Below are 57,671 nucleotides of genomic sequence, written 5' to 3' on the forward strand. Positions count from 1 at the left end.
TAAGCTGCTGGGAGTGCTGGAAGTACTGAAAACCGAGCCGCTTAGCTGAACAGTCTGCATAAAAGGAGATTGCAGGATCATCGCAGGGTCGCCGAAGTTATTCGCGATAAAGGCTTTGGTAGCGGCCAGTTGCTTGATGAGCGTATTGAGCTGGTTGATGGAAATCCGCGCAGGAGCCAGGTGATAATACCAGTAAATATGCGAAGGCTTCGAGAAAAATACCTGGTCAACTGAATGGCTCCGCGCCATTTGCTGAAATGTACTCAGTAACTGCTGATCGGAAGCAAGGATGTAGTAAAAGGACGGCCCATTATCAGGCGCGTAGGGTTGAAAATCCTCACCATTCCAGTAAGGATCGCCGGCTTTGACGTTGAAGAGGCCGACCACGTGCAGCTTGAACGCCAGGGGTATACCACTCTGGAAGAGCGAACCTTTAGCAATACTGATAACCGCTGGCTGCGTGTAGTAGGAGAGCTGAATAGTGATTACGGAGCCGACGCCCACGTGCAGTTCTTTAGCAGTTTCCGGTGTGATTGCCACCTCGACATCCTGGCTCGTTGTCTGAGGCAGCCGTCCCTGTACTATCGAAAGATGAGAAGCCGATTCATGCATAGAGAATGCTTCGAGTGAGACCAGGTTGCCATCCTCTGGGGGAGAGATAAATCCAAAATTAGGGGTAGTAATCTCGCGTTCCGGTGGGCCGCTCAGATAGCTTTTCAGGAATTGTGGCACGACAGGCAGCACCTGCTGGCCGATCTGGTTGACACCATCCGTAGATAAGCCCGCGGAGTCAACCTCCAGCGTCATTTCCGAACTTGTTGGGGTCGCGGTCAGCGTATTGCGCAATCCGGCGGTGAGCATGACTTCGGAAAAGAGGGGAACGGCGCAGACAATCATGACGGCGGCCACTATCCCCAACCCTGTCATCAGCAGCAAAAACCAGTGCTGCCGCCAGCGCCAGAGCGCCAGTTCTACTGTAGAGGTTACCGGTGAGAGACTGATAGAGTGCTGTCCAGGTTTTGTCGAGCGAGCCATCTTCACCTCTATTTTTTAGAATTTTGTAAGACCCCGTGGAGGGCGACCACAAGGGTCCCATCCCCTCAGTCCCGCCCTTACCACAACATCCAGCAATAGTCCTTTGTATCAAAGACGCAAAAAGCAGGAAAGTATTGCTGATTTCCCCTATTATAACCTAAAATTGCTTGATTGGATTCACGAAGAATACAACTCGACAAGCGTCCGTGATGAAGAGAAGGTACTGACCTGCACGGTTCCTACAGCCCATAGTTCGCCGGTGCGAGGAACTTGAGCGATAGCATACAGAAGGTTGCTATCTGTGCCAAAATCTGTATTTTTGACCACGCTCCACTGTTTCCCATTCCAGTGTTCGACCAGGGCCAGCGACTCCTGCCCGGGATATCTACTGCGTGGCGAATATCCAACCGCCCAGACATCATCTGACGAACGCGCAACTACGTCATTCAGCTGATTGCCACCTACGCCCGGATTGGGACTGCTCACAATACTCCATCGCGAGCCGTCCCAGTGTTCGATCAGGGTCTTGATGGTGCTGGAATTACTCCCGCTGGTAGAGAAGCCCACGGCCCAGATGTCGTTCGATGAAACGACAGCCAGCCCACTCAGTATTTGTTCGTTTGCTCCCCCAAGGTTCGGACCGGACACGATGCTCCACTGCCGGCCATCCCAATGTTCGATTAAAATCAGGTTCCCGCTATTGTAATAACCACTATTAGAGCTATATCCTACCGTCCAGATATCATTCGTCGAGACAACCGCAACCTTGTAGAGGATATTCTGAGCCAGTACTCCATTGGGGCTGGGAACAATACTCCAACGACTGCCATCCCAATGCTCGATCAGCGTTTTTGAGGCCGAGGTTTTGAGATCTAACGTGTATCCCACCGTCCAGATATCATTCGATGAGACGGCGGCAATTGAAGAAAGATTGCTCTGGTCAAATTGAGGCTTTGGACTCTGGACAATACTCCATTGCTTACCATCCCAATGTTCGATCAAAGTACTCATCACCTGCTTATCCCAGCTATATCCTACCGCCCAGGCATCGTTTGACGAGAGGGCGGCTACACCCTCAAGACCATAATCGCCATCTCCAGGCTTTGGACTCCGCACAACACTCCACTGCCGGCCATTCCAGTGTTCGATCAGGGCGCTCGTTACCACAGTATTTTGCTGTATGCTGCCATTCGACGAGGTTCCCACTGCCCACGCATCGCTTGACGAGAGGGCATCCACACTGCCAAGTTGATTCTGGAACGTCCCGGCACCTGGGCTAGGGACAACTTTCCAGCTATAAACAGGACCAGAGCCAGTGATTGCTCCCCGATTATGTAAAGCTACTAGCGCCAGGAATGTGCCCAGCAGGGCCACCACAACCAGCACGGCAACCAGAGCCTGCGCGCCTACACGCAAACGTGGCGCATGATGAACGTTGCGAGGCACGCGAGCGGCTGTGGTGGCGATTTGCTCACTTTTCTCGCTCTCCTTCACAAACGGAGTAGATGCCAGAGAACTGCCCTGCGCATCCCACATATAAAGTAAGCGCGCGGGTATTGCCGGCAGCGGTTTAACGTCTGGCAACTGTTCCAGATATCTTCCCATGGCCTCATACTCGGCGCGAACGGTAGCACATGCCTGGCAGGACGCGATATGCGTTTCAAGAGCTATACGCTCAAGGGGTGCGAGATCGTCTGGATGGGTCGCGGCCAGTTTTTCGGCCCAGAACGCACACGGGGTCTGATCTATTGATTTCATCGTAAAGGCACTCCTTTCAAGCGCCGGTATTCAAGGCGAAACTGCTCGCGCCCGCGGCTGACATATGCGCTGACACTCTTCTCACTGATGCCCAGCACGGCGGCAATTTCGCGTTGCGAGAAACCGGCAACATGCTGTAAGAGCAGGCACGACCGGCTCTGCGGTGAGAGCATTGCCAGAATCCTGGTAATACATTCCTGCTCTATAGCCCGCTCCTCTGGCCCCGCGACCTTCAAAACGTGATGAGAGGTTTCCTTTTCGTGGTCGGCCCAGGGCAATAAACCTATCAACTGCTCGCGCTTGAGATACGAACGGGCAACATTCGTGGCAATGCGATAGAGCCAGGGACGAAAGGCGATCTCTCCCTGTAACTTCGGCAGCCCTTTCCAGGCACGGATAAACGTCTCCTGGGCAAGATCACGTCCCACCTCGTCATTGCCCACAAGGTGCGCAAGATATTTACAAATAGGAGCGTTATAGCGTTCAAATAATTGCGTGAAGGCCTTCTGATCTCCTGCACGTGCAGATTCCAGTGTCTCTACCGGTTCTGTACCGGTAGAATCAGGGGGCAACGACTGCGCCATCGATCCTTCTCCTGAAATAAGTTGGAGATGAAAGGGTATCGACAGTTCCTTTCTGTTCTCTCTATCCTTATAACTCTGGAAAGCGGCCAAACCCTGTGGTTTCTCAGGAAATGTTACAGATGAAGAGAAAAAATAAAGCCGATTCATCGCTTTCCATCCGATGGTGGAGAACAATGAATTGGCTTCTTACTACTATCTCAATATTGAATTAATCACCCGGCGTACTTGAAACTGCCTGGTGTTGGGCGCGCAGCACCTTTTTATCGAACTTGCCCACGCTAGTCTTTGGAATAGCATCGATAAAGATCACATCATCGGGCAGCCACCATTTGGCAACTTTGGAACGCAGATATTCGATAATCTCATCCTTCGTGATTTGCCCGGCGAAATCGGGTTTGGGCACTACATAGGCAACGGGACGCTCATCCCACTTTGGATGCGGCACGCCAACCACACAGGCCTCAAAAACCTTTGGATGGCCCATAATCAGGCCTTCGACCTCGACCGAGGAGATCCACTCGCCGCCGGATTTCACCAGGTCTTTGGTACGGTCAACCAGCTGGATGATGCCATCTTCGTCGACGACTGCTACATCGCCTGTGCGCAGCCAGCCATCAACAAACTTCTCGCCCGTCGCGGGGTCGCCATAGTAGGCACGGGCAACCCAGGGTCCGCGCACCTGCAGTTCGCCAAAGGTTGTATTATCCCAGGGTACTTCCTCGCCGGTATCCATGTTTACGACGCGGAAATCGACGCCCGGCAGCACTGTACCCTGTCGCGCCTTGATACGGAATTGCTCGTCAAGCGGCCAATCTTTCTGGTAGCTGCGTAACTTTGAGAGCGAGGCCAGCGGCGAGGTTTCCGTCATACCCCAGGCATGAACGATATTGATATTCTTGCGATATAGGCCCTCGATCAGCGAGCGAGGAACTGCTGAACCGCCACAATAAATGGCACGTAGCGAGGAAAGGTCAACCTGCTCTTTGTCCAGCACGCTCAATAGCCCGATCCAGATCGTTGGCACGCCCGCTGTAACGGTCACGCGTTCGTCAGCTATGAGGTGCGCGATGCGTGCCGGGTCCATGAAACGGCCGGGGAAGACGAGCTTTGAGCCCATCATAACGGCGGCATGCGGAAAGCCCCAGGCATTGGCATGGAACATGGGAACAACCGGCAAAGCAGTATCTTGTTCAGAAAGGCCCGTGCCATCAGCCAGTCCAACGCCCATTGAATGCAGGAATACCGAACGATGGCTATAAACGACGCCCTTGGGGTTGCCGGTGGTGCCAGAGGTGTAGCACATCGCGGCAGCGGCATTCTCATCCAGCGGGGGCCAGTCGTATTTCTCAGACTGCTTGCCAATAAAGGATTCATAGTCAACGGAGGGTTGCAGTTTGCCGGTAGCATTAGGAGCATCGCCCATAATCACGTACAGCTTCACCGTCTTGAGCTGACCCACAAGTCCTTCCAGGATGGGCACCAGGTCGCCATCAACGAAGATCACCTGATCCTCGGCATTATTGATGATGTAGACCAGTTGATCCGCGAACAGGCGAATGTTAAGCGTGTGTAGAACCGCGCCCATGCAGGGAATGGCGAAATACAGTTCGAGATGCCGGTAGGTGTTCCAACCAAATGTCGCAACGCGGTCGCCCTCCTTGACACCGGCATTATGAAGTGCATGAGCGAGTTGCTGAGTACGTTTCCCCCACTCGCCATAGGTGTAGCGATGCAATCCTTGATCGGTTAGCGTGACAACTTCCTTGCGGGAAAAAATACGAACGGCACGATTGAAACAATGCTGCAACGTCAATGGATAATCCATCATCAAACCTTGCATACTACCTACCTCCTGTGTGAAGCTGGCACCCGCACGGGGCGCCACTATATCACCCTTCAACAAAAAACTGAGGCCTGCTTCATCTCTTGCTCTATTCTACAAGCACGACCTGATAACTGCAAGACCCTTGCTAATTCTCCACCTCAAATACCTGTAAAAATCATGAGCTTAAATTAGAAATTGCTGAGAATTTTTCACAACCCTCAAAATCATATTGCTCATGAGCTTCGTATTTGTTATGCTGATGATTAGAAATTATCGTTTTCCTGTATCCTTTGCTGTTGATGAGGCGTGTCTATTTATATACTCTGTAGCGCGTCACATGAAGGATATGTACACAAAGAAGTGCAACTTTTAACATTGATGAGCCGTATATTTAGAAGGAGTACACAAGAAAGTAGCACGTAGGAGTAACGTTGTATTGCGTTGAAACCTTTTGCAATTATTTTCCCAACATGAGAGGAGCCTGAAATGATTTTACACACAACGAACAGACGGCCACGTGGTCTGGCTGCGATGAGCCTGGAACGCCGACGCGAAATTGCTAGCAAGGGTGGGCGTACATCACAGGCGCGAGGAACCGCGCATCAATGGACGGCTGAAGAAGCTTCCGCTGCCGGTAAAAAAGGGAGCGCGCGCTACGCGCTGAGAAAGGCCAACAGTTCCGCCCAGTCATAGCCGTTCATCTCTTTGGACGTAGAGACCGGTTTATGGAGTTTTACGAAAAGGATGCTTAGATAGTAAGCGGCGAGATAGATGTATGCTACTATCTCGCCGCTTGTTTCGAGACAACAGAACCTTGCGTACCGGCTTCCTCACGTTTCATGAGATAATCGATCCGGTGCAGGGCATGTCATTCTGAGAGAAGCGAAGAATCTGCTTTTGATTACTCAGGTAATTCCCCCCTGGTATTCATTCTTACTTATGCTATATTTCGTGGTCAGTTCATCCACGGTGGGCGCATAGCACCGCTTACTTTCGCCTCTCGAAAAGTAATACGCCAACCAGCCAAAGTTGGATCATGTCATCCATTTTCATGATCGAGTCCGTGAATATCCTCCCTGGCCACCTTATCCCCACGCGCAGCCGCCCATTGCAAAACCTCTGCCGCGACATATAACGAACCGGTGGCACAGATCAAATCGCTGCTCTCCGCCACGTCAAGGGCCAGTTTCATAGCAGCATTACTATTTTCGGCAGTATAAACGCTTACATTGGGAGCATGAACGGCAAATAGTGCCTGCAACTCTTCGATTGAAGCCCCCCGCGGATTCTTCATACGTGTCAAAACAACGGCATCTACTCCCGCCAGAGCCTGTAGGATGCCAACCAGGTCTTTGTCACGATTCACACTCAACACAACGATGAGTTTGCGCCAGGAAAATGAGCTGCGTAGCGCCTGCATCAACTTTTGCATAGAATCGGCATTGTGTGCGCCATCAACCACAATCGTTGGATTATGCCCGACAACCTCAATGCGCGCGGGCCAATGTACTAAGCGCAATCCTTCGCGTAAGGCCTCCTCATCCCACCTGACGCCCTTCTTGTTCAGATTGTCGAGGGCCGCGAGCGCGACTGTGGCATTTTCAAGCTGGTGCTGACCGGCCAGTGGGATTTCCAGGCCTGAATAGGTTTTTTCGGGCGCCCAGATAGTGAAACGCTGGTGATCCTCAAAACGCTGCTCCAGTTGGTAGCGATAGCTGGTTGCCGGTAATTGTCCCGCATCGACTTCTGCCTGCGCGGGATCGTTTTCGAGCGGGCCGACGCGCACAAGTTCGGCATGCTGTTTGCGGCTGGCCGCGGCAATAGCAAGTAAAGCCTCCGGAGACTGGGCAGAAGTAACAATCACCCCATTCGGTTTGATAATACCGGCCTTTTCGGTCGCAATCTGCGTCAGCGTATTCCCCAGCACCTGCATATGATCGAAGCTGATCGAAGTAATCACCGAGACGAGCGGCTGCGTGATATTGGTCGCATCCAATCGCCCGCCTAAGCCAACTTCCAGCACGGCATGTCGCACTTGCTTGCGCGCAAAATAGAGAAACATCAGAGCGGTGGCTACCTGGTATGTGTTATATGGAACAGCGCCGGGCGTTTGCTCGATCTTCTCAACAGCGGCACGAACCTCCGGCAGCAGTTCGGCAAATTCCTCCTCGCTGATGAGATTGCCGTTGATACGAATGCGCTCGCGAAAAGTGTGCAGGTCGGGCTGCGTATAGAGGCCGGTGCGCCATTCTGCCTCGCGCAAGACACGCTCGATCATGGCCGCCGTCGACCCCTTACCCTTCGTGCCCGCTATCAATGTGCTGCCATAGCTTGTATGTGGATTGCCCAGCGCCTCAAGCAGCAGCTCTTCGCGCGACAAATTCCCCTCACGGTTGCGCGTATACACTCCGCTACGTTCAAAATCGCTCAGGCTATAAAGGTAAGATAAGGCTTCTTTATAATTCATGGTTGTTCACAAATGTCCTCGTACAATAGAATCGCTCATCTTTACAACACGCACCATCTCATGCACATCATGCACGCGAACGATATCTGCGCCCTGGGCGATACCCAGCGCGATGCTGGCCGCCGTACCCTCAAGGCGCTCCGAGACGGGCAAACCACCCAGCACATAGCCAATGGTAGATTTGCGCGATGTACCAAGCAGGATTGGCCTGCCCAGCACACGCAGTTCATGGAGACGGCGCAGCAAGGTCAGGTTCTCTTCTGGCGTCGTGCCAAAGCCAATACCAGGATCAATGATAATACGCTCCCATTCAACGCCTGCCGCCAGCGCCAGGTCAATGCTATGGGCAAGAAAACGCACAACATCGCTGACGATCTCGCGTTTCTGGTAGCCGCGCATATTTGCCATTAATACGATGGGGACGCCACGTTCGTTTACCAGTGCTGCCATAGCAGGATCGCGCCGCAGCGCCCAGATATCGTTTACGATACATGCTCCCGCATCCAACGCCTGCCTCGCGACCTCAGCTTTATAGGTGTCGATAGAGATCAGAATTTCCGCGGGTAATGCTGCGTGAAGCGCCTCAATGACAGGTATTACGCGCGCGAGTTCTATCTCGATGGAAACAGGCTCCGCATGTGGCCGCGTCGATTCGCCACCCACATCGATCAACATTGCTCCTTCGGCGACAAATTTCCTGGCCCTGATAACAGCACGTTCGACAATTTGCTCCCACGACAATGTATCTTCCGACAATCCATCACCTGAAAAGGAGTCGGGAGTGATGTTCATAATGGCCATAACATACGTCCGCTGACCCCACTCGAGTCGATGATTGGCCCAGATTGTTGGCGGTAGCGATGTATTCATAGCTTCATGATATCCTTTTTGATGGGCAATTTACAAGGTAGGGGCCTGTCATTCTGAGCGCAGCGAAGAATCTCTCTCTCATTTAGAGGTAACACCGATTTTCTTACGTTGTCACCCCTACCTGTACAATGTTATACTACTACATAGTAGTAATGATATTACCCGTCTCAACATTTTGATGTGTCTCTTGTAATAAGAGAGATTGCAAACTCATAAACAAAGGGAACGCCAGATGAAAAGCACGACCGAAATGAAAAAAGGGCGCAATGTTGTGGCAACAGCCCGCCGCTGCCATGAATGCAATGAAGAGGCGCTTGGGCGCTGTCCAGATTGTCATCGCGGTTTTTGCCAGGATCATTTTCCCAAACAGCAGCATTCTCCCTGCGCCGAAAGACAAATGAAACTGGCGCAAACGCAGGTCTGTTACGTATGTGGTACCCCTGTCTATCCCGACCAGTGGTCGCTTTCACGAACATCCCACATCATCGACCAGTATCGCTGCCAGGGATGCGGTCGCCATATCTGTGATGAACTCCATACGCAGCGAAAGACTGAAGATGTGACCGTCGTTCGTGAAGGGATGCGCGGTCATCGCTATCAATATACGAAACGCTATTGCGACCTCTGCTCGCCTTTTGCCCGCGTAGGCGGCATAAAGGGCCTGACCAGCTGGGTCGTTGTCGCAGGGACTATCGTGGGAGTAGCCTTCTTCCACTTCCATCCCTGAGTATCGTGCTGGATTGAGAGGAACAGCCAGAGCAATGGAGATACGCTGATCTGGTATCCCATGCTGGCTAGAAGAAACTATGACAGTATCACCAACCATACAATCTACGCTGTCACGCTATCGTCCTGAGATTCTGGCAGCGTTGCGCTATGCCCTCAAAGAGGCCAGCGAAGGAGCGATACCACAAACGGCCGCCGCTTTAGTGCCTTTTTACGGGCAGATGCAATACCACCTGGGTTGGGTCGATTCTCATTTCTCGCCCGTATCCGGCAACACGGGCAAATTGATGCGCCCAACTCTGCTCCTGCTGGCATATGAAGCCGCCGGGGCATGGAATCTGAAAGCTAAATTGTCTGATTCGCAATTGCCCGCGGAGAATGCGCCTATCAAGCACTTACGGCGTGCTTTACCAGCCGCCGCAGCAGTGGAATTGACGCATAATTTCACGCTGATCCATGACGATATCGAAGATGGCGATCTTGAGCGCCACCACCAGCCAACATTATGGAGCATCTGGGGCATTCAGCATGGCATCAATACCGGTGACGGTATGTTCGCGCTTGGCCGCCTGGCTCTCTGGCGTAGTCTGGACGAGGGCGTCGAGCCTGACATCGCGGTACGCCTCGGCGAAATACTGGATCAGACCTGTCTTGTCATCTCAGAAGGTCAGTATCTTGATATCAGCTTCGAATCGCGCCTCGATATCTCGGTCTCCATGTACATGGATATGATTGGTCGCAAGACGGCATCATTGATGGCATGCGCGGCAAAGATGGGAGCATTGCTGGGAACACGCGATGAGAAAACGATTGAGCGCCTGCACCGTTTCGGCTATGCGATGGGAATTGCCTTCCAGGTACGTGACGACATGCTCGGCATCTGGGCCAGCGCCGAGGAGACGGGCAAAACATACGCCGGAGACATCTATCGCCGTAAAAAGAGCTTACCCATCCTGCATGCCCTCGAACACGCGAACCCACGCGATAAACAGTTTTTACAGCAGATTTATAGCCAGCCATCCCCCATCACAGGCGAGTATGTTGAGGAAGTCCTGGCGATTTTTGCGCGTACCGAGACAGAGGCATATTGCCGAGCATTCCTGGCAAAGCAGTGTCGGGTGGCTCACGAGGCCCTGGCACATGTACCACACTCGACCAGCCCCACAGCGACTCGCGCGCTTGATGATTTACAGACGCTCGTTCACTTTGTAGAAGATATCATCAAGGGTTGAGAGCCTTAACCAGGACTCTCTTACGATTGCCCTGGTTAAGGCCATCACATCAACCCCCAGACCCTGACTGCATTGCCAGAAGCAGTCGCCAGCATTTTGCCGTCCGGCGACCAGGCAAGGGCGAGCACCGGCGTATCCAGTTGTAGCTGCAACAGCGGGACCTGGTCGCGTGTAGGATACCAGATAGTGAGCTTGCTATCGTCTCCACCTGTTGCCAGAAAACGACCGTCTGGCGACCAGGCAAGTGCCCGCACTGCTTTGGTGTGCCCATGCAGGCGCATAGGCATATCCTGGCACTGCATCCCAAATTGCCCCTGCACCTGTTGCTGGCACATCAGACCATTGTTCCACAGCCGCACGATGCCATCGTCTCCACCAACTGCCAGCTGCGAACCGGTTGGTTGAAATGCTAAAGCGCGCATTGGTACCGGCGCATCCATATAAAGCCCATGCAGCTCCTGGCCATTGGTCGCATTCCAGACACGAACAACTCCACCAAGCGATGAGGTTGCCACCGTCTGCCCATCCATCGCCCACGATGCCGATTCGATAGGCTGCGTATGCAACATGAACCGGGTGAGTGGCCGGTAATTGGTCGTATTCCATACCACCGCCTTTTCGTCAAGCGAGCCGGAAACCAGGTAGAATGGAGCTTGCGCAGACCAGGCCAGGGCCGTTATCGCAGCTGTATGCGTATGGGTAGAACGAGCCAGAAGCGCGCCTGTTGACGAATTCAGGAACGATAACTGGTTGAGCGCCCCGGCAGCGAGCCGCCGTCCATCCGGCGACCAGGCAACAGCCCGCACAGGACCGGCCTGCTTGCTCTGAAGATGTACAGCTCCATCGAGTCCCCAGGTGAATAATCGAGCATCGTTCGCGCCGCTTGCCAGGATCATGCCATCCGGCGACCAGCTCACACAACGCACCGGCTGCTGGTGTTGCGAAAATACCAGTAATGACCTGAGTGTAGTGGGCAAGGCCGGTTTTGTGATGGCGGTAGGCGTCATGCCAGTTCGGGCAACTTGCTTTACAGCAGGCGGACTCAGCAGCATTGTTCGATAGGCCGCGTAACCCAGGCCCGTTGTACCTAGCGCCAGGGTAGTTCCTGCCAGGATTAAAAATCCCCTGCGCGTCCAGCGGCCTTTTTTCTTTTTTACCACAGGAAACGCGCCTGATGTATCTTTGTCCGGCAGCATAAAACTATTCGCATCTGCCAATGTTGGAGCAGCATAGAAACCTGGCGGCGAATAATCCGGCTTTCCGTCTAATAGGGCCGCCACAGAGCCATCGATTACATACGAATCGAGGGCAAATCTGGTACGAGGAGCAACACCACATGAAACCAGGCTCTTATCATCGGGTAACACCCGTCCCCCGGAGGCGTAACGCAGCATATAGACCAGCCTGTTGCCAAAGAGATCCGTTTTGGGCAACTTCAATTCTTCGATGAGAGCGGGTACAAGTTCAGAAAGAGGCACTTGAGCAGCTACTTCCACAGCACGTACCGCGCCATAGGCGTTCACTTCGATCAATATTTCGACCGTTTGCATATGTCTTCACACCCCTTTATCTCTTGCTATGTGTCAAAGTATACAATGTTGTCTCTTTTTTCTCAGCGATATGGGGCAAATAGGCTAGACAAATTTTCTGCAATACTTTTGGAAAATTCATGTCTTATCATAAGTAGTAGCTTTATTACTCATCATTTTGAAAAGGGAGAAACTTCATGCTACGCCGGTTGATACGTGTGTGCTGCCTGTGTATTCTCATCTGCAACTTCCTGGTTCCTACCGCAATCAGCACTGCCAGTACCAAAATCACTTACCAGCAGCAGGCATCCGGCGATTTTCCAGTCGTTGACCCTGACTACATCTATAACCAGCTTTTTTACATGGCCACACACTTTCAACACCGCAGCGCGGGCTACAATGTCAACCAGGGGCATGACCAGTTTGCCGCTTACTGGTCGCAGGAAATGGCGCGCAATCTACAGGGTTTCGCGCCACAGGTGCGGCGCGATTATTTCCCGATAGATGGGTGGAAAGGCGCCCCCGCGACCGTGCCGGCATTCAACGTGGAAGTCAGCGTCCCAGGGATCACACATCCAGAGCAGGAGGTCGTGATCGGTTGCCATTATGACGGCCAGCTCAGTTCGACGCAGTCGGCCAACGATGATGCCAGCGGCTGCGCTATCGAATTAGGGGTAGCAAAAGGATTGGCCGCCTACTGGAAAAGCCACCACGTGTATCCGGCGCGCACGCTGCGTTTTGTCATCTTTGACGCGGAAGAATCGGGATTGAACGGCTCATTTTATTATGTCGATAACACCGTCAATGGCGATATTCATACTATTGTCGCTATGATCAATGAGGAGCAGAATGGCATTGCTTACCCGCTGCGTTACCTGGGCCAGCTATCAAACCCGGTGCTGCCCCTCTACATTTTCACGTCGCCGTTGCAAAACAACGATTTCTACCGGGGACGCGATAAACTCACGCAGCAACAGCGCGACAACATCACCCTGTTTGACGCCCTGATGCAGGAGGCAATTACCGCCTCGTTTGCACAATTTCGCGCAATGGGATACCAGATGCTCAGCTATCACGGCAGCAACCACCAGGATGTCTTGCAGCCTATCTTCACGCCCGATCAATACAATAACATTCAAATGCGGGAGGATAACCTGGCGGGCAGCGACGAGGTGCCTTTCACGATAGCCGGTCTGCCCTGCGCTACACCGGTCGGGAACTTTACCTACTATGATAGCAACCCGCCGCCATGGTCGTATCCTTACGATCAACCGACAGATACGATTCAATTAATGAATACCTTTGCCGATGGCAGCTCTCTGCAATCACAGGCCCTGACCTTAGCGCTCGCGATGCCGGGAATGCTGACGACGTGGATGCTCAGCCGCCCCGAAATTCTCGGCACAGCCAGCCTCGATCAGAACCCGGTCGCGGCAATCAGTGATGTTGGCGCGACGAGAGTTAACCGCCCTCTTGCATTAGATGCCAGGGCTTCATTTGATCCTAACAGCAACAATAGCAGTGATTTAAGCTACGCCTGGAATTTTGGCGATGGCACAAAAGCGACGGGTATTGCCGTAACGCATACTTTTAAAGCCGCCGGAAATTATACCTTGACCCTGACGGTCAGTTCGCCCACCGGGAAACGCACCATCAGTAAGCAATTAGATGTAACGACGCAGCCAATCGCCACTAATCCGATACATCTCAACCAGGATGGCAAGCCGCCTGCTAATCCAGCGGTTATGCTGCCTGTTCCCGATAATAGCCTCTCCGATAGAGTAGCGCTGGCATCCACTACGACAGTGCCAATTCCATTGCCAACTACTCCTACCGTGCAACCGGTGGGCTTTTACATCGGTCTGGGTGTTCTGATAGTGATCTTGATAATTGGCGCAGGCTTAGCAATAGTCAGGATGAGAAGAAAGCAAGCTGCTTAGCATATTTATACTCGAGCCTTTCTTGAACCCGTTCAGGCTATTGAAACAACTGGAGAAATTTGGATGTAACAGCTACGCAGCTCGCTATATATCGGTTGGTTGCTCATACTTACACCCGGCTTTTTCAGGAAATGATGCATGATTTACAGGGCTTCGGGCCGCAGCAGCGGCGTGACAATTTTACGATTCGGGGATGGCAGGGCCGTCCGGCGACTGTTCCAGCATTCAACATAGAAGACCCCACCGCCGGGGTCTGGCACTTTCTGGAAAGCCTTCATGAGACATGCACTTCTACTACATGCTGCGTGGTAGAATAAAACCAACGAAGGATACACTATCTCATCGAAAGGGATTGAAGATATGCCAAGGCCCATCTATGTGATTGGACACAAGAACTCCGACCTGGATTCTGTTGCCTCGGCCTATGCCTACGCGCACCTGTTACGAATGCAAGGAGAAGAAGAGGTTATCGCAGCTCGCAACGGCAGTTTGAAGCCAGAAGTGAGCTTCGTCCTTGAGCGATATCACGTCGAACCGCCGGAAGCGGTTGATGATGTGTATCTGCAGGTGCGCGATGTTATGCGGCGCGGCGTCATTTGCGCCTATCTCGACCAGCCAATACTGGAGGCCGGTCAACTGCTTCAGGAGCATCAACGCCGTTCTATGCCCGTTGTTGATACTGAGAATAAAGTTCATGGCATTATCGCCACCGAAGATTTTGCGAAATTGTTCTTTAACGATCTCGACCCGCAATCCGTTAATCGCATCCCGCTCAATCGCCAAAACCTGGCCTCAGTTCTCAAAGGCAGAGTCCTGGTAGAGGGAAGGCGCAAGCTGGGGAATCGCGTGCTTGTGGGAGCGATGCAGGCCGAAACAATGGCCGATTATATCGAGCCTGGCTGCCTGGTCGTACTGGGGGATCGCGAGGATGCCCAGCTAAAGGCTATCGAATGCGGCGCCGCCGCGCTGGTGATTACCGGAGACCTGCTCGTCTCTGAACGAACGCTGCGAGAGGCCCGCAGGCAGGGAGTGATGGTCATCAGTACCGCGCATCACACCTTTACCGCCGTGCGCCTGATTAATCTGAGTATTCGAACGCAGGATATCATGAACCGCGAATTTGATTCGTGCCACCTTGAAGATCAGGTAAGCGAAATACAAAACGTACTGGCGCGCAGGCGTTCGCTACCCGTCGTAGATGGAAAGGGAAAACTTGTAGGATATCTCTCGCGTACCGATCTCATTAATGCTCATCCTAAAAAGGTCATACTCGTCGATCACAATGAGCGCTCGCAGGCGGTAGATGGTATCGAGGAAGCCGAGTTGCTGGGCATCATTGATCACCATCGCATCGCCGATGTTCATACAAACAAACCCATCATGTTCCGCGCCGAACCGGTTGGTTGCACAGGTACAATTATCGCCGGCTTGTATGCCGAAGCGGGCGTCGATATTCCTCGTGAAGTAGCGGGTCTGTTACTGGCCGGCTTATTATATGATACACTGATCCTGCGTTCCCCCACCTGCACGCCACGCGACGAGCGCATTGCCGCAATTCTGGCCGAGGTCGCGGGCGAGGATATCGAGCAGTACGGCCAGGAGATTTTCGCAGCTGCCGCCACCGATCTCAACACGCGCTCCGCCGAAGCATTGCTGACCTCTGATTTCAAGGAATTTAGCGTTGGTGATACAAAGTTTGCCATCGGGACAGTCGAGACGGCCAGCCCAGGAGCTATAGAAAAGCGTAGCGAGGAGCTGTTGCAAACCATGCACAAACTGGCACAGGAACGCGGTTACAGCGTTTTCCTCTTCATGATCGTAGATATCATTAATATGGTCTGTCACCTGTTAATCTGGGGTGGAGAGCGAGCAGTCGCTGAGATATTGGGTGTGCCTCTTGAGGCAGATGGACATTCGGTCGTGGTAGAAGGGCTTGTTTCACGTAAGAAACAACTGGTTCCATTGCTGCCCCGTATCCGTGGCGCAATGTAGGATATCCTGGACGCAATGTAACAAGCGTACACTTTTTATGACCTCCTATAAACGTCCTTGATGTAGCCGATTTGTTTTTCTGTTACCAATCCACTTGTCAGAGGACAAACACTATGCTAAACTATGGTTCGACTCAGTCACCTTTTAAGAGGTCAATATACGTTACTGTACGCTCATTGAAATTGGCACAACACGTATATTACGAAGGTCACTGCTGACCTATTTATCATCTTTTGGTATGCCCAAGGAGGACATTTTCTGACGTGAGCAACTATATTATTATCCCCTTCGTGGTAGGGGTACTCGCGGTCATATTTGCAATCTTGCTTGCAAGATACGTGCTAAGCAAAGATACTGGCACTCCCGCGATGCAGAAGGTCGCGGATGCCATTTTTAAGGGCGCTATGGCGTTCCTCAACCGGCAGTACCGCACAATTGCTATGCTTGCGGTTGTCGCTGCCATCATCGTCGCCCTGGTACTCGCGGCGCTGGGGCAGGGTGATGCCGCTGCTCGAATCAGCCTGGCATGGCACACAGCGATCGCATTCCTGATCGGTGCATTCTGTTCTGGCGTCTCCGGTTACATCGGCATGTACGTGGCCGTAAAATCAAACAGCCGTACCGCCAGTGCCGCCACGCGCAGCCTTGGCGAGGCTCTCATGGTCTCCCTGCGTGGTGGCGCAGTCTCCGGCTTCCTGGTGGTTGCCCTCTCACTGTTGGGAGTCTCGGCAGTTTTCACAGCTTATGGCGGCTTGACCAATCCAGAACTGGCACCTTCCCTTATTGTTGGATTTGGTTTCGGTGCCAGTTTCGTTGCCCTGTTCGCCCAGCTTGGTGGTGGCATTTATACAAAGGCCGCTGACGTGGGCGCCGACCTTGTTGGTAAGGTAGAAGCAGGTATCCCTGAAGACGACCCTCGCAACCCCGCAGTAATTGCGGACCTGGTTGGTGATAATGTTGGCGACTGCGCTGGCCGTGGCGCTGACCTCTTCGAGTCCACCGCTGCCGAGAATATCGGCGCGATGATCCTGGGTGTAGCGCTTTACCTGGCCACCAAGAACGTTGGCTGGATACTCTTCCCGCTGGTTGTTCGTGCGTTCGGCCTGATTGCTTCGGGAATAGGCTTGCTCTGGATTCGTCCTTCGGTAGTAATTGAGCCCGACAAAGCAGCCGGCAAAGACCCCGGTGAGATCGCAATGCAGCAGCTGAACATCGGCTACTTCATCACCTGCGGCCTCTCTGTCATTGGCGTCTTCCTGGGTAGCTACCTCTTACTGGGTGGCGTGGGAGTAAGCAGTTCTAACGGCCTTCCCCCGTGGGTCTGGTTTGGCCTTGCCGGCACCGTTGGTATTCTGCTCAGTATTGCTTTTGTGTACATTACACAGTACTACACAGCAGGTACATGGCGTCCCGTCCGTGAAATCGCTGCCGCTACCTTAACCGGTCCTGCCACAACAATTATCACCGGTATCGCTGTTGGCTTTGAATGCGTTGCCCTACCCGTGCTGGCCATCTGTGTGGCACTTGGTCTCTCCTTCTTCTTTGGAAGCCAGGTGACGCTTAACACCGGCAGCCCAATTAACGTTGGTGGTATCTTTGGAACAGCCGTCGCCACCATGGGTATGCTGATGAGCTGCGCCTACATCCTGGCGATGGATACCTTCGGCCCCATCACCGACAACGCCGGCGGTATCACCGAGATGGGCGGTCAGGCCGAGTCCGTGCGCGATATTACCGACGCGCTCGACGGAGTTGGCAACACCACCAAAGCGCTGACAAAAGGCTATGGTATCGGTTCGGCGGCTCTGGCTGCTTTCCTGCTCTTCAGCGCTTACCTTGATGTACTCTACTCGTATACCTGCCCGGCTTCTGCTCACTGCACCGCAATCCAGAAGGCAACGGTGTACAGCGTGAATCTGACCAATATTCCGGTGTTCATCGCAGCCTTGATCGGTATTACGCTGATCTTCTTCTTCAGCGCGCTTGCTATTCGCGCCGTGGGTGCGGCGGCAAAACGTATGATCGAAGAGGTACGCCGCCAGTTCCGCGCGGATCCCAAGATCATGGCCGAGGATCCAGCCGACCGTCATGACCCGGACTACGCCAGGTGCGTTGATATCAGCACTCGCGGCGCGCTGCGAGCTATGGTCCTGCCAGGCCTCGTTGCGGTACTGACTCCCATTATTGTCGGGGTCGTTCTCGGACCGGAACCGGAGGCAGGATTGTTGATGGTTGGCACCATGGGTGGTATCGTGCTTGCCCTCTTCCTGAACAATGGTGGCGGGGCGTGGGACAACGCTAAGAAGTATATCGAGGCCGGTTACCTGCGCGTAAACGCCCAGGGTGAGATGGTTGATCGCCTGGATCCGAAGGGCACGGTGCTGGGTAAGAAGAGCGAGCCTCACAAGGCCGGTGTTGTTGGCGATACGGTTGGTGATCCCTTCAAGGATACGGCAGGCCCGTCACTGCACGTGTTGATCAAGTTGCTCAGCACGATCACGCTTGTGCTTGCTCCTCTTTATATCACCATACACCCGATTACAGTGGCTCTGCATTAGGAACCATCGCTTTGCAAAGAAATAAGCCCTCAATTCATCGTAGCGGTGAATTGAGGGCTTGTTCGTTGGCAGAAATCCGGTTGTTTGTACGCATGTCCTATTACTCTCTCGTGTTGTTTAATAGAAGTAGGGACAGGGCGTGTTGTTTTCTGGACATGAAAATAGCAACGATTACGGGCCAGATACCGTAAGAAAGAGGAGCGATGCAGCATCAACCATTCAGGAGTAACAGCCGGACTACCCCTCTGCTCTTTCTTCTGATTGTGGCGCTTTGCATACTGCTGGCAAGCTGCGACGTGAACATCAGCACAAGCGGCGGTGGTGGCACCAGCGGTAGCACTCAATGTCAGAGCAATTGCACAACAGGTTCAGGGGTCCAGGGAGTCAAGGTCTTCGTAGAACCGGATGCGGGCGAGAGTGTCGTGGTCAATGCAATTAACGATGCCCGCAAATCAGTGTGGCTGGAAATGTATCTTTTGAGCGATACGAAAGTGATTTACGCGCTTGAGGATGCGGCCAATCGTGGCATCGATGTACGCGTGATGCTGGAGCCACATCCCGTTGGAGGAGGAACCTCGCCATCTCGTACTATCGATGAACTGAAAGCCGCCGGTGTCAAGGCGCAGTATAGCGACCCCGAATTCGCGCTGACGCATGAGAAGGGTATGATTATCGATGGGAACACTGCCTTTATTATGACTTCCAACTTCACACGCTCGGCCCTTGGAGGCTACAGTGGCAGCAGCTACCTGGAGAACCGCGAATATGATATCATCGATACAAATACAAACGATGTGCAGGCCGTCATCAGCATCTTTAACGCCGACTGGAATCGCACCACGGCGCACTTCAACGATCCCAACCTTGTCGTCAGCCCCGTCAACTCACGCACCGATTTTAACACGTTGATCAACAGCGCCCATCATACGCTGCTGATCGAGGCCGAGGAGATGAACGACAGCTCTATCGAGCAGGAGCTTGTGAATGCTGAACAGCGTGGAGTACAGGTCAAGGTTATTCTGCCCGCTCCGCACGGGTCACAGAGCGACAGCAACAGCCAGGGCATCGATACGATCAAGCAGGGAGGCGTACAGGTCAAGGAAGATTCAAAGCTCTATATGCATGCCAAGATTATTGTGGTCGATGGTAAAACGGCTTTTGTTGGTTCGGAAAACATTTCCTCTGAATCACTTGACCAAAACCGCGAGCTTGGTATCATCGTTTCAGATGCGGGAGTGCTCAACACGTTACAAAGTACATTTCAGTATGACTGGTCGGTATCGCAGAGCGTTTAGCAGTTTTTTTCTTCCAGGACAGAATGTGGTACCCTAATAGCATAACCAGCAGATCAAATTACATGATAAGAGGTATTGTTTCTATGGTTACAGAGATAGCGCTTTTTACAGCAGTCCCGGGCAAAGAGGATGAACTGGGCCAGGGTATTTTGAAAGGGCTTGAAGTAATTCGCCAGCATCCGGGATGTATTTCCGCCCGTGTGGAACGCTGCATTGAGCAGCCAAGACAGTACATGGTCATCAATATCTGGACCTCGCTAGAAGCCCACATAGAGGATTTCCGGGGCGGCCCGCTCTTTACGCAGTGGCGCAGCAGTATCAATGGCCTTTTCGAGGGAGCTCCTGTAGTATCTCATTACCAGCCATTTTAAGCATGATAGTGCTATAATGCTGATAAGCAAAAGCTTATCAGGAGATGATATGAGAGACATGATAAACTATCCGCTCCTGGTTTCCTGAAAAAGAATATGACCCATGATTACACGAAATAATGACGGCGATTCACCCAACGCATTTTGACGAGCGAATACGGGATTTCTGTGACCAGAAGCGGACAGGCACGTAGTGCTGTCCCTACAGGATGCCCTCGCTGGAATTGCCAAAGTACTCTATAAAATTGTGTAAATAAGCTCCAGGAGAGTTTGCTATGCCCGAAATAACACCGGAGTCTGCCCAATTTGATAACCAGCCTGAAGTAAATGAGAACGATCTTTTTGAGCACGCCGGGACAAGCGATGAAGAATTGCTCGCCGCCCACGTAGCGCAACTGCGCCATCAGATCGAAGAGGCGAACTATCACTATTTTGTCCTGGATAATCCGACGCTGACGGACGCCGAGTACGACCAGCTGCTGCGAGAATTGCAGCGCATCGAACGGGAACATCCTGAATTACAGTCGCCGGATTCGCCCACCCAGCGTGTCGGGGCAGGCCCCGTGCAGGACGTGCCGCAACACCGGCATCCGGTGCCCATGCTAAGCCTTGCTAACGCTCGCAATGAGGAGGAGTTGCTGGCATGGCATAGACGCGCGCAGAGTATCCTGCCTAACGCAACGTTTGAATACGTCTGCGAACTGAAAATCGATGGACTGGCGATGGCGCTGACCTACGATAACGGGCGACTCAGTGTTGGCGCAACACGGGGAGACGGCATGATAGGCGAGGACTGGACTCCCAATGTACGCACAGTTCGCACTATTCCACAAAAGCTGCGCGGCGAGAAGATTCCTGAACGGGTAGAAGTGCGCGGCGAAATATATATGACCATCAAAAGCTTTGAGCAACTCAATGAAGAGATGAAGGATAACCGGCTATTCGCCAATCCCCGCAACTCCGCGGCAGGCTCGCTGCGACAAAAAGACCCCCGCATTACAGCCTCTCGCCACCTTGACTTCTTCGGCTACCAGATTGGTTACATACAGGGCATGGACTTCCATAGCCAGTGGGAGGCTTTGCAACTGATTCGCGAGTGGGGCTTTCCGGTCAACCCACACATCCAGAAAGCAAAAACCCTGGAAGAGGTCATGGACTATTGCAAAAAGTGGGAAAAGGAACGGTTCAACCTGCCCTACGAAATCGATGGGGTAGTCATTAAGATCAATGACCTGGTGCAACAGCAAGAACTGGGAGCGGTGGGACGCGATCCACGCTGGGCAATCGCCTTTAAATATCCGCCCATCCAGGTAGCCACGAAACTGCTCGATATTCGCGTGAATATTGGACGCACCGGTTCCGTGAACCCCTGGGCGTTGCTGGAACCTGTCAATATTCGCGGCGTGATCGTTTCTCGCGCAGCGCTACACAACGAGGGCGATATACAACGCAAGGATTTACGAGTGGGCGACTGGGTACTGGTACAACGAGCCGGTGAGGTGATTCCTCAGGTCGTCAAACCGATTGAGGAACGGCGCACCGGTCAGGAGCAGGTCTACCACCTGCCCGAACGCTGCCCGCTGTGCGATACGCCAATTGTGCGCGTTCCCGATGAAGCAATGGCCTATTGTCCAAATATCGAATGTCCGGCTCGCAATCTGGAGGGTATCATTCACTTCGTCTCGCGCGGCGCTATGGACATCGATACCATCGGCGAGAAGATGTGCGCGCAGCTCGTCGAATCCGGCCTGGTGAAAAACGTTGCCGATTTTTATAGCCTGACCCGCGAACAATTATTATCGTTGGAGGGCGTGAAGGACAAAAGCGCCGATAATATGATCGCTGCCATCGAGGCCAGCAAACATCGTTCGCTCTGGCGGCTGCTCTTCGGCCTGAACATCCGCTACATGGGCGAGAAGACGGCGCAAATTATCGCCCAGGCATTTGGTTCGATGGATAATCTGCTGGCCGCGAGCGAAGAGCAGATCATTGCAATCCCCGGTATTGGACCAAAAATTGGGCACAGCCTGTATCTCTGGCTGCAAGATGAGCGCAACAGGGCTTTGATCAAGCGGTTGCGGGAAGCAGGCGTGAACATGCAGGAAGACCGTCCGAAGGAGGCAACCGGGCCACTGGCGGGGCAGACGTTCCTGCTGACCGGGCGGCTCAACAGTATGACACGCCCGGTTGCCGAAGAGAAGATACAGCAATTGGGCGGCACGATTGCTTCGAGTGTGAGCAAGTCATTGAATCACCTGATTGTCGGCGAGGATGCAGGTTCGAAACTGACAAAAGCGCAGAAGGCAGGTGTGCCGATCCACGATGAGCAGTGGCTGATCAATTTGTTCAAGGAACATGAAAAGGAAATCACATCCCCGGCAGAGACGGCGAAGCCAGCAGACGATTGAGAAATGCATTGATGGTTTGCTGATCAACATTTCTTCCGATACGCGCCAGGAAAATGTTGGCCGGGTCCATGCGAATATTCGGCTCTGAGGTCAGGTACTCCACGAATCCGAGGGAAGCGAAGAGACGCGCGATGAGTTCCCGGTATTGAGAACTTCTGAGGCCGAGTCCCTCAGTATCCCAGTGCCAGGAGAGACCCATGGCGAGCAGGATCATGTTCTCCAGCTCTTCCTGTCCGGCGGCAAACGTTAATAAGCCGCGGGCGATGCCCTGCCGACGCCAGTTTGCGCTGACCTCAATCGCCGTCTCATAAACGTGTTCCAACCCGCTCCACCAGGCATCGGCGGGTGCAACCGTCACCTGGCCAACGATCTTGCGCGATGGCGTGTATGCCAGCGTCAGAGCGGAGTCTTCTCGCCTGGCAATATTCACCAGCAGTTGATGCTCGCGTTCTGGACGACGAGCGAAAGCCCGCATGCCATCATCGATCTCCAGGCTTTCGACGAGGCAGGCAGGACAACGGTTGCGCAAAAAGAGCGTACCTGCCTGTGTTTGAACCGTCTTCACATGTGGGGATGCGATGCCTTCGCATTCTGTAGGCACAAGCTGTCTTTCTTCGATCATAGCTCACCGTCTTTCTATGATGCTCTCAGGATGATGCACGTCGTTGTGGCATGCGCGTATAATTTCCCGCTCGCATCCGTCAGGCGCCCCTCGGCAGTGGCAACACGCCCACCGCTATGAATAACTTTGCCCTCGCAATAGACGACTCCGGTTTTGCTTGAAAGAGGACGCACATAGTTGATGTTAAGCTGGAGCGTGGTATAGCCGGTGCCGGCGGGCAGCGTCGAATGAATAGCGCAACCAAGAGCCGAATCAAGCAATGTAGCCGCCAGTCCGCCATGAACAGTGCCGATCGGATTGTAGTGATATTCTGCCGGTTCGGCGGCGAACACCACTCGCCCCTCACTCACTTCTTCCATCCACATATTCATCAACACTGCAATAGGTGGCGGAGGCATCTGTCCTGTTTGTAGCGCCCGCAGATAATCAAGCCCGCTCATGGTCTGACCGAGCTTAGCAGAGGGAGTTGGGTCTTCCCAGCTAATGGTGCGCGTGCGAGTTGTTTCATTGACATCACTCATGGATAGGTTCTTCTTTCGTCTTCACAAGGCTACCTGCTTTTCTCTCACAAAATAAATTTCAGACCGTTCGGTCTGAAATTAGTATAAGGTGGAGAAGCTGGAAAGTCAAGGCCAATTGACAGAAGAAGATACAGCCAATTCTGAGCAGGTAATCATGGTTTTGCCAGAGGGCCTTGCCTCTTTTTGGGGGGTCTTCTTTACTCACTGAACCAGCACCTTTTGAGCAGAAAATTACGTGGCACCTCAAGGAGTATACCACACCTTGTTCGGGCAACAGAGAGTCCGGCGACAATTGTGACGTACATATATCTAGTTTAGAGCGTTTTAAGCGCGACATATGCACGCCATCCGAAACATGCGAGAGGATTTCTATGCGCTACTCCTTCCAACGCCTATTGCCCTCACTATTCGCGGTAAGCCTCTTGATAACCGCGCTAGCTGCCTGCAATAACTCTCCTGTCAACATCACTCCTACACCCACGCCGGTTCCGTTCTATACGTTGCCCACGGGTGGCTCCTGTGTGAAGCTCGGCACTCATCCACAAGCGCCCTATGAAAATGTTCGGGTAAGCCATGATAGCTATCTTGCGCACAGCGAACCCATGCTCGCGGAGGACCCGAATAATCCATTGCATCTTGTCGGCGGCTCCAAATTCTTTACCGACCCGGCCCACTATCGTTTTCAGATTGGCTATTACACCTCATTTGATGGTGGATGTACCTGGACAGATGGAGGCATTTTACCTGGTTTTGATAAAACGATACTCACTTCCGATCCGAGTTTCGCCTTCGGACCCAATAACAGGGTGTACGCTTCCATCCTGGATAGCGTGCCCAGCCTGAATGGGGAGAGCGGCATTGATGTCTTCACCTCTACCGACGGAGGCAAAACGTTCAGCACTCCGGTCAAGGTCTACTCGAATGCAACGGGCCGCGTCTTTAACGATAAGCCATGGATCGGCGTCGACAATACGCACGGGCCGTACCGGGGCAATATCTACATGGTGTGGTCATATGACCATGGAGCTTCCTGCGATGGAGCAGGCTTTTGCCAGCAAGAACTGGCATTCTCGCGTTCAACCGATGGTGGTAAAAGTTTCTCGCCGGTTCAACTCATTGAGGGGAAAGCCTCATTCTGCACCGATCATGTTCCAGGGCGGCAGGTCGGCTCAACAGCATGCGATGAGGCACTTGGTGCCATCCCGGCTGTTGAACCAGGTGGCACTATCACAGTTGCTTTTGCTTATGAAGATCCCATCGACTTTTCTGTACCAACGCGCCTGCTGGTGGTAACATCGCCCGATGGCGGCAAGACCTGGACGCAGCCCGCGCTGGCCGCAACCATTCATGATACCATTGGCGTATTTCCGCCGGAGAAGTATCGTACCGCCTCGCTGCCGGCGTTCGCCTGCGACCCACGCACAGGTCAACTTTATCTCGCCTGGGCAGATAAAGGGAAACATGATGCTGATATACTATTGACCGCCTCGAAAGATTCTGGGCAAACGTGGTCGACACCTGTACGGGTGAACGATGACCCGGTAGGAGATGGCGCGAATCAATTCCAACCACAACTTGCGGTCGCTCCTGATGGCGTTGTCAGCGTCTCATTCTTTGACACGCGAATTGATCCACAGCATAAGCTGATCGATGTCTACCTGGCACAGTCTATCGATCAAGGGAAATCTTTCCTCAAAAATATACGGGTGACGACGCAAAGCTGGGACCCGGCAGTCGATGCCCCGGTCGATGAGAACGGCTTGCAGTTCATCGGCGATTATCAGGGACTATCCAGCGATGATCACTTTGTCCACCCGTTCTGGAACGATACACGAACAGGCCGCCAGGAAATCTTCACGGCAGCCATTCCGAGCGCGGGGTTGAAATGAGCGTTACAATCTAACCACCATGCCGGGTATGTACATGCGGGCGGCGAGCAAGCATACGCAACACCAGCAGGCCACCGACAAAGACCAGGCCGGAGATAAGCGCCAGCAACCACATATAAGTGCCCTGACCCGCAAGGTAGAGATCAAGCGCGGTCGTTAATAGCCACAATTGAATTCCTAACAAGAGGATGCCAATCGCAAGCCCCATCAGGACGACAGCAACCTGCCCAAGCGGCGGGCGGCGTTCAATATCGCTGGTGGTTTCGCTTAATGGATAAGTCCTACCGTTCATTGAGGCTCCTCCTCCACGGCATACACCGTATTGCCTTCTTGCTGGAGTACGATCTTCGGTAAGGAACGCTGTGGCGGACCGGCCAGGGGCGATCCCGTTTGAGCATCGAACACTCCATCGTGACAGGGACAGAGGAGATTCCCACTCGCCGGGTCGTAATAGACGGCACAGGACAGGTGCGTGCATTTTCCACTAAATGCGACGAAGCGCCCATTGGGCAGGTGGAGCAGGATTGCCTCGTCCTCAGATGTAGGGTAGTGAAAGTAACTGGCACTCCCCACGGGGATGTCCGTCGTCTTCGCAATGGCCTGCCTGCGTATCGTGCGTAGAGGATTGAGATAGCTCAACGCCGCTATTCCGGCAGTCGCGACAAAGAGCGCACCGGAGGCCATCACCGTGAAACGCAGGAGTTCGCGGCGCGAGACCTGGTCGTCCGCGTCCCAATGGTAAGGAAATTCTGCCTGCCAGCGCGTGGCGCGCGAACGACGGCGCGTACGCTCGGTTTTCGCGGGAGCAGGTTCGCTTTTTTTCATCATAACACCCATGCCTCCTCTTTTGGTTGCCCTGTTGGCCGCGCGGTTTGATTGCGCGCCTCAAGTAGTTCCATCAGATCTAATCGCGGTGTTTCCTGTGGCAAGACTTGATAGACCCTGGTACGTACAGACTGTCCTCCAAAACTGGTAACATTGACGGGATGTCCCTGGCGCTGATTCATGAATTCCTCGTAGTCTCCATACCACAATGCCTGCGTCGGGCAGGCCTGCGCGCACCAGGGTTTGAGGTCCTGACTGGTACGGTCGTAGCAGAGATTGCACTTTTTCATCAGGCGAGCCTGCACGTCAAACTTGGGTACGCCAAAGGGACAGGCATACACACAGTTGCGACAACCGATACAACGCGATGGCTCCGCCTGCTGCACAACACCCTCAGGTGTGATGAGAATAGCCATAACCGGACAGACCTGGGCGCAGGGAGCCAGCGGGTCCTCACAGTGCATACAAACGGTTGGCTGTGTGGCTACACTGACCTCGCGGTTCACGAAATCGACCATCACCATGCTTTCACCCTTGTGTGAATCGCATTCGCGGCAGGCGGCCTCGCATGCCCGGCAACCGATGCAGCGAGAAGGATCAACAAACAACGTTTTGACTGCCAATTTTTTCCTCCTTTCAGCCTTCCAGGACAGGCACAAGGCGCTCTCCCTACATCCCTCATGCCATGAATTTAGAAAGTCTTCGCATCTTTTGCCGGCTGATCCTTCGTTTCCCCAACCGTGTACGGGAACATCTTGGGCGCGTTTTCCGGCGTAAAGTTCTCAATGACTCCATCGGTTCCAGGTGAAACGGCCGGTGCATTTAGCTTCTCTACGGTTGCCGCGCAGGCCTTATATTCTGGGATCTTCACGTTTGGCTCAACGGCAGGATTGGTGAGCTGGTTGACCGAGCGTTCGTGCCCATAATGATAGGGAATGAAGAGCGTGTCCGGCCGGATGGTCGGTACAACGAGGGCTTTCACTTCCATCGCAAAGCGTGGCGTACGCACACGCACGATTTCATCATTGACAATCCCTAGTTTTGCGGCAGCCTGCGGATGAATCTCTACCCATGGCTCGGGCGCTTGATCGTTCAGGAAACCCAGCCGCCGGGTCTGATTGCCACTCAGGTAATGGTAGACGACGCGCCCGGTGGTGAGACGGAATGGGTAATTCTCTCCAGGTTCTTCGGCAGGAGGCGCATAGGGAATGGGGAACATCCTGGCCTTGCCATCCGGGTGACCAAAACGCTCAGTAAAGAGCCGCGGCGTGCCAGGGTGATCGAGCGATGGGCAGGGCCAGAAGACGCCGCCCTGCTCGTCTATTTTCTCCCAGGTAATGCCGTAATAATCAGAGACACCTCCTTTAGAAGCGACGCGGTATTCATTCCAGATATCCCGAGCTGACTCAAACGGGAAGAACTTGCCACGACCAAGTCGTTTGGCCAGTTCGGTCACGATCTTCCAATCCTGCAAGGATTCACCGGCAGGCTCTGCTGCTTGATTGATCTTGATGACGCGGCCCTCAAGGTTGGTGGTTGTACCTTCATCTTCGCACCATACACTGCCTGGGAGAATGACATCGGCAAGCTCAGCAGTTTCCGAGAGAAAGAAATCAACCACTATCAGTGGATCAACACGTTCCAGGGCCTGTTGCACCACGCGGTTATCCGGCAACGACACCATAGGGTTCGAACACACTATCATGCAACTGCGAATCTCGCCATCCGCCATCAGGTGAATCATCTCGGTCGCGGCTGCTCCCTCCCAGGGCAACTCATCGACCGGTATGCCCCAGACATTGGCTATGTACTCGCGATCCTCCGGCACATCGATATGCCGGTAACCGGGAAGTTGATTGGCTTTCTGACCGACCTCGCGCCCACCCTGACCATTGCCCTGACCCGTCACCATCATGCAACCACTGCCAGGCTTGCCGAGCTGCCCGCGTGCCAGGGCAAGATTGATACAGGCCAGGCAATTGTTTACACCGTGCGTGCTATGCTCAATCCCTCGCGCGTGCATAACCAGCGAACGCTCGGCTCGACCGTAGAGGCGCGCCGCCGCTAGAATGTTTTTCGCAGGCACTCCCGAATGCTTCTCCGCGAACTCCAGCGTAAACGGTTCAACTGATGCGCGTACCTCTTCCCATCCATTCGTGCGCGTGCGCAGGTACTCCTCGTCAATCATCCCATCGGCAATAAGCTGCCGGAGTATGGCATTGAGAACGGCGATATCAGTGCCCGGGCGCACAGGTAGCCAGAGGTCGGCGGTACGTGCCAGAGGCGTCTCGCGCGGATCAATGACGATCAGGCTGGCACCTTTATCACGCGCGCGCCACATCCATTGCATCATGATTGGGAAACACTCGCCAACATTCACGCCAACGGCCAGCATGCAATCCGTCAGAGGAATATCAGTCATCGGCAAGGGAGCGCGATCAATACCAAAGGCTTTAGCATACGCGACCGCTGCCGACGACATGCAGAGGCGACCATTGTAGTCCACGTGCCGCGTACCGAGACCTACACGCGCGAATTTGCCCATGATATAGCATTTTTCATTCGTCATCGAAGAGCCGCTATAGATGGCTACGGCATCTTTGCCATGTTCAGCCTGAATCTGCTGCCAGCGGCTCACGATGTAGTCCAGGGCCTCATCCCAGCTGGCACGCTCCAGCCGACCGCCTTTCCCACCTCGTCGAATCATGGGATAGCGCAGGCGATCAGGATGGTTGACCTGCTGGTATGCCACAACTCCTTTCGGACAGAGCGAGCCGCGATTATGTGGAAAATCCCGCGGTTCCACGCCAATAACCTGCCCATCCAATACGCGAAGGTTCATGCCACACTGCACGCCACAGAAAGCGCAATGAGTTGGCACAAGCGCCTCAGGCACACGATCCGCGGCTCTCCAACCGGTGGCAGGTTTCCCGGCGGACTCGAAATCGTAGTTGAAAGCGCGATCGGGTTGAAAAAAATCTTTATTGACTGACATTTCTGAATCCTTCTAGAGAAACCTCTTGCCCATCAATTGATAGTATGCCTGACCACGCAGCACACGCTTGCACGTTGGACAATAATCCTGAAGTAAACCGCGATCTCCTCCCAGGTCGTAGCGCTGACCTAAATCGCCCAGAACGCCTTCGAGATCTTTGATGAACTGCTCGGATGGAAACTGCTGACCGCAGCGTTTGCAATGACCCGTCTGTGGCTGCTTGCCGTAATGCTCCACATCCTGGTTGACCGTTTGATACAACGTGACACCGATACTGGCCGGTCGCTCGATAATATGAAAAAACTTGCCAAACGGAATCGAGAGCAGCCAGACCACCACCACCGCTTCATGTACGAGCGAAAGGAACCAGTAATACCTGCCTCCCCATAATGTGGATGAAGCCGTGAGCGCTAATCCGGTAATCGCAATCGCCACAAGCAAGGCTATTGGTACGAGGTCAAATCCGAAACGCTGAATAGCAAGCAATCCAGCGTCAGTAACCCGCCGCCATAAGGCAATCCCCAATCCGATCAGGAGCAGTGCAGCGGTAAAATCCAGCCCATGGAAGATAACAAAGCCTATCGCAGAGTTGATCGGAAAGGTAAAAAGCGGCAGACCAAAGAACCAGACCTCGTATCCACCATGCGGCATCAACGTGAAGTGAAGCCAACCGAATGTGAGCGGGATCGTGATAGCTAGCGATAGAATGACGCCCCAGAAGATGCACATGTGCATAATCCAGCGCTGCAGGCTTCGCTTCAAGATGAAGGTCTGCCCGAAGATATCTGTCCACCAGGCCTTTGGAATAAGCAACGTGTAGCGCCGGAAGTTACGCCAGGAGAGAAAATTTGCCCAGCCGGCGCGAAAGTAGCGCCAGGTTGGAGGACGGCCAATCCAGAGCGTGTAACGATAGGTCAGAGCCACAAGGGCAAACAGAACCGCTACAGCATAGCCGATCAAGGCCGCGTCGAAGTCTCGCAGCCCACGCGAGCCAATATAAATCAAAAGAATCAGCACCGCTGCCACAAGAATAGCAATAAGTGCCGCAATTCTGGCGGAACGCACTATTTCAGGCCCTCTATCGTGCTGCAACCTGAACCTCCTCTCTGCATCGCTATGAACTGAGCATCTAAGGTGTATCACTCTATGCTAGTTGTAGCAAAAAGAATGTCTTCAGACAAACACAGCAATACTATATGGAGAAACGGCCCAATTCCAACATCATGCTAAAGGATGAAAGTCCGAATCCTCTTGCTTGACATACTGATTCGGGTTTGTTATAGTTTCATTTAAGACTGATCGGTCTGTGTTGAGAGAGGAGAGGATATGCGTAAAGGTGAGCAGACGCGCGAGATGATTTTGGAGCGGGCGGCGGAGTTATTCAATCAGCAGGGATATTTCGGCACCTCCCTTTCAGACCTGATGCGCGAGACAGGTCTGGAAAAAGGCGGCATCTATAATCACTTTCGGGGCAAGGATGAGCTTGCGATAGAGGCGTTTGAGTATGCCTGCAAAGTAGTATGGCAATCCGTTGAAGAGGAACTGGTAGGCAAGGTTAACGCTGTTGATCGCTTGCTCGCAATGCTGGCCGCGTATTGCCGCTTAATCGACAACCCTACATTACCCGGCGGATGTCCGGTCTTAAATACCGCTGTCGAATCTGATGATGCCCACCCGGCTTTAGCCGGACGAGCACGTTGGGCTATGACACGCTGGCGCAGGTGGATTCATAAGACCGTATCGCGTGGTATTGCGGCCGGTGAAATAGGCCCTGAAACCGACGTCGATACACTCGCTTCAGTCATCATCGCCACCATTGAGGGCGCAGTTATGTTAAGCAAACTCTACGATGATCCGGTGCATATCTATCGCGCGGTTGATCACCTGACGGGATATATCAACACCATACGGGCATGAATTATCCTGCGTTAGAAACGAAAATCTTCTGTTCGTTCCCGGCAGGGTCAGATTCTTCGCTGCGCTCAGAATGACATGTCCCCGCGGGGCGTGTCATTCTGAGCGCAGCGAAGAATCTGACCCTGCATCTTCAGGGATAGGAATCGGAGAAATGTTCAGATTGCCGTAGTGATTCGTGGCATAGACGGGTGATTGCATGGCAGCAGCGAATGCATTTTGCGCTGCCGGTGAAGATTCAATCCTCCAATCCCTCTCTTTATCGGTGTTAAACCAGACGAAGGCTTTGATACTGGGATAATTATGCGGCAACTGAACGGTGAAGGCATCGGTGATCCAGGCTGCTTTATTGCCCGATTGCTCCTGAGAGGCCATTTCAGCAATCATAATTGGTTTGGTCGTGAAGCTGGTGAGCGAGGTATAGCATCCTTTCACATCAACAGTAAATGTCTGCCACGTGCCCTCGGTGCCGTTATATGCATCCATGCCAACCCAGTCCACGTAGGCATCTCCAGGATAGAGTTCCTTGAGCAGGCTGGTCTGATTATCAAAGGCGTAGGGTGCCCAGACCCAGCTAACATTGGTTGCGCCTACAGATGTAAAGATATCATGGACATGACGCCACATTTTTACAAATAGCCCTGCCTGGTTGCCATTTTTCTGTTCTGACCACGGCTGCCACTGGCCGTTCATCTCATGGGCGAACCGCAAGAAAAAAGGATGACCCCATGCTTTGGCCGCCTCAGCCCATTGCCTGATATAGCTATCGAACTCCCCACCAATAATACGTTCTAAGGAATGGGTATTAATCGTTTTACCAGACACGGTCGTATACTGGCTGGTATCAGGAAGATGTGGTGTCCACGTGACCACCGGAATGGAGCCGCGGCTGCGCGTCGTATTCATCCAACTCACGTTAAAAGCGGCAGAGTTATAGGTATTATCCCACCTCTGAAACCACATATAGAGCGCCACACGTTTTTTTGCATCATGTTCGAATGTATCAAGCGTGGCAAAATCCGGCAGGCCACTACCGGCGGGGCCAACATGCACGAACGCACCATAGTAGATCGAGGGCGACTGAAGTTTGGGAATCGGTGTACTCGTTTTCATCATCGTGGGCGAAGGCGAAGGCGAAGGCGCTTTGGGAATCGAAGCGCCGGTTTGCATACACGAAGTCAAAAGCAGTGAGATGATGGACAAGACTGGAAGTATGAAATGAAAACCACGTGGACATAGCATATGCCCCAACATCGTTCTCATGCGCATACCAGACTTTGCCCCCAAAAGTTCAGGAAAGAGCAGGGAAGTGATTACCCACACCTGAAACGACTTCACAATTTAGCTTCTCTTGCTGATAAAACGCCTGGAGAACTAAATTGTAACAAGCTACTTCACTTCAGGTCTAACAGACTAGAATTATGGGTAATCACCGGCTTCCTTTTAGCTATACTTCATCTCGAGGTAGCGCCCGCGCAGCGCATTGACCTGCGATTTCACATTTTTCCCACGGATGGCATCGTGCATCAGTTGAGCAAGTTCGCCCATAGCGCGTTCATCCATGCCAAAGCGCGTCATCTCCTGCACGCCGATGCGCAGTCCAGAAGGATTGCGCGGGTCAGTATCACCGGGAACCATATTGTAGTTCACAATGATATCGTTCGCTTCCAGGCGTTTGGCGACCTCGACGCCGCCCCCCTGCTGCGCGACATTCACGGCAATCATATGGCTCCTGGTATAGCCAGAATCACGCGCCTCGACCGCTGTTCCGAGTTCATCGAGGCTACGACCAAGGGCCTGAGCATTGCGTACAATTTGCGAGGCATATTCACGCCCGTACTTTTTCATTTCGCGTGTAGCTACAACCAGGGCCGGTAGGGTATTGAGGTGATGGTTGCTGGACGAGCCGGGAAAGACGCCGCGATCGGCAGCAGGCCAGTATTTCTTTTCGCCTTCCGCATCCAGGTTGCCCAGAATGATGCCGCGCTGCGGGCCTGGGAATGTCTTATGGGTGCTGCCCGTCATCCAGGTCGCGCCCTCATGCAACGGGGACTGAAATTCACCGCCCGCGATCAATCCAAGAACGTGCGCGCCGTCATAGAGCAAGGGAATATCTTTCGTCTTACAAAAGGCGGCAACCTCGGAAACCGGCTCGGGGAAGAGGAAGAGGCTCTTGCCCATGACGACAAGCTGTGGCGCTACCTGGTCGATCAACTCGATGGTTTTCTGAGCATCAACATGATAATGATCGGGGGTCAAGGGCAAATAATGCAGGTGGATGGAATTTGAACCACCAAGTTTGAGCGATTGGCCGCGGCTCTGAATGCGCCTGCCAAAGACACCCACCGGCCCATGACTGATATGCCCACCAGCATCGGTCGAGTTGGCGACGACGGTATCACCGCCGCGCAGCCATGCCAGCGCTATAGCGGTGTTGGCCGCATTGCCGCTGATGGGACGTACATCGGCCTGCTTCACGTCAAAAAGATCAAGAATCTCGCGTGTCGCCATGCGCTCGATCTCATCAATGTAGCGCGTCCCCTGATAATAACGATTGATTTTATCGCCCTCATTGGGATGCCCTTCGGCGTAGCGGCCCATAAAGTCGGAAACCTGGACGCGGCGCACGGCCTCGCTAGGAGTGTTCTCGCTGGCAATCAAATTGATGGCCTGCGTCTGTCGCCAGGTATTTTCGCGTGCGATGATATCTTCGATGTCGCTGATATCTACTGTCATAGTTCGCTCCATTACACTGTTAAGGCGTTGATCAAATAGGTATTTTCAGTATACCAGCAGCGAGGATTAACAACAAGAGAAAAGAGCAAGAGATAATACTCTACCATTATCTTTTGATATGAGAAGAGGTATAGTGAGCACAGAAGAATGACAACGGCTGTGCTCGTTCAGTAGTTTCATACACAATGAGAAGAGGCAGGTATTTTCTATGGCAACCAACCCGAAATCAGCAGGATCAGCCTGGAACTGGCCGCGCAGGGGTGGAGCAATGCCAGAGACAGCGTTTCACGAACTCGAACAACTCTCGCCTGATCGCAGATATGAATATCTCGATGGCATGGCCTATCTCATGAGTGGAGACAGCGTTGCCCATCATCGCATCACCTGCAATATTGGTTATGCCCTGGATGTCCGGCTTCGTTCAGGACCTTGTCGAGCTTTCGGGGTGGATGTACAGGTACTTCTGGGGACGAAAAAAAATAACAAGAAACACTATGCCTACCCTGATGCAACTGTTTCTTGCAGCACTGGTGATCGGCGTCCAGAAAACACCCTGATTGAATCACCGCGAGTTGTTTTTGAAATATTATCACCCAGTACTGAGGCTCGTGACCGCGGCGTGAAGTTCAAAGCCTACCAGGCATGTCCAACGATACATGAAATAGTGCTGGTAAGCCAGTTCGCGCCATATGTAGAAATATGGCAGCGCGACGATCAGGACAGCGATATCTGGCACTATCGCCATTACGGTCCCGGTGAGGTCGTTGAGATCAACAGCATCGATGCACGGATTGATATCGCCGACATCTATCAAGGCCTGGATTTCGAGGAAGCCGAGCCAGGAGAAGAGTAGAAGGAGCGATACATTTTCATCCTGCATCGCTCCCATTATTTACCTGCGCCGCCAATTGTCACCGAAGAACAACGAAAACCTCGTTCACTTCGATGTTGGCCATTGATAGGCGTTTTGAATCGCAGTAGCGCTTCCAGAGGAATTGCTGGAGCTAAATTGTGGCTTATCCAACAAGGGCCACTGGTAGGCGCTCAACACATTGACCTTGCTCTGATTAATCGTGGTCCAGTCGTTGTTGAGGATGCCGCCAGTATCCCCTGAGTCCGCATTCCACGCCCAGTAGGTGTAGCTGATGTTGTTCTTTTTCAGGAATGATACCAGCGTGCGTTGCCACATACCCTCGATATCCTGGCCCATCGATGGCCCGCCGAACTCCCCCATCAACAGTGGGGCCGTCCCATCCTGTTGCAGATAGGCCCAATATTTCTTCCAGATGGGCGGCAGCGTGTATGCCAGATCTGCCGGTTTGGAGACACGGAACCACGACTGCTTATAGACACTGGGACCATAATCATGGGCCGAATAGACCAGTTTGCCCGGTTCTGACAGGCGCACGGGATATTTCGTCGCCCCTTCCAGGTTTCCACCCCACCAGTAGGAATCGCCTTGATAGACATCGATTCCCTCGACGATAATGAGCCACTGTGGATTGACGGCGAGAATGGCATTGCCAGCCTTTTCTGCCGCCAGGCGCCAATCGGTAGTGGGATTGCCACTACCCCAGGTAGCCGGGCTATGCGGCTCGTTGTCCAGGTCCGCTCCGATGATGGTCGTGTTTCCCTGATAGTGTTTTGCCAGCATCACCCAGTCCTGAATCCACCGCGCCTGAGACACCTGATTGGTGTACCACAAGGCAGTTCGCTGGTCGGCAGTGGGATCATGACGATCCAGGATGACCTTCAAGCCAACAGTATGAGCGCCCTCTATAATCTTATCCATGAGTGCCAGACCCTGAATGCCCTTGAGATCAGGGTTCAGTTGGTAGTTGATTCCCTGTGGCTGGCTGCCCGGATCGAAGAGCTGATCGGTGAAAGGCAGGCGAAGCGTGTTGAAGCCCGCCTGGACCATCTGCTTGAGCATATCTTGCCAGTTGCGCATCCCTAAGCCATGCGGGGCAAAACTACTGGTCTCAAAGCCAAACCAGTTGACGCCGGTGAGCGTGACCTGGCAGCCCGAGGAGGCATCCACCAGTTCACTGTGAAAGGTTTTGAGGAAACCTACCTGATAACCTGCCCGGCACGGCCCGGGGGCCTTCTTTGTAACAGGAGTAGAAGTTTTTGTTGCAGGAGTATGAGAGGCTTTTTTCAAAACGGTAGTAGCAGTAGGCGCACAAGCAGTCAGGATCAGTGTTCCCAAAATCAAGAGAGGCAATATTCTCCTCGCCTGAGTACCTGCTATGCGGGGACGTCTCATATGACTCTTCCTTTCAATACGATTTCAATATCATATAGAAGTAATAGGGGCTTCCAGGTGCCTGGAAGACCATTTAGACAATCACAAGTATACACAGTTTTATCTCTGGCATACCTGGAAAACGCCTTATTAGCTCAAGGCTAGAATCTCAAGAGCATGAGGATAGATAGCTGTTGATATTGCTAAGATACATGTACAATCAGTGTATGAGATATATATCTAGAAGCAAGCTAGTGATTTAAGCTTGCTCAGTTTTCCAGGCGCCCGATTCTCCTCGACCTCTCGTTCAGGAGGAAAGTTGTGTGCCTTTCCGTCAGAAAAGCGTTGACGATGCCTGGCAAACAACTATTGTAAGCCATATTTGTGGAGATTCATGAGATATTGTTTACATCCTAAAAATCCACACGAGAATAGAGAGCCAATTATTTCATCATCAGGCAGCTCCAATATGGCTCCATCCGGCGCCTCCACGCGCCTGATGCCGGTCGCTGTAGGAGAACATGTGACCTGCCAGGTCTGTAAATATTTACTACAAGGAGCGCTGCTCGGTGATTGTCGTGTGATCAGGTGGATCGGCTCCGGTACCTTTGGCGATGTATATGAGGCTGAACAACTGCCGCCATTAAACAGGCGAGTGGCAATTAAGGTTATGCACGAATGTGTTGCTGAGGGTACATCGACCGACCTCTTTGCGCGCGAAGTGAGTACAATCGCCGTCCTGGATCACCCGAACATTTTGCCGGTCTTGCGCGTAGGGATGATCGAGGATGGGCGCTGCTATCTTGTGATGAAGTTTGCGGCACACGGTTCTCTGCAAAATTATTGCCGGTCGACTTCCCAGGATAGGTCCATCCTACCGGCGGCCCTGCCTGTCGAGATGCCGGTTTTCTGCCAGAGTAGTATCTCCCGGGAAACCATAGCGATGCCGGAGGTAGATGAGCAGTTTGCGGTAGAACTCGGGCAAGATGAAGCAGCAGGTACATCCATAGTGTCAAACCCTGGCAAGCCATCCGTGATGACCCCTCAGCAATTATTGCCCTATGTAGAGGGTGCCGCGGCTGCCCTGCAATATGCACATGAACACGGGATCATTCACCTGGATGTGAAACCGGCTAATTTATTGCTGGATAGCGAAAATCGCATCATGCTGGCCGATTTTGGTGCCTCAACGTTCTTAGAGGGTTGTACGCATGCCTCGTTGCATACCTACGTAGGCACCCCTCTCTATACGGCTCCAGAGCAATGGCTGGAGCAGCCACGCGCCGCCAGCGACCAATATGCGTTGGCGGTAACCTGCTACCAGTTGCTCACAGGGCGCCCTCCTTTCACAGGTAGCTTGTATGCGATCATGCTTGGTCACCTGCAAACGTCGCCGCCTTCTTTCCGTGAGTTTAACCCACTCATCCCTCCACAAGTCGAGGCTGTGATCCTGCGCGCGCTTGTGAAGGAACCCGCTGAACGTTACGAGGACATGCTCACCTTCGCACGCGCATACCGGGAAGCGCTGGAGGATGCTACCAGAGCACAAACAGATGCTGAAGAACCGAAGCCGAGCCGGGCGCCTATGATCAGGAGTACACCGAGGCGCGCAAAAAGAGGGAGAAAACTGGCGCCGATCATAGTGCCGGTATTATTGCTGCTTCTACTTCTATTGGGGAGTGCTCTGGGATGTATGCGAGTTACAAATCCCTGTTTTTTAGGTATCTGCCCTGCTATGCGATTAAGCAATAACGAGGTAAACATTATCAATGATGCGACGCAGGTGGTGAAAATCAGCAATCCGGGTTCAGCCAACCTGCAGTGGCAGGCAACTCAACTAAATAATTTCTCATGGCTGGCAGTTTCACCGGTAAGAGGAATAGTCGCGCCGGATAAAACAGGTTCGTTCACCCTGACAACGCATACAGCCGGTTTGCAGAATGGTCAATACATTGACATCGTGCGTGTAACGGGCAGGAATGTGGCGGCGCAGGATGTACAGGTGATATTGAGCGTGCAAAATGGCTTAAGCCAGGTTGCGGTAACGAGTACAGGGCTTAGATTTCTGTGCGAGCAGGGCAGTTTACGACCCTCGTCTCAGATCATAACGATCACGAACAAAAGTGGGCATCGGCTGGATTTCTATACAAGGTACAATGAAAATAGCTGGTTACAGGTAACGCCAGGTCAGGGCAGCCTGGATGATGGAAACTCTATTGATTTGAAGGTCAATGTGGTCATTGTCCAATCTCTGAACCCCTCTACCAATCTGGCAACAGTCTCAGTCATTGGCAAACTGGATAATCAACCAGAACCGGCGCTTCTGCAGTCTTACGATTTTACTCTGACTGTGGCTCAACCACCCGGAGGAGCGACGACTGCGTAATGCCTTTACTACGTTTGCAACACCAACCCTGACTCAAGGGCGACCACGTCATGCTGAGCGCAGGAGCCGAATCCCTGGGGCCATGGGTGCAGATTCTTCCCCGTTCGCTCCACTCAGGGATTCGGCTCCTGCGCTCAGCATGACAGGGCCTGAACCACTCCGTTTCCTACGACAGCGGCCACTGATAGGCGTTCTGAATTGCGCTAGCATTTCCGCAGGGATTGCTTGAGCTTGGGGATTGCGGCTTATCCAGTAGAGGCCATTGATAGGCCTTTAACACATTGACCTTGCTCTGATTAATCGTGGTCCAGTCGTTGTTGAGGATGCCGCCGGTATCTCCTGAGTTTGGATTCCATGCCCAGTAAGTGTAGCTGATATCGTTCTTTTTGAGGAATGAGACCAGCGTGCGTTGCCACACTCCCTCGGTATCCTGGCCCATCGACGGTCCGCCGAACTCCCCTACGAATACGGGGGCAATGCCATCCTGTTGCAAATAGGCCCAATGCTTCTCCCAGACCGCAGGTAGCGTATTGACGAGGTCCGATGGCTTGGGAGCCTGGAACCACGGCTGATTGTAGACACTGGGGCCGTAATCATGAGCCGAATAGACCAGCTTGTCCGATTCCGACAGGCGCACCGGGTACTTCGCTGCCCCTTCGAGGTTTCCACCCCACCAGTAGGAGTCGTTTTGGTATTGATCGATTCCCTCGACGATAATGAGCCACTGCGAATTGACGGCGAGAATGGCGTTGCCGGCCTTTTCAGCGGCCATTCGCCAATCGGTGCTGGGGTTGCCATCGCCCCAGGTAGCCGGGCTATGCGGTTCGTTGTCCAGGTCTGCCCCAATGACGGTCGTGTTTCCTTTATAGTGTTTTGCCAGCATCACCCAGTCCTGGATCCACTGCGCCTGGGACATGTGGTCGGTATACCATAACGACGGGCGCTGGTCGGCGGTGGGATCATGACGGTCGAGAATCACCTTCAAGCCATCGTTATGGGCACCCTGGATAATTCGATCCATCAGCGCCAGTCCTTTCAACCCTTTCAGGTCAGGGTTCAGCTGGTAGTTGATCCCATTCGGCACGCTGCCCGGGTCGAAAAGCTGATTGGTGTATGGCAAGCGAATGGTGTTAAAGCCGGTCTGGGCAATCTGCTTGAGCATATCTTGCCAGTTGCGCGCCCATAGCCCATGCGGGGCAAAAGTACCGGTCTCAAACCCGAACCAGTTCACCCCTGTGAGTGTTACCCGGCATCCTGCTGACGCATCCACCAGTTCACCATGAAAGGTACTGAGGTAACCTGCTTGATAACCACGTGGACAGGCCGCGCGAACTTCGCCCATCTCAGAAATGGAGCTTTTGGCCGAAACAGGTAAAGTAGTGAAAAGTATCCAGGCAGTCAAAATTACCATTCCCAAATGCAGTGGAGGCAGCATACTTCTCCACCAGGAACCTACGGTACAGAAACGTCTCATTTCACTCTTCCTTTCCAGGCAATCTAGAAATTGTAAGGGAGATTCCTAATCCGAAGCTCTGGCTAGATACGAGCATACGTATGTGAAGACATGCTGTTGTCTGTATCCAACCAGGTCTTTTCCAGCACAGGCCGCATTATCTCTGTTTCGATGGCAACAGTACCTTGTCCTGAGTATGTCAGGAGACGAACAGATCAACCGGTCCTACAGTGCTCATTTTGCGGGAAAATGATTGTTCTTCCAAAAAGCTGATCAAGTGTGAAGACAAAAGTATCCCAAAAGCCTTTATTTCATGCACCCAGCACCCAACACCGGCTATGACCGAGGCTCCAACAATGAACACACGCTGGTACTCTGTTGGAATTCACTGCGCTGAGTTCCGTGCTTGATGAAGAAACAGCAAACAGCGCAAGCTTGTGACAAGTATAAACTATTTTACTCCAAGTTTGCTTGGAAAGTGCCCTTTAATCTCAATACATTCATCTCATGGATGTGAGAATTATGAAAACGAGAGAGCCACCGTTCTTTATATGACTGAGTGCGAATTGGTATTAGTGTTCCCATTTGTTAATTTCCCGCAACACCCACCACCAATTGCCAGAAAAATACTGCTGCGGACTTAATACATCTTGCGACTTAGAAAAATACACCTTTAAGACTAATGAAAACAAACCTTGCTGGTATATCCTTTGAGTAGTCGATGATGCGCTTGAATCAGATGTTAAGACTTTCTTTATAGCAAAGGAGAATTTATGGAGGCAACTTCTGTGCTGCACGCCAACCATCTGAAAAAATACTTTGGCTCAGTGAGAGCTGTAGAAGACGTGTCCCTGGACGTCCAAAGGAATGAAATTTTCGGTTTCCTGGGGCCAAACGGAGCAGGCAAAACGACAACCATCAACTTGCTGCTTGGTCTAACCTATGTCACTGCCGGTACAATCACAATCTTAGGCAAAGAGGTAACTCCTCAACATACTGCCGTCTTGCGACGTGTAGGTACAATGGTAGGCAGTCCTGAACTGATGCTTTCCTTTTCCGCACGCAGAAACCTTCAACTACTTGCTTACCTCTATCCTGAGATACCAGCTCAGCAGCGCATCGAGGAGGTGCTGGAACTGGTAGATCTGCGAGAGACCACAAACCGCCCGGTACGGACCTTCTCATCAGGTATGAAACAGCGGCTAGGCCTGGCTCTGGCGTTATTTAATAAACCTGAGCTATTGATCCTGGACGAACCAACAAATGGTATGGACCCGGCGGGTATGCAAGAGGTACGTTTGCTTCTGCGCCGATTGTCGGAACAAGGTGTGACAATTTTTCTTAGCAGCCATTTACTGCATGAAATGGAATTGCTGTGTGATCGTGTAGCTGTAATTCAACGCGGTCAAATTATTGCTCAAGGTAAGGTTACCGACCTGCTGCCTAAACAAACAATTGTTCAGGTGCGTACTGCGCTTCCGCAGCAGACGCTCCAGGCCCTTCGGGATCTTCCCGACGTCAGGCATATACAGTCCAACGCCTCTTTTATTGAAGTGCAAGGCGTTTCTAGCGAGCAAGTAATGTCTTTCCTGGTAGCTCGCGGTCTAACACCCCAGGAAGTGAGAGTCAATCACCCTGATTTAGAGAGCGTCTTCCTGGAACTGACACGGTAAAGAATTTAGAACAGTATCCAAAGAGAAGTATCTACATAACAAGCTAGGAGGATAACATGTTCTGGCATATCCTACATATGGAAAGCGACAAAGTTTTTAAACGCCGTCTACTCTGGATCGGCCTGACCATAGCAATTTTGCCCATGATCATTGCTTTTATTGCTTTCTTCAACGTCGACCGGAGCGTATCCTTCTCCGGTTACTGGGTCTGGCCTGGCGGATTCACCAGCGCATTGGCCTTTGCTAACGGCTATTCGCCAGGCTATGGTTACGCTGCTTATCTGCTGGCTGTAGTAGTAGGGCTAGTAAACGCTCAGGAATACTCATGGCGCACTATGCAACTCTGGCTAGGCCATGGTATCTCACGCCCTCTCCTTGTGCTTGCCAAATTTGTGACAGCATTGGTACTCGTCCTACTGGTTACACTGGCCTTCCTCCTTACAGGTGGTCTGGTCTCCTTATTACTTACCTTCCAACTTCATAGCAGTGCTGATCACAATGTTCTCGACGTTGCCCAACTCCTGCTCAGCTACCTGCGTACCTGTTATGGGCTGCTGCCCTATGTCGCGTTGACTTTTCTGCTTGTCGTGGTAAGCCGCTCAGCGGCAGTTGCTATCAGCGGAGTAGTGCTGTTCATGCTGGCAGTAGAACTTCCTCTTACTGCTCTACTGCCTCTGCTTGGCAAGGGCTATGCGCAGGCAGCACAATTTCTTCCTGCCGGGCTTGCCAATACGATGAACCAGCAAAATTACGCGGCGGCTCATCTTTCCACACCTACCCTCCTTTCCACTGATCACCTTAGCCCGGCCATTGCTGCTACATGCATCGCAGTGTATACTCTGGTTTTACTCGGCATCTCGCTCTGGATCTTCGAGCGTCAAAATTTGTCAAACTAAGTTAGTTGCTATCTCTTCCATCAATCAGACTAGAAAGGATAGGCGCTCTCATATGTATACCCATGACATCGGTACCGCGTCCCCTGGTGAGTCTGTTGCCTATTGCGAGAGCATATATCGCCTGCTCCACAAAGATTGCAGTCTGCATGTTAATATGGAGACCCGCATCGCCAGCCTGCTACACGAGCAACCACTCACCATTCTTACGCAGCAACAATTTACCCGCAACGAATGGCTCCTGCTGCTCGTCCTGCTGCACAATTATCCCTATTATGCGCCCCATGAAATGCTGCTGGCCAGTATCACCTGCCTATCGGTTGAAGAGTGCCGCAGGCGCCTTCAGGATGCGCGCCGGCTAGGAACCGAGGAACTGCGGCGCGAGCTTAAACCAGTCTATCGAGCGATGTGCCATATTCGTGCTAAGCTCAGTAAGTTACATCCCGATTTAAAAGTCTCGCTTGTACGCGATATCGGCTACCTGCTCACCGCACCTCTTCAAGGAGACCACGCTGTATCGCAAAGAAACATTCAAAATGAGGAAAGCGATTCATTGAATGAATGGTGACCAGGTAGCTACATCCTGCATTTCACGGCATGACAATCACGTGTTACTCTTGTTTATCATCTAGCATGCTTTGCGATAAACAAGAGTAACCACTTCCTCCTGAGCTAAAAAACCTGTTATACTGTAGATAACTGAAGAGGGCTATCCCACACAGTCGAAGGAGTTAATCATATGCACCTCAACTTCATATCTTTCCAACGACTGCAATGGAAGTTGATGTTTTCGTATGTTCTCCTTACACCGATTGTGCTGCTCGTCATTGAATTTCTGCTATTCGTAGTGACACTTGTCATCATTGAACTCTTCTTCGTCCCCTCACTGGTACTCTATGGCCTGCAACAATACCAGCCTCAGCTCAGTCCCTTCTTTGCGCATAATGGCATGCCTGATCAGCAAGCTTTAGCATTGTGGTTGAAGCATCCAATAGGCAATCCTTCTGGATATCAACCTGAGTTTCGCGTCATTGTGGATAAGGATGGACGAGTGATTGTTTCCAGCAATGACAAAATCATATCATCAGGCATTCTACTGGAGCCACTTCTCCCATCGGAGGCTGCGGCAAACCTGCGACAAGTATTAGCAGGCAAAGGCGATAACCAGGGTATGGTGAGCAAAAGCTCGAATGGCGCAGTTATCGCCATGGTCCCGATCAGGGGAGATAACAGCAGGGTTGATGGTGCTCTTATCGACGATACCGGGCCTAACGTCTATATGCAAGAAGCAAAGTACTGGCTCGGCTACGACTCGGCCTATATCTTCATCACTGCGGGCGCTTACACCTTCTTTGCGGTTGTCATTGGCATGATCAGCGGTTTTTTCACCGCTCGCACCATTACCCGCCGTTTCAATACCCTGGCTGTCGCTGCCGACAATTGGAGCCAGGGCGATTTTTCAACTTTTGTACAGGATGACTCGCGCGACGAACTTGGACAATTATCTCGCAAGCTGAATCGCATGGCCGAGCAGCTACAGAACCTTTTGCAAACTCGCCAGAAACTTGCTATCGTCGAAGAACGCAATCGATTGGCACGCGACTTGCATGACAGCGTTAAACAACATATTTTTGTCATTGCCTTGCAGGTCGGAACAGCAAAACTATTGCTGGATAATGAACCGGATATAACCGGAGCTCAACATCGCCTCGTGGAAGCCGAACATGTTCTACAGTATGTGCAGGAAGAACTGAAAACATTGATCCATGAGCTACGCCCAATCGCGCTGGAAGGGAGAGGACTCAGGCCTGCCTTGCAAGAGTTGATTGAGCAGTGGGAACGTCAAACCGGTATTCAGGCCTCGCTCTCTATTGAAAGCGAGCAGGCGCTCCCTGTACTTGTGGAGGAAGCCTTATTTCGCGTAGCGCAAGAAGCACTCTCGAATGTAGCGCGTCACAGTCAAGCCACCTCTGTCCAGGTGCGACTGGTAAATGAGGCGGATCGAGTTACTCTCTCGATCATCGACAATGGTCAGGGCTTCGATGCTACAGCGGCCGAGAGAAAGGGTATCGGTCTTTTCTCAATGCAGGAACGGATGCAGGCTTTGGATGGCGATGTAAAGATAGAGAGCCAGCCTGGGAAAGGAACGCGGGTCTTTGCTTATTGTGCCAGAGAGTTTAGTGAGAGCAAGAAAGGAGAGGGGTGCCGGCCGATCATACTAGAGTAGTGTTCTGAGGCCGGCGCCTGGTATTGAGCCAGGATGGAACAGATTACGATTCTAATCGCCGACGACCATACCCTCGTCCGGCAGGGTATCCGTACCTTTTTAGAAGTACACCCCGACTTCTCGATTATAGGTGAGGCCGATTCAGGTGAGGCTACTGTACACCTGGTTGCCGAGCTAGTTCCCGATATCGTCCTCATGGACCTGGTCATGTCGGGCATAGACGGCGTAGAGGCGACCCGGCAGGTCAAGCGGGTTAGCCCACATACTCAGGTAATCGTCCTCACCTCCTATGATGAGGACGAATACATCTTTCCGGCTCTACGAGCAGGAGCTCTTTCGTATATCTTAAAAGATGTGAGTATTAACGAACTGGCCGAGACGATTCGCAAAGCGGCGAGGGGCGAGTCGGTTTTACATCCACGGGTCGCGGCACGGGTTGTTCAGGAATTGCACCACGAATACAAGGAGATTCCCAGCCTTTTCTCGGAACTCAGCACGCGCGAGCTAGAAGTCCTGCGTCTCATTGCGAGCGGATTGTCCAATGCCGCTATCGCCACTAAATTGGTGATCAGTGAAAAAACGGTGAAGGTTCACGTCAGTAACATTCTAAGCAAGCTACATATGCTTGACCGCACACAGGCAGCAGCATTTGCCTGGCAGCAAGGATTGATGCGTCGAGAAAACCCATAACTCAGGAAGATTAAAAGCACCTATGGGAAAGGATGGGGTACGATGTTCTGCATATCAGGCTCAAAATCATCCTCTCGATGGCCTGCCGTTCGCGGCACTGTGCGGAGACGCGGCAGGCCAAAAACACGTTCCTTTTTCCACCCAAAGTCTATTGGCAGAAGTCCTGGCACAAGCACGCAAACCGTTTTAAGCCCGGAGCGAGCCTGTTCATTGCTCGTTTGATCCACCACAATAACATCCATCCCCAGTTGCATCATCATCCCAATGCAGGCCATCAGGTCATCGCGCAAATCCTGGTGACGTGGCCAGAAAACTTGCCAATCACGATATGCTTCCTCTATGGAACAACTCGTAGGATTTTGATAGAGGAAATCGACGTATGACGCCATTTCTGGCGCTGTAAAGAGGAGAGAATGGTGTTCTAATGCCGTCACTTTCGAAAAGTCTTGTACCATTGCTTGTATCTGCGCGAGCTTGCTTTCTATACGCAGCAACGTGTCAGGAACATAGCAAGTAAGCTCGCAGAGCGCGCCACGAATGGCATCTTCTGGGTTCAGCCCTGCTCCGGCTGCCACCAAAAGATTTGCTAGCCCTGGTTCCTTCCGTTTTGCAACGGCCAGGATCGATGGGATGCGAATATCGTAACGTGTATCGAACAGGTGAAGTTCGTAGCCTAATTTTTCTATACCCTCCAGCGCGCTTAAGGTCTCCAGGCTATGGCTACTCTGGGGGTCGATTTTCGGAGGAGCAAGTCGCGCATACCAGGTCATGAGAAAGGCATCACGCTCGATCAACTCGATTAAGCCATAGAGAATAGCTTCTTCAAGGCAGGAACCGGTGGCACAACCGCTTGAGCACCCTTGAACAAAGTTGGTCTTCAGATGGAGATGATTCATGTAATAAGCAAGCTGCTCGGGCACTAAAATGGGGCGAGCTCGTTGAAAAGAATAGCCCCACACCCATGAAAGCTGCATTTCAGGCGAAAAAGGCAGATACTCAGAGGTCATCTGGTAAAACTCTGGCCGGTATAAGCCGCAGGTGCGTGGGTCGAGAGCCATAGGTGAGAGATGCTCATAGCTATCGTAGACAGTTGAGACCTTGCTGCGCGGCATCAGGCCGCAGAAACGTTCGATAGCTTCTAATAGTCCCAGATACAAACTCTGGTAATAACTGTTGCCATGCCCACTCCACATAATCGTATGTATGCCATGTTTGCTTCTCATGTCAAACTCTCCCAACACAGGGGAAGCAAGCGTATGTCCAATTTCAGACACCGACCCATGTCCTACCACCCCGCAAAGTGGATTTATCAACCCCTCTACCGGTAATGCGTAATCAGTGGCCTTCACAAGCCGGTAGTTGGAAGGATTGTGCTTGGGCCGCGATTCGAGTTGAAACCAGGCCATTTCAGAGCTATCGAGTGGCAGGGTTGTGCAAACGGTACAGGAGGAATCCTGTATCAAGTAAAGTTGAGAAAGTTTCAACGTCTCAAGATCGAGTGTATAGAAAGGAAAAACTCCGTTCCTGGAATCTGTTCCAGCTTGCTCCAGGGCATGCAGCAAAATCTGCCATATGGCATCCAGGGCAAAAGTCGTTATTCTTGGATTATATCCATTAACCGCGACTTGCTGCGCCCGCACAATGGCCCGTTGTTCATCTTTATTGCGATTATTGAACCATCGCCGCGACAGGCAATTGGGACAAGGAGAAGCAGGCAGGGTGGGTATATATAATGGGCCAAGAATGGCATGTGTGCGGAAGAGCTTCACCGGGTACGTCACTTTGCCTTTCCAATACGGCACTTCCTTCAAGATTGCCCCATGATCTTTCAAGCCAAGCACCTCGAGGTCGATAATCAGTCCAGGTAAGTTGGAGCGATCTAAGATATCTGGCGCGCCCATTTCATTGAAGTGTTCCGTCAAAGACCGCTGGATGACGGAAAGAGCCTTATCGGGCAACTGATCAGTTGAACTGACATTGATACGCGTATTCGAGCGCTGACCTACTTGTAACAAAATCACACCCCCAATTCTGGCAGATAATGACGAATACGAATCATTGGCAAAGGCGCCTGTCTGGATGCAACAGAGAAGGCGGGCGCCAGGACAGGGACCAGCCACTGCCCCTCCAGCTACAAATCCGCATACAGGCTCTCCTTTAAAAAGGTAAGTATTTGCTGCCAGGAATCCGCAGCTGCTGCCGCCTGCATCGCGGGTGTACCACCAAAAGCAATCAGCATTCCTGGCATAGGTGAAAGTGTAATCATGGGTGGAAGGGAAGGAAGACCATAGGGAAAACAAACAAAATGGCCCGCTCCGGCATAGCTGAGATGCCTGTAGGGATAAGGATGATCGTGGCGGCGCAGCCGGTCCATCACTAGCTCAGCAAACACTGCTGATGGCCAGAGCTGGTCTTCTTGACCTGATAGTAAAAGAACAGGCCCCTGGATATTTTCAACGGGAATAGTCGCATCCGCAACCTGCTTGCTTCTCTTTAGTGTTTTAAGAAAAGCGGGTGTGCTGGCAAAGGGTCTGCGGCTTAGCCACTTTCCCCAGAACAGCACCATACCGAAAAAATTCGGTTTATAAGGGACGTAGGGAAGAGGCTCGCCATGATATGTCCAGGAAGGCAACGAAAAATCGCTGCTATTGCTCTTGACTCCACCATACACAATCGCACTGGGCGAGCCAGCAATCACAGCCCGAATGGCAGGGATTGTCGCGCCGAGCAGCAAAGCGAGTTCACCCCCGCGTGATAGGCCAATGACAGCTATCTTTTGAGGAACCACTCGCTCCTGATTCTGCAACCAATGAACAGCCTTTTCAAAATACTCAAGTGGTATATTTACCAGTTCGCCGGGCAAATCTTCCAGACCAAAATAGGCGAGAGCAAGCGCCGCGTAGCCACGTGATGCCAGAAGAGCCGCAGCATTTTCATGCATGCCACCATCTGAGCCATTGAGAACAATGACAGCAGGATGTGGAGCGGGATCAGCCGGTAGAAAGAGTGTGCCTACCAATCCCTCATCCCGCAACGGTACCTCCGCGACACCCTGAGCAGCAAATACTCTCTTGATACTCTTGCTTGCTACCTCAGTCCCATTCACTTCCGCGGTAAGATTCACAGTCAGCGGGGTCGGTTTAGACTTGACGAAAAAAGTCGGGCGCTTCGTTTCCTGGGGAATCATCGACCAGAAAAACCCCATGGCATCAATTCCACTATAGGTACCATCGATGGGTTCCTGGGTACTAACATCGACACATCCATGAGAATCTGCAACAAACGTCGCATTGGAAGACCATTTTCGTAAGGAGCCATCCTGCGTTTCCACGCGTATAGTAACCGGCGCTCCAGGAGATAGGTTGGAGAGCCGAATACTTACCTGCTCATCAATGAGCGATATATCAGGGGTGACAGAGAGAATAGCTGTGGTGGCTACGTTTTTACTGATTTCCATCATCTTTCTCATTTCCAGGTTCTAGATTATGCCGGCACCGGCCAGATGGCCCTTGCCTTTAAACCATCAGTACTCGCTGGAGCAATTGGGGCATGGGGGCGATTTTTCTTCTCCCCAGCTCTCTGTAAACCAGTACCAGCGCGATCAAGAGGAATAAACCCAGGGCAATAGGGCCGCCCAGCCAGTATTTTACCAGGAAGAACCAGTAGAAAGCCATCGTCGCAAGGAACCCTCCGGTGATGACAAGAGAAAAGAAACCGTAGATGAGATAAACCCACGTATCCCATCGTGATAGGCCAACATTTCCGCTACCCCTTTTAAGGACTATTTTCAGCAAACCTCGCTGCCAGAATTGGTGGGCTTCTTTGCGCAGATCTGCCATGTTCAGGGCATGACTGAGCATGAAATAGCCATCTAATTCAATAAAAGGGACGAAATTGACAAAGATCATCAGATTAAATGAAAGCAACATCAGGGCGCTGATAGTATGCACAAGACTGTGAACGGGCGTGAATGCCCAGAATAGGCCGAAAGGTATGAGTGAAAGGAAGTTCACGAAGATGCCGGCAAATGCGGCATACACGCGGTACCAGCGATTGTGAAAGAGCATGACATCATCGATCTTACAGTAAGGGAAGATGGTAAGGTAACGCCAGACCAATCCCATCTCGCTTACTCCCCCCCCGAATTTTTTGCAGGTCAGGCCATGCGCTGTCTCATGAATGACCGCGAAAATCCATACCAGCATGATGAACAGAATATAGCTCCAGATACCGCCTTGTTCGGGCCAGATACTGGCAACAATAGATGTCAGGTGAAAGCCGATGAAGATCTCAAGCGCGATGACGCATAGGAGAGCAGGCAGTACGAAAGTCCGAGAAAACATAAACTGGAACCAGGGCAAAAGTTTCTCAAGAATCGAGTCCGGCCGTATAAAAGCAAAACGTCGCCGTAGTAACCCGCGGTTTTCGCGCTTTTTACGCTCCGCGAATGCCCTTTTCAGGTCTTCCAGTTTCGCGGTGTCGGCAGTATTCGCGAGTAGCTGGCGCTTCTCAAGGAGGGCAAATAGCCCTGCCCAGGAACCTTCGTTGAGTGGTCGCCCAAATTCAGCAAGATACTCATCGTTCAACTCTTGCAGCGACCGGCTGCCGTCCATTCTGCTGATGAGAAAATGCTCTTTTACTCCAATACGGTAGAACCAGGAAGTAAACGTATCTTTCAAATAAAAGATCGTTTTTCCCCCTGCGCGCAGGGGTGGCCCAAGGAGAATATCATCGCGTATACATGGCCGAAAAGCAATTTGATACTCGGATTGGATCATGGGGCCACCTCCTGAAATGACAAAGTATTTTCCACTTGCGATGCCTGTTGCTGCTCCTCTAAAGCGCGCATCATCAGGTACGCGAGATAAATCTCGTCTGTAATTGAAACGCCCAGGCGATTGTTCGTCATATGAAGGTAACTGGTGAGAAGAATGCTACAGGCTACGGCAGGTTGATCGGGGATATAAGCCTCACCCTGCGTAGTACGCCCCTGGAAAACCAATTTTCGGTCAGCTACCAGATCATCCAGGCGCTCTTTCAATTCACGAATGTGCGCAATCCACTCACGTTCTACCAGTGTTAAAGCTCCAACCTTGTTTTGTATGACATAGCTTTGTATTTCAGTAAGACGCCGCAGTAAATTTGGAGCAACACGCGCGTACTTCTTTTCGAAGTTCGCAGTGAGGTCAGCGCCTTCTTTGGGCCTGCCATAGTTATCCATCCAATACTTACCATAATTGGCGAGGAACTGAACCACCCGCTGCTCATCTTCTAGCAGCCCAAAACAGAGTGGGAGCGCGAGTTGAATCGAGAGGCCTAACAAGATGGAGCGTACATGCAGGTTCGTCGAGCGAATCAGCTCCATGACGATCTCGCTCGATTTCTCGAAGTGCCATTCCGCGACTTCAATACCATCGGAGCCACCGTAGCGACCATATTCTGGCTCGTAGTCGATATAATGCATGGAGTTGTTGGGCCGAATAGGCATTTTTCCCAAAGCGCCATACACCTCATTCCATTTCTCCACGCCATATTCCGTAATATACATGTCCTTATAGAAGGACTGGGCCTTGTCGTTTTCGGCGCTGTAAAGCGCGGGGCGGCGCTTGAGGTAGCCATTGATGACGTTTTCAGCTTCCCGTTTCACATCTTCTTCCGCGACTCCTTCTTCCACAAGCAGGCGCAGACGAATGTGAGGCCCCTCTTGAAAATACCTGATGAAAAAGTATCGGCGTATCATTCCGCGCTTACGCAAGTCAATCACCAGAGGTTCCAACGCTTCTAGCAGCATTGGGTTAGCGTTGCTGGCATAAAAGATATGGATACTGAGCCATTTCTTCGTAGTCATCACTTCCTCCTCAGAAGCGAGTTCATTTCCCAAACAAACTCGCTGACATACGATTGACCGTTATGTTCAAGCCAGAGCTGCTCGTGTCCAGGTAACATTTCACTGATTACGAGGCGCAACGAGGCGTCGCGCGATAGCGCCTCCAGCAACGCAACGGAGAAATAGTTTTCAAAATCGACATACAAGGGCTTGTATGTCGGCATTTTTCCCCTGGGCGGCGGCTCCTCCGCCTGCGGTGTGGCAAGAAGATCACGGGCGAGCGCAGGCGAGACAAAGACCCTGGCCGGCAAGTTCTGTTGCCGCCGCCAGCGCGCCATACGGAAGAAAAAATCTCCATCGGACTCGCCACTTTCACGTTTGGGGAGAGCGTCTGCCCGTACTCTCCACTGAGCGCGTTGAAGGATAAGGTTTTTATAGCGGAGACGTGGATAATACGCGATCGCAGCGCCGGCATCCTGGCGTTTGACACCATTCCATAAATCGATGAAGGACATGGTGCTGTACGAAAAATTCAATAAGACCTGTTGAATTTCCGGCAACGCCATCGGCATCAAGAAGCCGAGGTACAATGGAATAACTTCTTTGCCCAGGCGCTTTGAGCAGAGACGCAGGCAATTGGCATGTACATCGTCCTGAATAGAGAGGTCATCCAGGGGGATTTGTTCCTCTAGCGGCCTGGTGCTGATATCACCTGGGCAGACAAGCTCATAAGCTGTGACCTGAGGATGCAGATTCAAATTGGTTGCGTCGTAGCCACCTTTCAGCTCCGCAAAAACCGCGCCTGGTGGCTGGAGATGTTTCAGATGGGTACGCAAATCGGCCACCAGGTGATGCCCTTCTTCCACGTCAAGGAAATGGGCGAACCGGGAGAACATCACTGTCAGCCCCATATAGATACGGTTGATAATCAATAATCTCTCTCCATCAACATTGGCGAGATGTGAGAAGAGCGTGTGGGAAGACAGGTTACCTGTATTGCCGGGAATGTACGGGAGCACAGACGAGACGAAATCTTCATCCAGGCGAAGTTCCTTGCTCGCGGGTGGCAATTGCTGATAAGCCTTCTGCATATAATCATCAATTGCTTGCTGCGCCGCGTCAATCATCTCGAATTCTGGCTGCTGAAAGTAGTTGATACGACGTGGCCGTTGCTGCTCTTCGTTCCGTTCCGCCGGCATTACTCCGTTCGCTTGCAGGTACTGTTCGAAGAATCCTTGACGAAACTCATAGGCAAAGGATAGGAAGTCATCACAACGCTGCCCCGGGCCATAGCAAGCCTGGAAGTATCCTCGGGTGACAAGTTTTCTGGGCAGATTGACATCGAGTGCGGGCAATACCTGCTGGAGTTCTGCGAAATTCCGCGCAAAATATTCCCAGGCATGTGCATTGATGCGCAACTTCCGGAAAGGCACGGTTGTATCTTCATAGACCAGCGTGCGCGGAATGGGAGTGTTTGCTTGCCCAAGTTCAGTATAACAGGCGCGCACCTGCTGTTTTATGCGCGAAAATAGCTCGCGCCTTTGCGAGACGGGGGCAGTGGCATAGGTTTCAATAGACCGTTCAATCTCACCGAGCAGTTCAGCGACCCGGTCGGTCACTGGCGTGCCAATTGTTCGCAATCCGCGCCGGTAGCTCGCCAGAGGGTAGGGATTGTGAATATCCTGTTGGAGGTCGGGAATGACGAGCAGTCCAAGGCGTAAGAGATGCTGTAGGTACTCGTCAATTTCTTCTTCCGCTCCCTCATACGCAGAGAGGCTACATATGCTGGTGATGATATCCATGTAACGCACCTTGCGATTGCCCATAAATGAGAGCAGCGCGGTCAGGAGTTTGCCCACGGGCAGATAGAAGACATTTTCGTGTACGGTATCAAGGGAAACCGGTGTCTCTTCTTCAACGTCATTGATATCTTGCATACGACGCAGATACCTGATCCGATTATTATGGATATGGTAGCCTGGAGTGATTTGAACTGGAAGGTCTTTCCTGACCGATTGAGTAGAAACGATCAAGGAAGATAGTTTGGATAAGATCGCCATGTTCAGTCGAATAAAGCTCTTCTTCTCTGTACTATCGATCTTATACGTGAGAACGTGATCGCATTCACCTGTACACGCTTCGATAGTACCGGAGCTGACCGTTGTAAATGTGCTAAAAGGGCTTGTCTTACAGGCAGTACGCAAGAGATATTCGACCAATGAACGTTCAGCAGTACGCGCATTGCGATTGAGTTGGGCATTATCGGACGCGAGATAGGCGTCCATGGCCTGCTCAAGCACCGGGCTTGAGAGGAGGATTCCTTTACGAAAGTCCTCTTCATTCACCAATTGCTTGAGTACAGCTCGTTTCTGACGTATCTCCTGCTGGAACAATTCTGAACCTTTTGCGAAGACGTGTTGGTAGCGTTCCCAGATATCAGCCCACTCCTCCAGCCATTCACGTGTAGGAGAGGAAAGCCCGACAGCAAGACCCCTGATGGCTACGAAGTCGGTAAACTGGCGCATATTAAAAACATCGCGCTTCAAATTAATCAGTTTGCGCCTCATCGATACCTGTTCTTTGCAAATATTCACTTCTTCATGCAAAGCGTCAACGAGCCGGTCTTTACGCTCTATAAGCGCCTGCTCGAGTGTCAATAGCGTCTCTATCCACACGCCCGTTTGTTCAAAGCGTAAATCGTCCACCACATTCATAGGTAATCCCCCTACACGGAGCAGGAAACGGGGTGTGATGATACGCTGAATATATGTGGACTCAGCCTTTTGAATGAACACTGCCATAGGTATCTCCTCTTCTAAAAAGGTTATTCGTTCAAACACGGGTGAGAAGCCCCACCCCTGGGGCAGGATGAATCTGGCCCCCACCTTCCCTCACTGGATGAAGAGGCTAGAAGAACTGGCCCGCGAAGTTCCCATTGCTGGCCGGCCCATTTCCTATCATGAGAAAGAGAAATGATCGCTGATCCGTCCCATCGAGGCCAAGAGCCGCATTGAGTGCGATGTTGTCAAAACCGAGAGCAGCGCCACAGTTAAAAGAGAGAGATGTGGCGGCCATGTAGATGCTCTGCGCCATGAGACCAACTTCGGCATTGATAATGCGCACTCCGCGATTGCCATATATCTCCAGCATCCTTTCCGGCCTGCCAACGATAACGACTAAAGCGGCAATTTCGGAAAGGTTATAGTTCTGTAAAAAGTAATTCTCCTGGAGGAAGAGGGAAAAATCCTGCTTCACTACGTGCCAGAGCGAGTGACGTTGCCAATCATAGGCATAGACCCCCTTTTCCAACCCACTTACATTGTTGACAAACGCCATCAAGCGCGTGAAATGCGGCAGGCCATCGTTCGCTTTGAGGTCTGACCTATAGCTTCCGCTGGCCGAGGCAAAATAGAGCAACGTGGAGAACTGCTCCAGGGTAAGCGGTACATGACTGGAAAAACGCCCAAAGCTGGACTTACGTTTTTGAAATGTGTCTATGATATTTTTCTGCAATAGATCTCTAGCAGGCTCAGGAAGAACTATCTTCACGCCGGAAGTTGCGAACTCATCACAACTTGCCTGGTAAGCGTCTTTGCTATCTGGTCGCCGTTCATCATCAATCAAAGCAGCTTGATGCACCTCTTCTACCCACGAAAATCTGATAAGTTCCTTCGAGCGCTGAAAGCTCTTTTTGTCTACTAATGGCCCCTGGAGCTTTTCGACAGGAGCAGGCGCGATACCCTGATTACTGAGCGCCACGTCCAGGGGGAGTGGTATTACAGCAAAGACACTTTCGAGGAAGGTTTCCAGCCCAAGCATACGATTACATTCTTCATCTGGAAACCAGAAAAGGAACGGGAAGTCCGAGCCAAACCCGATTGCCATTAGACGCAAAGAACAGAGCAAAGCCCCTAAATCTTCTGTCACGACATGATAACAAAAGGAATTGTATTTAAACGAATTTTTCCAGAAATTGAGCGATATGAAGAGGAACTGGTTGGTACTCATGGCCGCAGGATGCTCCCCGAGAGCTGCCTGGATTCGCCTGGTAATATCGCCTGTGTAGAGGCGAGCCATGGCGTGATGGCCATTATCGTAGTGATAGATGCCAGGTTGCAATGGCCCTCCTGCTCCACAGGCCCAGAAGATTTCCGTGGGATACATTCCGCCACCAGAAGCGGTCCCACGTCCAAGGGTGGCACGAAAGTATTTGGCTCGCTCGAACGCATCACCATTCCAGTTCACATCCAGACGACGATTGATAGCGCCATGTGCCAGCAGCAGAATGGTGGAAAATTCTTCATATGTCAGGCGTTTGTGAGCCGTTGGGAGCTTCTCCATACGTTCCAACGCAGTAGCCATTGAGGAAAACGCCGGCGGAAAGGCAGCGGGCAGAGGGATTCGTTCTACATCCTGGTAAATCTTGAAACGAGAGGGCTGATCATCCCAATTGGGATGAAAATCCTTCGGTTCCATAGCATTTCTCGCGCGCCGGAAGACAGCTTCTAAGTAATCTCTACTGGTCTGGATATCCTGGTTCACCATGATAATTTCCCTCTCTGGCGAGGACAGGCACAAGGCGCTGTCCCTACTGCTCAATAACAGGTTTTTATGGAAATGGATGAGGAATAATATCCTCCATATGGAGTTCAAAATCAGTTTCTCGATAGCCCATGGCACGCGGAACTGTACGAAGCCGCGGAAGTCGCCCGACACGTGCCTTGTGCCAGCCAAAGTCAACGGGTAGGAGTCCGGGTACAATCACACAGACAGTGCACAGCCCGCTACGAGATTGTTCTGGGCAGGTCTGATCAACGACGATCACGTCCATCCCCAGCTGCATGATCTTCTCAATACAGAAAAGCACATCGTCACGCAGGTCCTGGTTGTGCGGGCGCATATCTTCCCAATCACGATAGCTTTCTTCTAAAGAGCGGCATACCGGGTTCTGGAAAAGGAACCTGTCATGTACTTCCATTTCGGGAAGGCCATGGAGCAATGAATGATGTTTTAATTCCTGAATTTTAGAAAAGTCCTGCATCATTTCGCGCGCGGCCTGTAGATTTTTTTCTACCCTTTGGGAGAAATCAGGAACAAAGCAGGCGATTTCACAGAGCGCGCCTCGCACAGCATCTTCAGGCTCAAAACCGGCTCCGGCAGCGAGACAAATGTTACCCAGCCCTGGCGTCCTGAGTTTCGCGACACCCAAAATGGAAGGAATAGGTATATCGAGGCGCATATCAAACAGGTAAAGATCATAGCCGAGCTTCTCAATACCTTCAAGAACAAAGAGGGTCTCCGGGCTAGAACAACTGCGCGGATCAATTTTGGGTGGCGAGAGCCTGGCGTACCAGGTTAGCATAAAAGCATCGCGCTCGATAAGTTCCAATAACCCATGGAAAATAGCCTCTTCAAGATTACTCCCCACAGCACATCCGTTGGAGCATTCCTGAACGAAGGCAGGACGATCAATGTGATAATCCAGGTAATAGACGAGTTGTTCCGGCACGAGAATTGGTCTGGCTTGCCGGAAAGAGTATCCCCATACCCAGGGTATTTTCAACTGCGGTGTGAAAGGCACATAAAGCGGAAACTTCTCTCGATAAAGGATTTCTTCATACACTCCACACTCACGCGGGTCAAGAGCATCAGAGCCGAGATTTTCATAGCAATCGGTAACAGCAATGCCTTTCCCATGTGATGAATGCCCGGCATAACGCTCTATTCCTTCTAAAAATCCCAGATATAAGCTCTGGTGATACCGGTTTCCATGGCCGCTCCACCACGCTTCGTGGCTGGCAAATCTGCTGCGCACATGGAAAACACCTGTCATTGGGGCCGAAAGCGTGTTTTTCAAGTCGGCATAAACATCTGGCCCAAGAACACCACAGAGAGGATTAAGTAAACCTGACACAGGCAAATCATACTCTACCGCTTTGACAAGGCGATACGTGGAAATATCGGGTTTTGGGCACGAAGATAATGCTATCGTGGCTGCCTCAGGCGTATCAGGGGTGAGCGTTGCACAGATAGGACAGGAGGAATCCTGTAGCAAATGGTAGCGGGCAAGTGAGAGTGTGTTTAGATTGAGGACGTAAAAAGCATATTCACCATTTGTGGGAACAGTTGGCACATGACGAAGTGCTTTAACCATTGCCGCCCAGATACTGTCTAAGACGAAAGGC

44 protein-coding genes (2 of these 44 cut by a window edge) are annotated in these 57,671 nt (G+C 52.1%); 18 read left to right on the top strand and 26 right to left on the bottom strand.

The window, feature by feature from the left end; genetic code table 11:
* From VFA09_25260 to VFA09_25275, 4 genes are all read right to left on the bottom strand, one after another.
* On the bottom strand, positions 1-1,035 hold the beginning of the coding sequence (locus VFA09_25260) for an FtsX-like permease family protein (protein HZU70607.1). 5,094 nt of this gene lie to the left of the window's left edge; 1,035 of the gene's 6,129 nt are visible here — the first part of the coding sequence; the start codon lies at positions 1,033-1,035; the stop codon falls past the left edge of the window.
* Positions 1,036-1,212: 177 nt separating this feature from the next.
* Positions 1,213-2,793: a hypothetical protein gene (locus VFA09_25265; GenBank protein ID HZU70608.1), complete on the bottom strand. Its 1,581-nt coding sequence runs from the start codon at positions 2,791-2,793 to the stop codon at positions 1,213-1,215.
* Positions 2,790-3,377: an RNA polymerase sigma factor gene (locus tag VFA09_25270; GenBank protein HZU70609.1), complete on the bottom strand. Its 588-nt coding sequence runs from the start codon at positions 3,375-3,377 to the stop codon at positions 2,790-2,792. The genes VFA09_25265 and VFA09_25270 overlap by 4 nt, the downstream gene beginning before the upstream one ends.
* 208 nt (positions 3,378-3,585) lie before the next feature.
* A complete protein-coding gene (locus VFA09_25275) occupies positions 3,586-5,217 on the bottom strand; it encodes a long-chain fatty acid--CoA ligase (GenBank protein HZU70610.1) in 1,632 nt (543 codons plus the stop codon).
* Positions 5,218-5,688: 471 nt separating this feature from the next.
* Here VFA09_25275 and VFA09_25280 point away from each other — a divergent pair, with 471 nt between their 5' ends.
* Complete coding sequence (locus VFA09_25280) at positions 5,689-5,895, top strand: hypothetical protein (GenBank protein ID HZU70611.1); 207 nt, start codon at positions 5,689-5,691, stop codon at positions 5,893-5,895.
* Between the two features lie 346 nt (positions 5,896-6,241).
* Here VFA09_25280 and VFA09_25285 read toward each other — a convergent pair whose 3' ends face one another.
* Positions 6,242-7,669, bottom strand: a complete 1,428-nt coding sequence (locus tag VFA09_25285; protein ID HZU70612.1) for a folylpolyglutamate synthase/dihydrofolate synthase family protein — start codon at positions 7,667-7,669, stop codon at positions 6,242-6,244.
* 6 nt (positions 7,670-7,675) lie between these two features.
* Entirely contained in the window at positions 7,676-8,539 is an 864-nt protein-coding gene (gene folP, locus VFA09_25290) for a dihydropteroate synthase (GenBank protein HZU70613.1), read from the bottom strand.
* A 232-nt stretch (positions 8,540-8,771) separates the two neighbouring features.
* Between folP and VFA09_25295 the strand changes: the two genes are divergently transcribed.
* Together VFA09_25295 and VFA09_25300 are read left to right on the top strand one after the other, a co-directional pair.
* Positions 8,772-9,266: a hypothetical protein gene (locus tag VFA09_25295; GenBank protein HZU70614.1), complete on the top strand. Its 495-nt coding sequence runs from the start codon at positions 8,772-8,774 to the stop codon at positions 9,264-9,266.
* A gap of 79 nt (positions 9,267-9,345) precedes the next feature.
* The gene (locus tag VFA09_25300) at positions 9,346-10,497 is read left to right on the top strand and encodes a polyprenyl synthetase family protein (GenBank protein HZU70615.1); all 1,152 of its coding nucleotides are present in this window, start codon (positions 9,346-9,348) and stop codon (positions 10,495-10,497) included.
* A 44-nt stretch (positions 10,498-10,541) separates the two neighbouring features.
* Here the strand turns inward: VFA09_25300 and VFA09_25305 are convergent, their stop codons facing one another.
* Positions 10,542-12,047, bottom strand: a complete 1,506-nt coding sequence (locus VFA09_25305) for an EsaB/YukD family protein (protein HZU70616.1) — start codon at positions 12,045-12,047, stop codon at positions 10,542-10,544.
* Between the two features lie 176 nt (positions 12,048-12,223).
* On the opposite strand from VFA09_25305, the gene VFA09_25310 reads away from it, so the two are divergent.
* Complete coding sequence (locus VFA09_25310; GenBank protein ID HZU70617.1) at positions 12,224-13,966, top strand: M28 family peptidase; 1,743 nt, start codon at positions 12,224-12,226, stop codon at positions 13,964-13,966.
* A 143-nt stretch (positions 13,967-14,109) separates the two neighbouring features.
* On the opposite strand, the gene VFA09_25315 is transcribed toward VFA09_25310, so the two are convergent.
* Positions 14,110-14,244, bottom strand: a complete 135-nt coding sequence (locus VFA09_25315; protein ID HZU70618.1) for a hypothetical protein — start codon at positions 14,242-14,244, stop codon at positions 14,110-14,112.
* 82 nt (positions 14,245-14,326) lie between these two features.
* Here VFA09_25315 and VFA09_25320 point away from each other — a divergent pair, with 82 nt between their 5' ends.
* The 5 genes from VFA09_25320 (at position 14,327) to ligA (ending at position 22,590) form a co-directional block, all read left to right on the top strand.
* The gene (locus VFA09_25320) at positions 14,327-15,958 is read left to right on the top strand and encodes a putative manganese-dependent inorganic diphosphatase (GenBank protein ID HZU70619.1); all 1,632 of its coding nucleotides are present in this window, start codon (positions 14,327-14,329) and stop codon (positions 15,956-15,958) included.
* A gap of 263 nt (positions 15,959-16,221) precedes the next feature.
* Positions 16,222-18,516 (top strand): sodium-translocating pyrophosphatase, encoded by a 2,295-nt coding sequence (locus tag VFA09_25325; GenBank protein ID HZU70620.1) that lies wholly within the window; start codon positions 16,222-16,224, stop codon positions 18,514-18,516.
* A 203-nt stretch (positions 18,517-18,719) separates the two neighbouring features.
* Entirely contained in the window at positions 18,720-19,811 is a 1,092-nt protein-coding gene (locus VFA09_25330) for a phospholipase D-like domain-containing protein (GenBank protein HZU70621.1), read from the top strand.
* Between the two features lie 83 nt (positions 19,812-19,894).
* On the top strand, positions 19,895-20,182 hold the full coding sequence (locus VFA09_25335) for an antibiotic biosynthesis monooxygenase family protein (GenBank protein ID HZU70622.1): 288 nt from the start codon (positions 19,895-19,897) through the stop codon (positions 20,180-20,182).
* Between the two features lie 275 nt (positions 20,183-20,457).
* On the top strand, positions 20,458-22,590 hold the full coding sequence (gene ligA, locus VFA09_25340; GenBank protein HZU70623.1) for an NAD-dependent DNA ligase LigA: 2,133 nt from the start codon (positions 20,458-20,460) through the stop codon (positions 22,588-22,590).
* On the opposite strand, the gene VFA09_25345 is transcribed toward ligA, so the two are convergent.
* Positions 22,550-23,212 (bottom strand): GNAT family N-acetyltransferase, encoded by a 663-nt coding sequence (locus tag VFA09_25345; protein HZU70624.1) that lies wholly within the window; start codon positions 23,210-23,212, stop codon positions 22,550-22,552. The two genes, ligA and VFA09_25345, sit on opposite strands and share 41 nt — an antisense overlap.
* Positions 23,213-23,226: 14 nt before the next feature.
* Positions 23,227-23,733 carry a PaaI family thioesterase gene (locus tag VFA09_25350; protein HZU70625.1) on the bottom strand — a complete coding sequence of 169 codons (507 nt, stop codon included), beginning with the start codon at positions 23,731-23,733 and terminating at the stop codon, positions 23,227-23,229.
* 371 nt (positions 23,734-24,104) lie between these two features.
* Here VFA09_25350 and VFA09_25355 point away from each other — a divergent pair, with 371 nt between their 5' ends.
* Complete coding sequence (locus VFA09_25355) at positions 24,105-25,622, top strand: sialidase family protein (protein HZU70626.1); 1,518 nt, start codon at positions 24,105-24,107, stop codon at positions 25,620-25,622.
* A 10-nt stretch (positions 25,623-25,632) separates the two neighbouring features.
* Here VFA09_25355 and VFA09_25360 read toward each other — a convergent pair whose 3' ends face one another.
* From VFA09_25360 to VFA09_25380, 5 genes are all read right to left on the bottom strand, one after another.
* Positions 25,633-25,914, bottom strand: coding sequence for a hypothetical protein (locus tag VFA09_25360; protein HZU70627.1), 282 nt, complete (start codon positions 25,912-25,914; stop codon positions 25,633-25,635).
* A complete protein-coding gene (locus VFA09_25365) occupies positions 25,911-26,450 on the bottom strand; it encodes a Rieske 2Fe-2S domain-containing protein (protein ID HZU70628.1) in 540 nt (179 codons plus the stop codon). Before VFA09_25365 ends, VFA09_25360 begins: the two co-directional genes overlap by 4 nt.
* Positions 26,447-27,070 (bottom strand): 4Fe-4S dicluster domain-containing protein, encoded by a 624-nt coding sequence (locus VFA09_25370; protein ID HZU70629.1) that lies wholly within the window; start codon positions 27,068-27,070, stop codon positions 26,447-26,449. Before VFA09_25370 ends, VFA09_25365 begins: the two co-directional genes overlap by 4 nt.
* 68 nt (positions 27,071-27,138) lie before the next feature.
* Positions 27,139-29,442, bottom strand: coding sequence for a molybdopterin oxidoreductase family protein (locus tag VFA09_25375; GenBank protein ID HZU70630.1), 2,304 nt, complete (start codon positions 29,440-29,442; stop codon positions 27,139-27,141).
* Between the two features lie 12 nt (positions 29,443-29,454).
* Positions 29,455-30,534: a hypothetical protein gene (locus tag VFA09_25380; protein HZU70631.1), complete on the bottom strand. Its 1,080-nt coding sequence runs from the start codon at positions 30,532-30,534 to the stop codon at positions 29,455-29,457.
* A gap of 234 nt (positions 30,535-30,768) precedes the next feature.
* Between VFA09_25380 and VFA09_25385 the strand changes: the two genes are divergently transcribed.
* The gene (locus VFA09_25385; GenBank protein ID HZU70632.1) at positions 30,769-31,359 is read left to right on the top strand and encodes a TetR/AcrR family transcriptional regulator; all 591 of its coding nucleotides are present in this window, start codon (positions 30,769-30,771) and stop codon (positions 31,357-31,359) included.
* 93 nt (positions 31,360-31,452) lie between these two features.
* Here VFA09_25385 and VFA09_25390 read toward each other — a convergent pair whose 3' ends face one another.
* Together VFA09_25390 and VFA09_25395 are read right to left on the bottom strand one after the other, a co-directional pair.
* Positions 31,453-32,526, bottom strand: coding sequence for a glycosyl hydrolase (locus VFA09_25390; GenBank protein HZU70633.1), 1,074 nt, complete (start codon positions 32,524-32,526; stop codon positions 31,453-31,455).
* A 273-nt stretch (positions 32,527-32,799) separates the two neighbouring features.
* Positions 32,800-34,092 carry a serine hydroxymethyltransferase gene (locus tag VFA09_25395; protein HZU70634.1) on the bottom strand — a complete coding sequence of 431 codons (1,293 nt, stop codon included), beginning with the start codon at positions 34,090-34,092 and terminating at the stop codon, positions 32,800-32,802.
* Between the two features lie 208 nt (positions 34,093-34,300).
* Between VFA09_25395 and VFA09_25400 the strand changes: the two genes are divergently transcribed.
* Positions 34,301-34,945, top strand: coding sequence for a Uma2 family endonuclease (locus tag VFA09_25400; protein ID HZU70635.1), 645 nt, complete (start codon positions 34,301-34,303; stop codon positions 34,943-34,945).
* Positions 34,946-35,029: 84 nt separating this feature from the next.
* On the opposite strand, the gene VFA09_25405 is transcribed toward VFA09_25400, so the two are convergent.
* Positions 35,030-36,358 (bottom strand): glycoside hydrolase family 5 protein, encoded by a 1,329-nt coding sequence (locus VFA09_25405; protein HZU70636.1) that lies wholly within the window; start codon positions 36,356-36,358, stop codon positions 35,030-35,032.
* Between the two features lie 448 nt (positions 36,359-36,806).
* On the opposite strand from VFA09_25405, the gene VFA09_25410 reads away from it, so the two are divergent.
* Complete coding sequence (locus tag VFA09_25410; GenBank protein ID HZU70637.1) at positions 36,807-38,723, top strand: serine/threonine-protein kinase; 1,917 nt, start codon at positions 36,807-36,809, stop codon at positions 38,721-38,723.
* 166 nt (positions 38,724-38,889) lie between these two features.
* Here the strand turns inward: VFA09_25410 and VFA09_25415 are convergent, their stop codons facing one another.
* Positions 38,890-40,197: a glycoside hydrolase family 5 protein gene (locus VFA09_25415; protein HZU70638.1), complete on the bottom strand. Its 1,308-nt coding sequence runs from the start codon at positions 40,195-40,197 to the stop codon at positions 38,890-38,892.
* Between the two features lie 752 nt (positions 40,198-40,949).
* Between VFA09_25415 and VFA09_25420 the strand changes: the two genes are divergently transcribed.
* The 5 genes from VFA09_25420 (at position 40,950) to VFA09_25440 (ending at position 45,659) form a co-directional block, all read left to right on the top strand.
* Positions 40,950-41,849, top strand: a complete 900-nt coding sequence (locus VFA09_25420; protein ID HZU70639.1) for an ABC transporter ATP-binding protein — start codon at positions 40,950-40,952, stop codon at positions 41,847-41,849.
* 56 nt (positions 41,850-41,905) lie between these two features.
* Positions 41,906-42,745 (top strand): ABC transporter permease, encoded by an 840-nt coding sequence (locus tag VFA09_25425; protein ID HZU70640.1) that lies wholly within the window; start codon positions 41,906-41,908, stop codon positions 42,743-42,745.
* Between the two features lie 52 nt (positions 42,746-42,797).
* The gene (locus tag VFA09_25430; protein ID HZU70641.1) at positions 42,798-43,310 is read left to right on the top strand and encodes a hypothetical protein; all 513 of its coding nucleotides are present in this window, start codon (positions 42,798-42,800) and stop codon (positions 43,308-43,310) included.
* Positions 43,311-43,481: 171 nt separating this feature from the next.
* Entirely contained in the window at positions 43,482-44,969 is a 1,488-nt protein-coding gene (locus VFA09_25435; protein ID HZU70642.1) for a sensor histidine kinase, read from the top strand.
* Between the two features lie 33 nt (positions 44,970-45,002).
* A complete protein-coding gene (locus VFA09_25440) occupies positions 45,003-45,659 on the top strand; it encodes a response regulator transcription factor (protein ID HZU70643.1) in 657 nt (218 codons plus the stop codon).
* Between the two features lie 20 nt (positions 45,660-45,679).
* Here the strand turns inward: VFA09_25440 and VFA09_25445 are convergent, their stop codons facing one another.
* The 7 genes from VFA09_25445 to VFA09_25475 all read right to left on the bottom strand — a co-directional run.
* Positions 45,680-47,674: a TOMM precursor leader peptide-binding protein gene (locus VFA09_25445; GenBank protein HZU70644.1), complete on the bottom strand. Its 1,995-nt coding sequence runs from the start codon at positions 47,672-47,674 to the stop codon at positions 45,680-45,682.
* Positions 47,675-47,790: 116 nt separating this feature from the next.
* On the bottom strand, positions 47,791-49,119 hold the full coding sequence (locus VFA09_25450; GenBank protein ID HZU70645.1) for an acyl-CoA thioesterase/bile acid-CoA:amino acid N-acyltransferase family protein: 1,329 nt from the start codon (positions 49,117-49,119) through the stop codon (positions 47,791-47,793).
* Positions 49,120-49,174: 55 nt separating this feature from the next.
* Positions 49,175-50,437, bottom strand: coding sequence for a M50 family metallopeptidase (locus tag VFA09_25455; GenBank protein ID HZU70646.1), 1,263 nt, complete (start codon positions 50,435-50,437; stop codon positions 49,175-49,177).
* Positions 50,434-51,507: a lantibiotic dehydratase C-terminal domain-containing protein gene (locus VFA09_25460; protein ID HZU70647.1), complete on the bottom strand. Its 1,074-nt coding sequence runs from the start codon at positions 51,505-51,507 to the stop codon at positions 50,434-50,436. The genes VFA09_25455 and VFA09_25460 overlap by 4 nt, the downstream gene beginning before the upstream one ends.
* Positions 51,507-54,287, bottom strand: coding sequence for a lantibiotic dehydratase (locus VFA09_25465; protein ID HZU70648.1), 2,781 nt, complete (start codon positions 54,285-54,287; stop codon positions 51,507-51,509). Before VFA09_25465 ends, VFA09_25460 begins: the two co-directional genes overlap by 1 nt.
* 106 nt (positions 54,288-54,393) lie before the next feature.
* Complete coding sequence (locus VFA09_25470) at positions 54,394-56,031, bottom strand: SagB/ThcOx family dehydrogenase (GenBank protein HZU70649.1); 1,638 nt, start codon at positions 56,029-56,031, stop codon at positions 54,394-54,396.
* Between the two features lie 64 nt (positions 56,032-56,095).
* Positions 56,096-57,671 carry the 3' portion of a TOMM precursor leader peptide-binding protein gene (locus tag VFA09_25475; GenBank protein ID HZU70650.1) on the bottom strand. The gene runs 416 nt beyond the window's last position, so the window shows 1,576 of its 1,992 coding nt (coding positions 417-1,992); the start codon falls outside the window, past its right edge; the stop codon is at positions 56,096-56,098.

It is taken from the genome of Ktedonobacteraceae bacterium, assembly GCA_035653615.1.
Classification (GTDB): Bacteria; Chloroflexota; Ktedonobacteria; order Ktedonobacterales; family Ktedonobacteraceae; genus DASRBN01.

What these genes read in the sequence shown, in the direction of transcription:
- VFA09_25400 (HZU70635.1), top strand. Translation starts at nt 34,301, where the DNA reads ATGGCAACCAACCCGAAATCAGCAGGATCAGCCTGGAACTGGCCGCGC.
- VFA09_25295 (HZU70614.1), top strand. Translation starts at nt 8,772, where the DNA reads ATGAAAAGCACGACCGAAATGAAAAAAGGGCGCAATGTTGTGGCAACA.
- VFA09_25435 (HZU70642.1), top strand. Translation starts at nt 43,482, where the DNA reads ATGCACCTCAACTTCATATCTTTCCAACGACTGCAATGGAAGTTGATG.
- VFA09_25450 (HZU70645.1), bottom strand. Translation starts at nt 49,119, where the DNA reads ATGATGGAAATCAGTAAAAACGTAGCCACCACAGCTATTCTCTCTGTC.
- VFA09_25390 (HZU70633.1), bottom strand. Translation starts at nt 32,526, where the DNA reads ATGCAAACCGGCGCTTCGATTCCCAAAGCGCCTTCGCCTTCGCCTTCG.
- VFA09_25395 (HZU70634.1), bottom strand. Translation starts at nt 34,092, where the DNA reads ATGACAGTAGATATCAGCGACATCGAAGATATCATCGCACGCGAAAAT.
- VFA09_25455 (HZU70646.1), bottom strand. Translation starts at nt 50,437, where the DNA reads ATGATCCAATCCGAGTATCAAATTGCTTTTCGGCCATGTATACGCGAT.
- VFA09_25440 (HZU70643.1), top strand. Translation starts at nt 45,003, where the DNA reads ATGGAACAGATTACGATTCTAATCGCCGACGACCATACCCTCGTCCGG.
- VFA09_25385 (HZU70632.1), top strand. Translation starts at nt 30,769, where the DNA reads ATGCGTAAAGGTGAGCAGACGCGCGAGATGATTTTGGAGCGGGCGGCG.
- VFA09_25375 (HZU70630.1), bottom strand. Translation starts at nt 29,442, where the DNA reads ATGTCAGTCAATAAAGATTTTTTTCAACCCGATCGCGCTTTCAACTAC.
- VFA09_25335 (HZU70622.1), top strand. Translation starts at nt 19,895, where the DNA reads ATGGTTACAGAGATAGCGCTTTTTACAGCAGTCCCGGGCAAAGAGGAT.
- VFA09_25420 (HZU70639.1), top strand. Translation starts at nt 40,950, where the DNA reads ATGGAGGCAACTTCTGTGCTGCACGCCAACCATCTGAAAAAATACTTT.
- VFA09_25315 (HZU70618.1), bottom strand. Translation starts at nt 14,244, where the DNA reads ATGAAGGCTTTCCAGAAAGTGCCAGACCCCGGCGGTGGGGTCTTCTAT.
- VFA09_25285 (HZU70612.1), bottom strand. Translation starts at nt 7,669, where the DNA reads ATGAATTATAAAGAAGCCTTATCTTACCTTTATAGCCTGAGCGATTTT.
- VFA09_25465 (HZU70648.1), bottom strand. Translation starts at nt 54,287, where the DNA reads ATGGCAGTGTTCATTCAAAAGGCTGAGTCCACATATATTCAGCGTATC.
- VFA09_25345 (HZU70624.1), bottom strand. Translation starts at nt 23,212, where the DNA reads ATGATCGAAGAAAGACAGCTTGTGCCTACAGAATGCGAAGGCATCGCA.
- VFA09_25310 (HZU70617.1), top strand. Translation starts at nt 12,224, where the DNA reads ATGCTACGCCGGTTGATACGTGTGTGCTGCCTGTGTATTCTCATCTGC.
- VFA09_25330 (HZU70621.1), top strand. Translation starts at nt 18,720, where the DNA reads ATGCAGCATCAACCATTCAGGAGTAACAGCCGGACTACCCCTCTGCTC.
- VFA09_25265 (HZU70608.1), bottom strand. Translation starts at nt 2,793, where the DNA reads ATGAAATCAATAGATCAGACCCCGTGTGCGTTCTGGGCCGAAAAACTG.
- VFA09_25300 (HZU70615.1), top strand. Translation starts at nt 9,346, where the DNA reads ATGACAGTATCACCAACCATACAATCTACGCTGTCACGCTATCGTCCT.
- VFA09_25270 (HZU70609.1), bottom strand. Translation starts at nt 3,377, where the DNA reads ATGGCGCAGTCGTTGCCCCCTGATTCTACCGGTACAGAACCGGTAGAG.
- VFA09_25425 (HZU70640.1), top strand. Translation starts at nt 41,906, where the DNA reads ATGTTCTGGCATATCCTACATATGGAAAGCGACAAAGTTTTTAAACGC.
- VFA09_25320 (HZU70619.1), top strand. Translation starts at nt 14,327, where the DNA reads ATGCCAAGGCCCATCTATGTGATTGGACACAAGAACTCCGACCTGGAT.
- VFA09_25430 (HZU70641.1), top strand. Translation starts at nt 42,798, where the DNA reads ATGTATACCCATGACATCGGTACCGCGTCCCCTGGTGAGTCTGTTGCC.
- VFA09_25410 (HZU70637.1), top strand. Translation starts at nt 36,807, where the DNA reads ATGGCTCCATCCGGCGCCTCCACGCGCCTGATGCCGGTCGCTGTAGGA.
- VFA09_25470 (HZU70649.1), bottom strand. Translation starts at nt 56,031, where the DNA reads ATGGTGAACCAGGATATCCAGACCAGTAGAGATTACTTAGAAGCTGTC.
- VFA09_25405 (HZU70636.1), bottom strand. Translation starts at nt 36,358, where the DNA reads ATGAGACGTCCCCGCATAGCAGGTACTCAGGCGAGGAGAATATTGCCT.
- VFA09_25360 (HZU70627.1), bottom strand. Translation starts at nt 25,914, where the DNA reads ATGAACGGTAGGACTTATCCATTAAGCGAAACCACCAGCGATATTGAA.
- VFA09_25460 (HZU70647.1), bottom strand. Translation starts at nt 51,507, where the DNA reads ATGACTACGAAGAAATGGCTCAGTATCCATATCTTTTATGCCAGCAAC.
- VFA09_25355 (HZU70626.1), top strand. Translation starts at nt 24,105, where the DNA reads ATGCGCTACTCCTTCCAACGCCTATTGCCCTCACTATTCGCGGTAAGC.
- VFA09_25365 (HZU70628.1), bottom strand. Translation starts at nt 26,450, where the DNA reads ATGATGAAAAAAAGCGAACCTGCTCCCGCGAAAACCGAGCGTACGCGC.
- VFA09_25415 (HZU70638.1), bottom strand. Translation starts at nt 40,197, where the DNA reads ATGAGACGTTTCTGTACCGTAGGTTCCTGGTGGAGAAGTATGCTGCCT.
- ligA (HZU70623.1), top strand. Translation starts at nt 20,458, where the DNA reads ATGCCCGAAATAACACCGGAGTCTGCCCAATTTGATAACCAGCCTGAA.
- VFA09_25350 (HZU70625.1), bottom strand. Translation starts at nt 23,733, where the DNA reads ATGAGTGATGTCAATGAAACAACTCGCACGCGCACCATTAGCTGGGAA.
- VFA09_25280 (HZU70611.1), top strand. Translation starts at nt 5,689, where the DNA reads ATGATTTTACACACAACGAACAGACGGCCACGTGGTCTGGCTGCGATG.
- folP (HZU70613.1), bottom strand. Translation starts at nt 8,539, where the DNA reads ATGAATACATCGCTACCGCCAACAATCTGGGCCAATCATCGACTCGAG.
- VFA09_25275 (HZU70610.1), bottom strand. Translation starts at nt 5,217, where the DNA reads ATGCAAGGTTTGATGATGGATTATCCATTGACGTTGCAGCATTGTTTC.
- VFA09_25305 (HZU70616.1), bottom strand. Translation starts at nt 12,047, where the DNA reads ATGCAAACGGTCGAAATATTGATCGAAGTGAACGCCTATGGCGCGGTA.